Origin of the sequence: Catenibacillus scindens (genome assembly GCF_014202115.1) — a bacterium.
In the GTDB taxonomy this organism is placed as follows: domain Bacteria; phylum Bacillota; class Clostridia; order Lachnospirales; family Lachnospiraceae; genus Catenibacillus; species Catenibacillus scindens.
Genome location: NZ_JACHFW010000006.1, coordinates 170,360 through 228,030, shown reverse-complemented (window position 1 = coordinate 228,030; position 57,671 = coordinate 170,360). Strand labels below are relative to the sequence as shown.

Here is a 57,671-nt window from a genome sequence, read left to right as displayed (position 1 = left end):
AATGGCGCATAGCCTTTTTAACATAGATAAGGCTGCCCATTCCTGATGGCTGAACTGTTACCAGGGAAACATTGGATTTTGGCAAAAGTCTTTACAAAATTCCCGGAAGAATTTATAATTTTTTTAATATCAGCGAGGGCGTGCTGCAAAATCGGGATGTAATATTTGGATGCAGCATGAGAAGGGAGAATAACTATGTTTTGTAAAAATTGCGGAAAACAGATTGAAGATGACAGTTTATTCTGTCCGTACTGCGGAACTGCGGTAAAGTCCGGGAAGGCGGGGGCAGACAACCAAAATGAGAGCCTATATGATCAGGTTATTGAGTACGACGCGCCGGAAGAGACTGTTGTACTCAGCGAGAGCAATAAGCCAAGGTTTCATAAAATCCAGGGACCGGAAGGTCATGAGAGTCCAAATTACCGGGGCCATCATTCTGCGGCTCAGGGAAATTATAATGCTCAGGAAAATTATAACACTCAGAGTCATCATCAGGAAGGTTACACGGCAGTCAATTCTCAGCAAAACAGTGGCTACAACGCACAGAACAGCTACGGGGCGTCCAATAGTGCCGGCGCACAGAACAGCTACGGGGCGTCCAATAGTGCCGGCGCACAGAACAGCTACGGGGCGTCCAACAGTGCCGGCGGTCAGAATGTCTATGGGGCGGCTAACAGCGCGGGCCGGCAGAACGGTTATGGCCGACAGGGCAATTATAGCCAACAGGGTAATTACAGCCAGCAGAATTATAGCGCCCAGGGCGCTTATGCTCAGGGAAATAATACTCAGGGCAACTATGCTTCCCAGGGCGCATATAATACTCAGGGAACATATGCTTCCCAGGGTACATATAACAATGCTCAGGGCTCTTTTACTCCCCAGGGAGGCTATAATGCTCAGGGCAACAACTATAACACTCAGGGAAGTTATAATGTTCAGGGAGCTTACAGTCAGGGGGCGGCAGTGCAGATGCCCCAGAAACCTAAGAAAAAAATGGGAAAAGGCGCCATTATCGGCATTTGTATCGGCAGTGTGGCGGTGGTTGCAGCTATTATCGCAGTGTGTCTGTTTTTCTTTTTCCGCAGCCCGGGCAACAGCAGCTATGAACAGCCCTTGCAGGCTTTTACGGCAGCGGTAAATAAAGGAGACCTGGGGGCGATATTGGATACGGTTCCGCTTGAGGCTGCCATTGAAGAAGGTACATATTCCGATTATATGATGGGAATGGATTACGGTGATATTATTGATATGTTTGAAAGCCAGTTCCAGGAGGCGTTTTTAACTCAGATTGAGGATGAGTATGGCGCTGATTTTCATCTGGAATGCCGGATTTATGGTGAAGAGACATTGTCTCCTTCGGAAATCGCGGAGTTAAACAGCGACTATGCCTCATACTTTGGCACTCCGTCAGATTTTATTGAGGAAGCTGTGCTGGTGGAGTGTGATATGGTGATTTCCGCTGGAGATGAGCTTGAGAGCGAGGACGCAGATATTAATGTAGTAAAAGTCAATGGGCGGTGGTACATTGATCTTCTCTCCATGTACTGATTTTATAGTAAACGACAAATATATTTGTCGTTTACTATAAACCCTCCGGGAGAAACTTAACTGTTGGTGTCTGCTGCCGCCGGCTCCACCGGTTTTGTCAGCTTTTTTATCCATTTATAACTTCTAAAGCGGATAAAGGAAGGAATCCCTTTGAAGAGCTGATCGGACTGGATACACAGAACTACAAGTTCTACCGGAAGTTTCCACCAGAAAGCGGCCATGAAGGAGAGTGGCATAACAATAACCCATGTACTGATCATATTCATGGCCATATTAAATTTGGCGTCGCCGCCGCCCTGGATAATTCCGTAGCTGACAGGCATCTGGTAGGACATTCCCACCATGATCACACTCATTATGGCAATGAGATTGATGGCCAGGTCTGTGGCTGTATCCGACAGTTTATACATAGACAAAAGCGGATACCTAAGTGAGAAAAGGACAATGCCAAGGACAAGTCCGATCAGTACATTGATCACGGCCAGCGTGCGGGCGTCGGATTTGATACGCTCCATATTGCCCCGTCCGATGGCATTGCCGATCATAACGCTGGATGTAGAGGACATGGCAATAACAATGACCTTTAAATACTGGTAAAAGGTTGTGGCCACAGAGTTGGCGGCGATAGCGTCGGCGGAGAGATGTCCAAGGATCGCCGTCTGCATGGGGACGGAAACGCCCCAAAGCACCTGGGAAAGCATGACCGGAACAGTGACTTTGCGGTAGTCTTTGCGCAGACTCTTGTTGACTTTAAACAAGCCGCCGGAGAACAGGCTAAGCTTTTTATCCACCTTAATGAGATAGATGACAACAATACCAAGCTCCAGAATACGGGCGACAAGCGTTCCGATGGCCGCGCCCCGGACGCCCATTTCCGGAAATCCGAAATGGCCGAAGATCAATGTGTAATTGATACCTACATTGACGATGAGAGACACGACAGAGGTATAAAAGGAAATTTTGACTGTGCCTACGCTTCGCAGGGCGGCCATGAGTATATTGCTGATAATAAACAGGACGAAGGTCCATTGAATCAGCGCCAGATAATCCAACCCCTCCTGAATGATGGCCTCATCACTTGTAAAAAGCATGAGCAGCGGGCGCGGGAAAATGACGCATATGCCTACAATGATCACGCTGCAGATCAGCCCAAGCTTTAAAGCGATGCCTGTAAGGGTGCGGATAGGTTCCACACGATTTTCACCCCAGTACTGGGAAGCCAGGACAACTAAAGAATTGCCGATGGCGAGAGCGACCTGCTGTACCATAAAAAAGATCTGATTAACTGTGGACGCTCCGGAAAGGGAATTTTGGTCATAACCGCCGAGCATAATATTGTCTGCCATATTGACACTGTAGGCTACAAGATTTTGCAGCGCTACGACGATCATCATGCTGAATACTGCTTTATAAAAAGCCTTATCTTTTGTAAAAAAGCTGGCCTTGGCAGTCTTTTGTGCTGTTCCCATAATCGTAATGCTCCTTTCATCTAAAAAAGTAACAGTTCAGCCCGCCCTCATTCCTGACGGCTGAACCGTTACCTAAAAAACGCTCCCCGGACGTGCGGGAGCGAATCTTGAATTGGTTTAATTTTAGCATTTTTGAAATCAAAGTTCAATGTGATGGAAAACGGAATTTGTTTAAATTCAGTTTCTAAATTTGAAATCGTTATGTTTTTGGTACATTTGCCATGTTGACATGAAAAAGAGAAATTTTCCGGCCACGGGACGAAAGTCGGAAAGCGGGCATAAACAGGGGAAAAACAGGACATACTATATCTAGTGTGAGAAAATTTTAAAAAACTATATTTTGTGTATTTTTATTGTGGATTTTTATTTTTGTCAGTGATATAATGAAACCCGGATAAAAATCAACAGATAAATATATAGAGTGGTGCCGGAGAGAGGGAGTTCTTTCTCCGGCATTGCAGAGTGTTAAGGAGCGTTTGTGTCATGAAAATCATTAAAAGAGACGGACGGGAAGTGGATTACGACCGCAGTAAGATTATAACAGCTATCAGCAAAGCCAATGCGGAGGTGCCTGAGGAAGAGAGGATCAGCCCGGAGCGGATTGAGACTATTGTGGAATATATTGAGAGCCGGGGCCGCAAACGTATGCTTGTGGAGGACATCCAGGATATTATTGAGCAGAAGCTTATGGCGGAAGGCAAGTTTGTCCTGGCCAAAGCTTATATTATTTACCGATATACAAGAGAACTGGTGAGAAAGGCCAATACAACCGATGAATCTATTTTAAGCCTGATCAAAAACAGCAATAAAGATGTTATGGAGGAAAATTCCAACAAAAACGCTATTGTGGCTTCCACTCAGAGAGATCTGATCGCAGGGGAAGTTTCCAAGGATCTGACAAGGCGTATTCTTCTTCCGGAGAAGATTTCCAAGGCTCATGAGGAAGGTGTTCTTCATTTTCATGATGCAGACTATTTCCTTCAGCCGATTTTTAACTGCTGTCTTATCAATATTGGAGACATGCTGGACAATGGAACTGTGATGAACGGAAAGCTTATCGAAAGCCCTAAAAGTTTTCAGGTAGCCTGCACTGTTATGACCCAGATCATCGCGGCGGTGGCCAGCAGCCAGTACGGCGGACAGTCGGTGGATGTGCGCCATCTGGGCAAATATTTGAGAAAAAGCTATAATAAATATAAAAAAGCAATTAAAGAAGAATTTGGAGATACATTAAGCGACGATGTGGAAGAGCGGATGATCCAGATGCGTCTGCGGGATGAACTGAAATCCGGCGTCCAGACGATCCAGTATCAGATCAACACACTTATGACCACCAATGGACAGTCGCCTTTTGTGACTCTGTTCTTAAATCTCGACCCTAATGATGAGTATGTGGAAGAAAATGCCATGATCATTGAGGAGATCCTCCGCCAGCGTCTGGAAGGCATTAAAAATGAGAAGGGCGTTTACGTGACTCCGGCGTTTCCAAAGCTGATTTATGTGCTGGATGAGCATAACTGCTTAAAGGGCGGCAAGTACGACTATATTACAAAGCTTGCTGTGCGCTGCTCGGCAAAACGCCTTTATCCCGATTACATTTCCGCCAAGAAAATGCGTGAGAATTATGAGGGTAATGTGTTCAGTTGTATGGGATGCCGCAGCTTCCTTACACCGTGGAAGGACGAGAACGGCAATTATAAATTTGAGGGACGTTTCAATCAGGGTGTTGTCAGCCTGAACCTGCCTCAGATCGGTATTCTTGCCAAAGGGGATGAAGAAAAATTCTGGAAGCTGATGGATGAGCGGCTTCAGTTGTGCTATGAGGCTCTTATGTGCCGCCACGAGGCTCTGGAGGGAACTCTCTCTGACGTGAGCCCGATCCACTGGCAGTATGGCGCTATCGCCCGCTTAAAGAAAGGGGAGCCTATTGACAAGCTTCTCCACAACGGATATTCCACCATTTCTCTGGGATATATTGGCCTTTACGAAGTGACAAAGCTGATGAAAGGTGTCAGTCATACGGATCCGGAAGGCATGGAATTTGCCCTGAGAGTGATGAACCATATGCGTGAGGCCACAGACCGCTGGAAAAGGGAGACTGGCATTCATTTCGGCCTTTACGGGACACCTGCGGAATCTCTGTGCTACCGTTTTGCCCGGATTGATCTGGAGCGTTTCGGTGTCATTAAAGATGTGACCGATAAAGGTTATTATACCAATTCCTACCATGTGGACGTGCGGGAAAAAATTGACGCTTTCAGCAAGTTTACATTTGAAAGCCAGTTCCAGAAGATTTCTTCCGGCGGCGCCATTTCCTATGTGGAAATTCCTAATATGCGTCATAATCTTGAGGCTCTTGAGGAAGTAGTTAAGTTTATTTATGATAATATTCAGTATGCCGAGTTTAATACAAAATCCGATTACTGCCATGTATGCGGCTATGACGGCGAGATCATGATCAATGATGATCTTGAGTGGGAATGCCCTCAGTGCGGCAATAAGGATCATGCCAAGATGAACGTTACCCGGAGAACATGCGGCTATCTGGGAGAAAATTTCTGGAACGTAGGAAAGACAAAAGAGATCAAGAGCCGTGTACTTCATTTATAATATAAAGGTTGAGATCATCCATGCATTATGCGGATATTAAGCAATACGATGTCGCCAATGGACCGGGAGTGAGGGTGTCCCTTTTTGTCAGCGGATGCACCCATCACTGTAAAAACTGTTTTAATCAGGTGACATGGGATTTTAATTATGGCGACGAGTTTACCGAAAAAGAGATGGACAGGATTATTGAATATCTCAGGCCGGATTATATCCGGGGTATCACCCTTTTGGGCGGAGAGCCGATGGAACATACCAATCAGCAGGGATTGCTTCCCCTGCTAAGAAAGATCCGGCAGACCTATCCCCAGAAGGATATCTGGTGTTTTACCGGCTACGATTTTGACAGGGATGTGAAAGGCCGGATGCTTAAAGCGTGGCCGGAAACGGGAGAGTTTCTGTCCTATATCGACGTTCTCGTGGACGGGCCTTTTATTGAGGAACAGAAGAGTGTGGCTCTTAGGTTTAAAGGTTCGGCCAATCAGAGAACAATCGACGTTAAAAAGTCCATGGAGCAGGGCAAGACTGTTCTAATGGAAGGTTATTAAATAACAGAGCTGGGATCAGAAGATGGTTCCGGCTCTTTTTTTTGCGTGATATATGGCGTATTTGCACAGTGCATATATTGCATTTATGAAAGTGGAATGCTATAATTTTCTGGGAATTGTATGTTTAAATTGTTACAGCGAAACTTTCGCAAAAGCAAAGGAGATTGAAAATGAAAGGTCATATTGTGTATGGAATGATGGCTGCCGCCATGCTGGCTGTGAGCGTTCCGGCCTATGGAGCCCAGCTTCCTGCAGAAAACGGGGCGCAGACAGAAAGCGCAGCGGAGACTGAAACTATTGTGGAAACAGAGACTTCTGCGGAGAAAGAAACCACTGTGGAAACAGAGACGTCTTCTCGGACAGAGACTGATGAAGCAAGCGGGGACACTGCCGAGGAAAACAAAGAGGTCAGAGATTTTGTACGTCGTCTGTATGAGCTGGTGCTTGGAAGACCGGCAGAGGCGGATGGCCTTGATGCATGGACGGACAGGCTTGTCAGCGGCGCCGAGCAGGGCGCGAAAGTGGCCCAGGGATTTTTTGACAGCGAAGAGTTTAAGGCGCGGAATGTAAGCGACACCGAGTATCTTCAGATTTTGTACCGCACATGTCTCAACCGTGAGGCGGACGATCAGGGACTGAGTGAATGGCAGGCGGTGCTGGACAGCGGTCTGTCACGGCTGTTTGTGTTCAGAGGTTTTGTGGAATCCGATGAGTTTACCAAAATCTGCCAGTCCTACGGGATCCAGCGGGGAAACGCCCAGTTGACGGCACCGATGGATCAGAACGAGGATGTGACAAAATTTGTGGCGCGCTGTTACCGTCTCTGTCTGGGCCGCGAGGCGGACGCCGATGGACTGAACGCCTGGTGCAGCCAGCTCCTTTCTGGGGCGAATACAGCCAAAGAGGCGGCTTACGGCTTTGTTTTTTCCAATGAATTTATAAATTCCAATCTGTCTGACGAGGATTTTGTAAAGATCATGTATCAGTTATTTTTAAACCGTACATGGGATGAAGAGGGCTTAAATGAGTGGGCAGATGTTTTGAAAGAGTACTCCCGCCGGCATGTTTTTAATGGCTTCGCCGATTCCCCGGAGTTTGAACAGTTATGTCAGAGTTATGGCCTGACCGCCCGCACTGCCGCTGAAAAAGAACTCCAGGGGTATGTAAATCAGGTCCTGGCGCAGGTGACGGATGATTCTATGACCAAGATGGAAAAATTCCGGGCATGTTATGACTGGGTTCTGGACAACTGTTCTTACCGGGCCGTCTTTGGCGATGTGGGCGAGGGCTATACTTTTGAGCAGTGGTACGCCGTCAATATGTTTAAGGAACATCGGGGCAACTGTTACTCTTATGCAAGTACGGTCTATGCCTTCGCCCAGGCACTGGATTTCACAGATGCTGTCATGGTGAAAGGCTATTTCCAGGGAGTCACAGGCCGTTTGAATAATACATGGTCCCCTCATGCCTGGGTAGAGATCGGCGGTTTAAAATACGATGCCCAGCAGGAAGACGAGCAGGGCTGGGATTGCTTTGGAAATCCAAACTCCCCTGTACCCTACAGCTATACGGCCAGATAAGGAAAACCTATGGTATTTAGTTCATTAATTTTTTTATGTGTTTTCCTTCCGGTGACTTTCGGGCTCTACTATCTCATTCCGTCCATAACGGCGAAGAATATTCTTCTGATCATTGTCAGCTTCCTGTTCTACGCCTACGGTGAGCCGGTGTATGTGATCCTAATGTTTATCTCCTGTGTTTTTAATTACGCTGTGGGACGGGCCATTATGTGGCGGCGGCGAAGACTGTTTGTGGCCATTGCCGTGATTGTGAACTTAGTGTTCCTTGGAGTTTTTAAATACACAGGATTTGTTATGGAGACGATCAACGGGCTGTTTGGCCTGAATCTGGATGTGGTGGAGATCGCCCTCCCTGTGGGGATATCTTTTTACACCTTTCAGGCCCTGTCCTATGTGATTGACGTGTACCGTGACCCAAAGATCGGTCAGAGAAATCTGCTAAATGTTCTTTTATATATTTCCTTTTTCCCTCAGCTCATCGCCGGGCCTATTGTCCGCTTTGACGATATTGTCCATCAGATCCGTCACCGGGTTCACAGTGTGGATAAGATCAGCGGGGGAATCTGCCGTTTCGTCCGGGGCCTTGGAAAAAAGGTGCTGCTGGCCAATACTATGGCGGTCATCGCCGATAATATTTTTAACGCTCCCGGCGGTCAGGTGAATGTGATCGCGGCCTGGATCGGAGCCCTGGCCTATGCCTTTCAGATTTATTATGATTTCTGCGGCTACAGTGATATGGCCCTGGGAATGGCCCAAATGTTTGGATTCCGATTTCTTGAAAACTTCAACGCCCCATATGTGGCTGACGGTATTCAGGATTTCTGGCACCGGTGGCATATTTCACTGTCCACCTGGTTTAAAGAGTACCTTTACATCCCTCTGGGCGGAAACAGGAAGGGGAAGGCCCGCACCATTTTAAACCGGTATATTGTATTTTTCTGTACAGGACTGTGGCATGGAGCCAACTGGACATTTATTCTGTGGGGCCTTCTTCACGGAACCTGCCTTGTTCTGGAAAATACCCGGATTTCTTTAAAGCGGATACCGGTTAAAGGGGTGCGCCAGATCATAACTTTTATTTTGGTTGTCTGTGCCTTTGTCATCTTTAGGGCGGACGATATCGGTCACGCCTTTGCCTACCTTGGTACAATGTTTACGGGAGGGACATTTAGCAGTGCCTCTATGGATCTTATGTGGGCCCAGTTGACGCCTGTACATATTTTTATGCTGATCCTGTCCTTTTTGTGTATCCGCCCGTGGAATATTTCCTGGCCGAAAGCACTCAGGCCGGTGGTCACAAAGGGTGTCTATGTGTGGACGCTGATTCTGCTGTTGCTGTGCATGATTAACCTGGCGTCCAACGCCTATAATCCTTTTATTTATTTCAGATTTTAGGAGGGCAGGGCAATGAAAAAATATTTGAAGATCGTGTTTATCCTTGTATTCTTTTTAATATGCGCCTATCCTCTCTATGGCCTGATCTGGTATGTGGAGCCGGAAGTGACGGAAAACAAAGTGCTGGCTTCTTTTCCGCAGCTTCGGGATGAGAATGGACAGTGGAATGTGGATTATATGAGTGGGCTGGGAGATTATTTTTCCGACCATTTTGCCGGGCGGCAGGAGATGATCACAGCCAACGCTCTGATCAACGGCAAGGTGTTTGCTTCCTCAAGCGAGGATATTATTATTGTAGGCGATGATGGCTGGCTGTTTTATAAAGATTCCCTTGGGGATTTTCAGGGAACGAAGCGTCTGACCCAGAGGGGCCTGAACAATATTGTCACATCACTGTCGCTGATCCAGGAATATGTGGAAGGGCAGGGCAAAACTTTTCTTTTTACGGTGGCCCCAAATAAAAATACTCTGTATCCCCAGTATATGCCCTATTATTACCCGGAGCGGGATGTGGAAAATACTCTGGAACGGCTGGAGCCCCTATTAAAGGAGGCGGGGATTGCCTACGCCAGTTTAAAGGATATGTTTTTAAATGACAGCGGGATCTGGTACCACAAAGGAGACTCCCACTGGGATAACCGGGGCGCCTTAATGGCCCAGAAACTCCTTTTGGGCGCTATCGGAAAAGATTATGCCGATATCCCTCTGGACGGGGGTGTGGCTTATGATGATTTTGAAGGGGATCTGGATAAGATTTTTTATCCCCTGGCAAGGCATCGGGAAAGAGACTGGGATTATTCCGGGTATTTTGATTTTGAGTATGTGGGCAGCAGCGATACGACCCAGGCTCACATTGAGACGGTGAATCCTTCAAAGGAAGGTTCACTGGTTATGGTCCGGGATTCTTTTGGAAATACTCTTGTCCCGTTTATGGCCCAGGAATTTGGCGAGGCTTATTTTACAAAGACCATTCCTTACCGGGTGGACGAGATTGAGATGCGGGACGCGGATGTGTATATGATTGAGATTGTTGAGCGCAATCTGGATCAGTTTCAGCGAAAGGCTCCGGTCATCCCGGCGCCGGAGCGGACGGTGGATGGGGAAGTCTCCCAGGTATCTATGTCCCAGGCATCGGCGCAGATGTCAGTTTACGATACTTATTATAAGTTTGCAGGCATGATCGCCGAGGAGTGGACAGATGAGGACTCACCGGTATATCTTCGCGTTACGTCGGGCAGCGGCGCTTCCTGTATTTATGAAATGTTCCCGGCAAATGAGGGGGATACCTTGGAAGTGACATCAGATTACGGGTTTGCCGGTTATATTCCCCAGTCGATATTGACGGAGGAAAATTATTCAGCAGAGATTTTAACGCGCAGTGATGGACAGTGGGTGTCCTCCGGCGTGATATTACAATTTTAAAAAGGAGTACAGAAAATGAAAAAGTTTTTATTAATGATTGTCTGCCTTCTGGTTATGGGACTGGCGGCATGTGGCGCAAGCAGTGCGGAGACAGAAACGGACAGTGAGACAGAGACAGAAATTGAGACTGAATCTGAGACAGAAACAGAAATCGAGACGGAAACTGAGGCGGAGATTGAGACGGAGATTGAAACGGTCAAAGAAAGTGAATCTGTGGCTGAAGAAGATCAGGCTGACGCCTCCAACACGGGAAGTTCCAATAATACCAGCGTAGCGTCTGCGGGAAGTTCCAACACTACAGCACAGCAGCAGACACCACAGGAACCGGCTCAGCCTTCAGTTCCGGAGACGACAGCGCCTCAGACCCAGGCGCCGGCTCAGCCTTCAGTTCCGGAGACAACAGCGCCTCAGACCCAGGCGCCGGCTCAGCCTTCAGTTCCGGAGACGACAGCGCCTCAGACCCAGGCGCCGGCCCAGCCTTCAGTTCCGGAGACAACAGCGCCTCAGACCCAAGCGCCGGCTCAGACAGCGCCTTATGTTGTCGAGGAATATCCAAGCTGCACCGGCCCCGGAACGGATAAGCTGTGGAGTGATGGCCGGACATCTCATTCCGGCCCTAACGGTGAGGATATTTTCGACTAACCCTTCGCAAAGCGGCGCCACCCGCGTATTGCGCAGCTTCTTTGCTTATTATCCGGCCTGCAGCTTATCTCTGATGGCCGAACTGTTACATAAAATACTTTGACTTATACCTCCGTTTTAGATATGATAGAGTTAACCTGTGTGTTGTGAAAAGCAGGAATCTATCCGGAACGGAGGTATTTTTTATGGCTGTTTACAAATGTAATGTATGTGGGTATGTTTATGATGAAGCAAAAGAGGGAAAGCCTTTTGAACAGTTGAAAGAATGTCCGGTATGTCATCAGCCGGCGTCAGCCTTTTACCTTTATGAGAAGGTAGACACGTCGGGGATGTCCCCTCACAGAGAAGAAACGCTGGAATATCCGTCGGAGTATGTCCGCCATGACAGTTCCTGCCGCTATATGGAAGAGATCCATGAGATGGCGGTGAAGGGACAGAGTATACATGCGGCTATGGGAACCAAGCTGCCCATGCCCGGCTGGGATGATATTTTGATCCTGGGAGCCCAGCTTGATCCCATGCCTCTGGATGAACACGCGCCGGTGCGCACTACGACAGTGATCGGTAAGAATGCCAAAAAGCCGCTTGTTCTTGAGAATCCTGTATACATATCACATATGTCTTTTGGAGCCCTTTCTAAAGAAGCCAAGGTGTCTCTGGCGCGGGGCAGCGCTATGGCCGGGAGCGCTATGTGTTCCGGTGAAGGCGGTATTTTGCCGGAGGAAATGGCGGCGGCAGATAAGTATATTTTTGAATATGTGGGGAATCTGTACAGTGTGAATCCGGACAATCTGAGAAACGCCGACGCGATTGAGATTAAGATCGGTCAGGGGACAAAACCGGGCATGGGTGGCCATCTGCCGGCGGAAAAAGTGACTCCTGAGATAAGCAAGATACGAAATAAGCCCATGGGCCGGGACATTGTAGCGCCTTCCCGCTTTCCGGGGATTGAGACAAAGGAAGATCTCAAAGCTCTGGTGTATCAGCTTCGTATGGCGTCTGATGGGCGTCCTATCGGCATTAAGATCGCCGCGGGACATATTGAAAAAGATCTGGCTTTCTGCGTGTTTGCCGAACCGGATTTTATTACCATTGACGGCCGTGGCGGCGCTACCGGATCATCCCCTCTGTTTTTAAGGGATTCTTCCAGCCTTCCCACGGTTTATGCGCTGTACCGGGCAAGAAAGTATTTGGACAGCGTTGGATCGGGCATCAGCCTTGTGATCACCGGCGGTCTTCGGGTATCGTCGGATTTTGCCAAAGCTATCGCTATGGGGGCTGACGCAGTGGCTGTAGCCTCCGCCCCGCTGATGGCCATGGCCTGCCAGCAGTATAGGATCTGCGGCACAGGCATGTGTCCGGTAGGTGTGGCAACCCAGGATCCGGATCTGCGGCTTCGTCTGAAAGAAGATATCGCGGCCCAGAGAGTCGCCAACTATCTGAAAGTATCTCTGGATGAACTTCGAATGTTTGCCAGAATTACGGGCCACAGTGATCTTCACGATCTGAGTGTGGACGATCTGTGTACGACCAGCCGGGACATCAGTGAGTTCACCAATATCTGCCACGCGTAAGCCGCCCTGGCCGGGGCACAAAGGGAGGCGCTTTGCGGGATGCCATTTGGCCAAGACAAATTATAAGAAGGAGATCAGACAGAAATGGAAAAAATACGCATTAAATATTTATGTGAGGATATTGAAAGATTAAAATATATTGACGGAAAGTCCGACTGGATTGACCTGAGAGCAGCCGAGGATGTGGAAATGAAAGCCGGAGAGTTTCGCCTGATCCCCTTAGGTATTGCCATGGAGCTTCCCAGGGGCTACGAGGCCCATGTGATTCCCCGTTCCAGCACGTATAAAAATTTCGGTATCCTTCAGACCAACAGTATGGGACTGATTGATGAATCTTATTGCGGGGACAACGACCAGTGGTATATGCCGGCGCTGGCTATGAGGGATACGGTGATCCGCAAAAATGACCGAATCTGCCAGTTCCGCATTATGAAACATCAGCCGCAGCTTGAATTTGAAGCTGTGGACACCCTGGGGCATGAGGACCGGGGCGGTCTGGGATCTACTGGAAAACAGTAAGGGCAAGGAGCAGGACTTTTGACGTGTTTTTCTAACATTGTCTCAAGTCCTGCTTCCCGACGCTGCTGCAGCTTGACCGCCGCTGTCGAGACTGAATCCTTACTGATGGCTAAACGGCATATAGCTGAGGAAGTAAAAAATCCTGTGCAAGTAAACTTGCTCTGTTTTTTTCTTCCTCAGATGCATGGCTGAATAGTTTTCAAAAAATTAAAAAAATATAAAAAAATGCTTGCAATTTGAAAAAATCTGTTATATAATAGCTTTCGTACTTGAGAAATGAATCAAATAGGGACGCGCTTTTAGCTCAGTTGGTAGAGCACCTGACTCTTAATCAGGGTGTCCAGGGTTCGAGCCCCTGAAGGCGCACTTAAAAGCACTGTTTTTGCAGACGGAACGAGCTGTGGGGACGGTGTTTTTTTGTTGTGAAAATCCGGGATTTGTGCAGGGTTATGGAAAATCCTGAAAATAAAAGAACGGTCATCGTTCCTTATCACTCTAAAGACCTGAAAAAGGGCTTGGAGCAGGCAATATTAAAACAGGCGGGGCTGAAATAGCACCAGCCGCCTGAATGGAGGTATTACGTAGGGATCGCTTGTTTTATCCAGCTATTTTTCATAAAGCAGAGGAAGGCGGTTTCTGGGTATCATTTCCAGATATACCAGAGTGTCTGACCCAGGGAGATGAGGTGTTGTTGTAGGAACAGAATGGGTATTAAGAAAGAGTGGAAAGAAAAAGTTCTCATTTGATGTAAAAATACATAAATAATCAACAGAAAGAACATCTGCTCCTGCAGGTGTTCTTTTTGCTTTATAAAGCCCGCCAAAGGGGGAACCCCCAAATCCCCCAAGAATGGGGGAAGGGGGCTGTCAGTTCAGCACGCTGGCCGTCGGGGAGATCGTATATGTCTTTGATCGTATAAGATTGCTCTTTTGGTAATGGCATAGATAACACTTCTTTTTATGAAATTATTTTGCCTGTATATCATTAGTACATCTCCCCCACAGCCAGATATGTGTCGGATTATTGGATAATACCAAGCTGTATCTTAGTGGCAAGGATGCGTAAAACAGATTGGTCGATGCGTTCCTGGCTTATAGTGCCATTGTTGACAGCCTCGATGACTGCTGGGATTTGTGTGGTAAAATCCGTGCTGCACAAAAGATCATTGCCCGCGAGGACAGCCTGGACGGCGGCGTCCTGGGCGTCCGTATAATTGGTGATAGCTCCCATAGAGAGATCATCGGTCATAATAAGGCCATTAAAGCCGAGATCATTTCTCAGAATATCGTGGACGGCGGTGGAGAGAGATGCCGGGCGTTCCAGATCCATACTATCCACAATGGTGTGGGAAACAAGGACTGCTGTGGCGCCGGCTTCAATGCCGGACTGGAACGGAAGGAAATCACTCTCGGTAAATGACTCATAGCTGCGGGCGTCGTGGATAGTGCCCTCATGGGTGTCCCCGTTATTGCCGTAGCCGGGGAAATGTTTCAGGACGCTTCCCATCTGCTGCCGGTTCATGGCACTGACCACAGTGGAGACATATTCCGCAGTTTCCGCCGCCGGCTGTCCGAAGCTGCGTTGGTAAATAAAGCTTGCAGAATCTGTTGAAACGTCGCACACCGGGGCAAGATTAAGATTAATGCCCAGGTTGCGGAGCAAAATGGACTTATCCTCGGCATCCGAGCGCACCAGATCCAGTCCGCCCTCTGCGTACAATTCCTGGGGAGACCAGAAAGGATAGGGACGAAGCTGTGAGTTTGTGCTGACTCTGTTGACAGTACCCCCTTCCTCGTCAACAGCGATAAACATTGGGGTGGTATTGGCATCCTGGTAGCTTTGGATATCTGCGATCACCTGATCCGATGTTTTATTTTCAAAATCCCGGCCAAAGAGAAGATAGCCGCCGAGATAATAAGCCGCTGCCTGTCCGGCAGCATCTGTCTCCGGGCAGCGGGCCAGAAACATCTGTCCCACTTTCTGTTCCAGTGACATGGAGGACAGAAGGGTATTGGCCTCATCTAAGATACTCTGATCAAAACCGGTGACGGTGTAATCGGCTGCTGGCTGCTGGGAAACATCTGTGCCGCTATCCTCCGGGGAAGATGACTCCTCCGGGGCTGAAGTTTCACCGGATGTGCCGGTTACGGCTTCAGGGATTGTGATATGATCCTTGGCAGAGCGGGTAAGGCCGTTATCAATGGCCGGTGTACAGGAACACAGACAGGCCGCTGCCGATATAAGTAATGCGGCTGCTGCCGCAGTTTTTAATTTAAACATAAGTCGCACCTCCTGCAAGATCTGCGTTTATAAAAATCAAAAGAATATAATTCTAAGTATCTCCTATTATAACAGATAATGGATTTAATATGAATAATTTTTCAACCAATTTATTATAGATGTACAGATATGATTCGACGATTTGTCCATACAAGGATGAATCGTTATGAAAGGAAATAAATATGCTAAATTATTTGTGGACGGCCATGCTTATCCTTGGAATTGTCGTTGGGGCACTGACCGGAAATATGGAGGCGATCTCCAATGCCGTGGTCACATCGGCTCAGGACGCGGTAGATTTGTGTATCACTATGTTGGGGATTATGACGGTATGGACCGGTATTATAAAAATTGCCGAGAAATCCGGGCTTCTGGAAAAACTAACACAAATTTTGGAACCGGTCATTGGTTTTTTGTTTCCAAATATGCCCAAAGCACACCCGGCAAAAGGCTATATTTCCACCAACTGTGTGGCCAATATCCTTGGGCTTGGCTGGGCGGCTACCCCGGCTGGGCTGAAAGCCATGGAAGAACTTGAAAAGCTGGAGGATGACCGGAGGGCGGGAAAGGCACCGGGACCTGTAAGGAAGAAAGGAATTGCCGGCAATGAGATGTGTACATTTCTTATATTAAATATCTCATCCTTACAGCTCATTCCTGTCAGCATTATTGCCTATCGCAGTCAGTACGGGAGCGCCAGTCCGGCAGCCATTGTGGGGCCTGCCATCCTTGCCACGGCTATAAGCACAGCGGTGGCAGTGATCTTCTGCAAGGTGATGGATCAAAAATATAAATATTAATGTTCCGAATGGATTGATGAGAGTTACAAATATGCAATTACAGAGGCTCAAAAGAGAAATCTGTGGTATCATGAGGTCAAATTTTAATTTGACCTCAACATCATTATAGATATAAGGGTAAGTTCAGTGGAGAAAAATTAAATGCCTGGACATGTAATATTGGTCAGGATTTCATAAAATCATACGAGAATTTTCAAATTTTTTTCACAAAATCGGCCTACAATTCTAATCGTAAAGCAGAAAAAACGTAAAATTCAGTGAAATAAGCAATAATTTAGCCTGAAACATTTTTAACGGCGGAACAGTTGATAAAATAACTGAAATATTACGACAAATATTCAAGGTACGAAAAGAGGTTGAGTTTTATGAGTGAAAATTTTAATGAACAACAAAATAACATAAATGAAACTTGGCGGCCGATGAATGGCGGTGGCGATTTTAGCCAGGGGCCACAGATTGATCCCATGTATCAGGCAGGCCTGACCGGGAATGAGAAACGGCCAAAGAAAAAAGAAAAGAAGCCGATGTCTATGAAGAAGAAATGGGGCGTACTCGTTGCGATGGCCCTTGTCTTCGGTTTGGTTGGAGGCGGGACAATGTTTGGCGTTAACGCGGCAGCATGGCATTTAAGCGGTATGGATGATGCCGGAAAAAAGATAGCGTCCACAGAAACAACCAGTGCGGAGTCTGTGGCTGACGCTGTATCTTCCGTGGAAGGCAAAGGCGCTGTGGCGGAAGTTGCTCAGAACGCCATGCCATCCCTTGTCACCATTTCTACCATGTCTGTTGAGGAGATGCGGAGTTTCTTTGGCGGCACTTATCAGTATGAAGTGGATGGCGCAGGCACCGGCGTCATCGTTGGCGAGAATGACACAGAACTGCTTATTGCCACCAATAACCATGTGGTAGAAGGAGCCCAGACCCTTTCTGTAGGTTTTATAGATGAGACTTCAGTGGAAGGCCAGATTAAAGGCACCGATGTAAATAACGACCTGGCGATTGTTTCTGTAAAACTTTCCGATATATCTGAGGATACCATGTCTCAGATCAAGATCGCCAGCATTGGCGATTCCGACGCTCTTGTACTGGGGGAGCAGGTTGTTGCCATCGGCAATGCATTAGGCTACGGCCAGTCTGTCACCAGCGGCTATGTCAGCGCTTTTGATCGTGATCTTACATTGACAGATGCCAGCGGAAATACGATTGAATCCACAGGTCTGATTCAGACAGACGCGCCGATTAACTCCGGCAACAGCGGCGGCGCACTCTTAAATATGCAGGGTGAACTTATTGGCATTAATGAGGCAAAGAGTTCCACAACTTCTTCCGGGACAACCGTTGACGGTATCGGGTTTGCTATTCCTATCAATAAAGCTGAGGAAAGTCTTCAGGAACTTATGAATCTGCCAACGCGGGAAAAAGTGGATGAGAGTCAGGCGTCTTATCTGGGTATTTCCGGAGAGGATGTTTCATCAGAGATTTCCCAGGTGTACGGAATGCCTGTAGGCGTTGTTGTCACATCTGTTGCCGAGGGCGGTCCGGCTCAGAACGCGGGTATCCAGAATGGCGATATTATTACAGAGCTGGATGGACGTTCTGTCGCCAATATGGATCAGCTCAGGAACGTCCTTTCATATTACGCGGCCGGTGAGACGGTGGATGTGGTTGTCCAGCGCGCAAACAACGGCCAGTATGAGGCTCAGACAGTAAGCGTTACTTTAGGTTCGGCAAGTGATGCCCAGGCACAGACAAGTGAGTCCTAATTGTTGTAGAGAATCCATCCGCTGACGGTGGCGGACTCATCTCCGGAGTTGGCCGCGAAGAGGGTGTAGATACCAGATTCGGGAATAGTGATCCGGCCATAGCGCACGTCCCCGGTGGAAAAGCCCACAACAGAATCGTCCGGTCCGATCCAGCCAAGTCTTAGCGTGTCCGGGGCTGATGTTCCGGATATGCAGATGGTGACCTGAGTTCCTTTGGTAAAATAAATAGTATCAATAATTCCTGAGGTGTGAGTCTCTGCTGTGCCGCCCAGGTAAATCGTCCAGCCTGTTTTGGGCGGCGAGGAGGGCGTGGGCGCGAAGAGATGCCAGTAAAAGGTGTTGGCGATCTCAAGGAGCCGGGGCTGAGAGGCGGGGACAATGATTTTAATATTGCCCTTTTGTTCCAGTTCTGCCTCAAGGCAAGTGTAGGGATGACTTTTCATATATTCAGGGGAGAGATCCTCCTGGAGCGTCATGTAGGTATTGTTTAGGAAAGTTTCAAAGCTGCCCTCCAAAAAGTTACCGCCGGCAAAACATAGGCCCAAGCCAAGGCCGAGAAAGAGGACGCAGATGACAATGGCGCACAGTGTGGAAAAACTTCCGGAACGGCCACAGGCAGCCCGGCGGATACGCTCTTTCAAACGTTTTCCGCTGACGCTGAGGCCAGACATAAAACAGGCGTTTTCGTAAAAGGATTTATGCCGGTTGGCCGGATGTTTTTCCGCATTTTCGATGAGAAGAGAAAAGTATTTTTTGGGGCTGACATAGGTGGTTTTGTTGCGAAAAACATCAATATCGCAGGCAACCTCGCTCCACTCCTCAAAATCTTTGAACATGCGCCAGGCCAGAGGATGGAACCAGAACAGAGCGCAGAGGGCCAGAAGCAGCCCTCGGATTTTCAGATCACCCCGGCGTATGTGGGACCATTCATGGGAGATGACCATGGACAGTTCTTCCTCAGTGTAGCTGCAGAACGGAAGAAAGATCCGGCTGCGGATACCCAGGGGAGCCATGGGGACGGGGACAGATGTACGGCAGATTTGTACCGGCTCGGTAAAATCGAGGCCCGGATAGAGCTGTTCATTGCCGTGAGAATCTAAAAGCCATGCCTGACGGTCCATATTCCCGGCTATTTTGATGGCTTTGGACACAGTGGCACCTTTGCCGGAAAAGGGAAGATGCTGGATACGGTATATAGCGAGAATAAATATAATGGCGCAGACCATAGCCCCGGCAGCCCACAGGATGGCAAGAACCAAGAGAATACTCTCAAAAGCGTCGCCATGCCAGGGCAGCCCGGTTCCGGCCCCTTCCCTGCGGTAATATTTAAAATAGCAGAAGAGGTAGTAAAAGGGTATAAGCCAGAAAACAGGGAGCAGGGTAAAGAGACGGTAACAAACGGTGTAGAGTTTAAGTCCCTTTAATGGGATTAGAAAAAGCTGCCACAGCAGCCACGCCAGCAATATACTCAGGCTGTTGGATATTAAGATCAGTATAAGATGGCTGTACCAACTCACAGTCTGTCCTCCTTTCTTTTGACGATGATATTTTGCAATGTTCAGTTCGCCAGTCACAAATGAGGCGGACTGTTGCTGTTTTTATAATACTACAAATATAGTATGATTGCAAATGATTTGATATATAATCATAAAAAACCCCCTACGCAAGCCAATGAAAAAGTAGTATAATTAGGTTGTCAAAAAATTACTAAAGTCTGGTCTTATGGGAATACTGTGAAAACGGTATGACCGGACAACAACTTACGATGTCCTAACAGAATGGAGGAGGTTTACGTATGGACAACACTTTGGCACTACTTACACTGTGCGGTTCGGTGATCGCGCTGCTCTTTGCGTTTACGCGGGCCAGAAAGGTACTGAAGTTCTCCCAGGGCACGGATCAGATGAAGAAGATTTCTGCTTCGATCCATCAGGGCGCCATGGCTTATCTGAGACGTCAGTACCGTATCCTTATTATCTTTTTTGCGGGAATGTTTCTCATCCTTCTTATTATGGCGGCGCTGGGTTTCTTAACTTGGTATGTACCTTTTGCCTTTGTCACCGGAGGCTTTTTCTCCGGTCTGTCCGGCTTTGTAGGTATGCAGATCGCTACAAGAGCCAACGCGCGGACGGCTGCTGCCTGTCAGAAAGGTCTGAACAAGGGCCTGAATGTGGCGTTTTCAGCCGGTTCCGTTATGGGATTTACAGTTGTTGGCCTTGGCCTTTTGGATATTTCCATCTGGTATCTTCTTTTAAGACTTGTATTTAAACTTCCGGTGGAAGAAATTACCAGCACCATGCTCACCTTTGGTATGGGCGCATCGTCCATGGCTCTCTTTGCCCGTGTCGGCGGCGGTATCTATACAAAGGCAGCAGACGTGGGCGCTGACCTTGTGGGGAAGGTTGAAGCGGGCATCCCTGAGGATGACCCCAGAAATCCGGCGGTTATCGCGGATAATGTGGGCGATAACGTAGGCGATGTTGCCGGTATGGGCGCTGATTTGTATGAATCTTATGTAGGTTCTATTTTGTCCGCATGCTCTCTCGGTGTTATTGCTTTTTCCCAGATTGAATCTGTTAATAATATTAACGCGGTGATCATTCCCATGGTTCTGGCCGCGGTAGGTGTTATCGCGTCGATTATCGGCTCTTTCCTTGTAAAGACCGGGGAGAGTACGGATCAGGGTACGCTGCTGAAAGCCCTGCGCCGGGGTACGAACACAAGCGCGATCCTCATTGCGGTTGTGGCGTTTCCGATTGTGTGGTTTGTCCTTGGCAGACAGTTTATCGGCATTTACTTTGCTATTTTAGCCGGCCTGGTGGCTGGCGTGCTGATCGGTTTCTTTACAGAGTATTTTACGTCGGATACCTATAAACCGACAAAGAATCTGGCGGAGAAATCACTCACAGGTTCAGCTACGATTATTATTGGCGGTCTGAGCCTTGGTATGCTGTCAACGGCAGTGCCGATTATTATTATAGCCGTGTGTGTTATGGCTGCTTACGGTTTTTCCGGCGGATTTGAATCAGCGACACAGGGGCTTTATGGTATTGCCCTGGCGGCGGTAGGTATGCTCTCAACTCTTGGTATTACTCTGGCAACGGACGCTTACGGTCCTATTGCCGATAATGCCGGAGGTATCGCGGAGATGGCCGGGCTGGACGCGGAAGTGCGTAAACGTACCGATGCTCTGGATTCCCTGGGCAATACAACGGCAGCTACCGGCAAAGGGTTTGCCATTGGCTCCGCGGCTCTTACCGCTCTGGCTCTCATCGCTTCCTACGTGGAGAAGGTTCAGGAAGTTGGTGGGGATTCCATTGTTCTTGATATGAGTGTAATGAATCCCGCAGTTCTCATCGGATTATTTATCGGAGCCTGCCTGCCGTTTATCTTTGCGGCGCTGACCATGTCCTCTGTGGGACGGGCGGCTCAGAGTATTGTTGTGGAAGTCCGCCGCCAATTCCGCGAGATCAAAGGACTTATGGAAGGCAAGGCTGAGGCGGATTACAGAACCTGTGTGGATATTTGTACAAAAGCCAGCTTAAAGGAGATGATCCTGCCAACTCTTTTGGCTATTGTGACCCCTATTGTGGTGGGGCTTGTTCTTGGCTATAATGGAGTTATCGGCATGCTGGCCGGTTCTACGGCGGCGGGATTTGTTATGGCGGTATTTATGTCTAACGCCGGCGGCGCCTGGGATAACGCCAAGAAGTATATAGAGAGCGGGCATCACGGCGGCAAAGGCAGCGAGGCCCATAAAGCGGCAGTTGTAGGTGATACTGTGGGCGATCCTTTCAAAGATACGTCAGGCCCGTCCATTAATATCCTCATTAAGCTGCTGTCCATGGTTTCCATCGTGTTTGCGGCTCTTGTGGTGAATTTCCACATTTTCTGATCTGGTATTTGCAGGAAATCAGATGAGGACTGGCAGAGGAGAATACTATTCTTCCTCTGTCAGTCCCAATTTCCGGGATTTGCGTACGATAGTCGAGTGATCGACGCCCAAAGCCTTTGCCATAGCTCTTGTTGAACCGTAGCATTTATGAGCCCACAATAAAATTTCTTTTTCATATTCTGACGTCAATTCTTTTAAGCTATGTCCATAAAATCGAGATGATATCGCCTCCCCAGAAACTTCGGAAAAATATTCTGAAATCATTGCCTATTTTATAGTCGTATTCGGATATTGCTGATGGTATAATGATGCCATAGAGAAAACATTTGCCTCTGGCATCATGATTGTTTTTGGCGTCAGAGGCATAGGATATGCTCTATGTAGATTTTTAAGTTTTGTTGGACCTGTTTTCAGATTTAGGAGGAGAGCGATGAAGTTTCAAAATGGCGCGTGGCTGATGAAAGAAGGACATGCTCTTTTTTCACCCAAAATGATCTATGAAGTTGAAAAAAATGAGGACAGTGCGCTTCTTGTCCTTCCCACAAGGGGGTTTGACCTGCAAAGCGTAGTCCTGACTATGAAGATCACTGCTCCGGCTCCGGAAGTGATCCGTGTGCAGACATGGCATTATATGGGCGTGGACGATGGGGACAGGCCCCGGTTCGAACTGAATCTTTCACAAAACAGTCTGATGGAGATGGAAGAAGACGATGAAAAGATTGTGATAAAGAGCGGGCGTCTGGCCCTTGTCATTGACCGGGAAAACTGGTCCATGAGATATGAGAGGGACGGGAAACTGCTGACAAAGAGCGGGAAAGGGGATCTGGCTTATATTAAAACCGACTGGAAAGGGGACTATTATAGTTATAACGGGGAAAACGCTTATATGGTCCAGCATCTGGGATTGTCTGTGGGAGAACTGATCTATGGCCTTGGGGAGCGGTTTACGCCTCTGGTGCGCAACGGACAGTCTGTGGATATATGGAATGAGGATGGAGGCACAGCTACGGAAAAGTCCTACAAAAATATTCCCTTCTATCTGTCCAGCCGGGGATACGGCGTGTTTGTTAATCATACGGAAAAGGTATCCTATGAGGTGGGATCGGAATATGTGACGAAAGTGTCTTTCAGCGTTCCGGGAGAGTATCTGGACTATTTTGTTATTGACGGGCCGACGATGAAAGAGGCGTTGATGCGGTATACAGACCTGACAGGAAAGCCGGCGCTGCCGCCCCGGTGGACTTTTGGCCTGTGGCTGTCCACATCGTTTATTACCAGCTATGATGAAAAGACGGTTCTTGGCTTTATTGACGGGATGCAGAGCCGGGGGATTCCTTTGTCGGTCTTTCATTTTGACTGCTTGTGGATGAAAAATTTTCACTGGACAGATTTTTGCTGGGACAGTGATATTTTTCCAGATCCGGAGGGAATGCTGAAGAAAATCCATGATAAAGGCGTCCGCGTATGTGTGTGGATCAATCCTTACGTGGGACAGAGATCCGCGCTGTTTAAAGAAGGAAAAGAAAAGGGCTATTTCCTGAAAAGAGAAAACGGCGATGTCTGGCAGTGGGATATGTGGCAGCCGGGGCTGGCCATCGTGGACTTTACAAATCCACAGGCATGCCGTTGGTATGCCTCACAGTTAAAAAAACTTATGGCTATGGGCGTGGACTGCTTTAAGACAGATTTCGGAGAGCGCATCCCTGTGGACGCGGTGTATGACAATCACTTTGATCCGGTAAAAATGCATAATTACTATTCTTATATTTACAATAAGACGGTGTTTGAAACCATTGAATCCGTCAGGGGCAAAGGGGAGGCTGTACTTTTTGCCAGGTCGGCCACTGCAGGCGGACAGAAATTTCCGGTACACTGGGGCGGCGACTGTACCGCCAACTACGAATCTATGAGCGAGAGCCTGCGGGGCGGGCTGTCACTGACGGCCAGCGGTTTTGGCTTCTGGAGCCATGATATCGGCGGCTTTGAGGATAATTCCACGCCGGATGTATATAAACGATGGGCCGCTTTCGGGCTTCTGTCCACTCACAGCCGTCTGCATGGAAGTACAACATACCGGGTACCCTGGAATTATGGGGAAGAAGCGGTGGACACTCTCCGTTTTTTTACCCGTCTGAAAATGTCTCTGATGCCTTATATTTATTCCAGCGCTGTTCAAACCTCGCGTACCGGGGTCCCCATGATGCGGGCTATGGCCATGGAATTTCCCGACGATCTAAACTGTGCCTATCTTGAGCGGCAGTATATGTTTGGAGAACGTCTTATGGTAGCTCCCATTTTTAATGAGGAAGGCATTGGACGGTTTTATCTGCCCAAAGGGCGGTGGACAGATTATCTGACCGGAGAGATATTTGAGGGCGGCGCCTGGTATGAAAAATATTATGATTATCTTCATATCCCCCTTCTTGTCCGGGATAATTCCATCATTCCCAAGGGCAGCAGGGACGATTCACCGGAATATGACTATGCCCGCGATGTGGAATTTCGTGTTTATGCCCTGAAAAATGAGGCTCGCGCTGAAATTTTTGACCGGGGACGCAAAACCGGGTGGATAGAAGGCCGGACCGAGCCGGATACAGGCTGTATTGTCTTTAAGGGAGAGTCGGAAGGATCGTGGAAGATCCGGATGATTAATGTTCATATTTCCGGTGTTAAAGGCGCCCGGTACGAGATAGACGGAGCGGATACGGTGGTCATACCCGAACAGGGACAGGAAAAGGTATGGGTGAGTTTATGATCTTCCCGGACTAGAACGGGAGAGAATATCTGACCTTTGAAGGAGAGAATAATGGCTAAAGAAAAATTTGGAGAATACACCATTGAAAAACTCAGAGAAGGGCTGTATGCTGTTGAGGATGAAAATGAAAGTTCCTTTTATGTGATCGAGGGAGAAAAAATGGCGGCGGTCATTGACACAGGCATGGGCAAAGAGCCGGTTTTGCCTCTGATCCGCCATATAACGGCTCTGCCCTGTGTGCTTTTGCTGACCCATGCTCACGGGGATCATATGAAATACGCCGGGAGTTTTGAGATGCGGTACATATGTTCCAAAGACATCCCTATAGTTGCCTTGTCAGCGGAACGGATGGGGATGGATAAGAGTCTGGGAGAGCTGGATTATACACCTTTTGACCCAGGATCAATGCTGGAACTTGGCGGCGGGACAACGCTGGAGTCTGTGGCGATGTACGGGCATACGCCGGGTTCTCTTGGGTTTTACTGCGAAAAATATAACGTCCTCTTTTCCGGGGACGCTGTAGGCTCAGGCATGGGCGTGTGGATGCAGGTGCCAGGAGCGCTGACAGTTGAGCAATACGGACAGAATTTGAAGAAATTTATGGACTGGGCCGAATCAAAACCGGCGGATATGGAATTTCTCACGGGACACCGCCCTCAGCGTTACGGATTCCCCGGTATGGAGCGGGACAATCCGGTGTCCATGGCCCTTGTGGGAGATATGATCCGTCTGTGTGAAATGCTTCAAAAGGGAGAAATTAGCGGCGAGAATCATCCCTTTGCTGTTTCCTTTGGCAGCGAAGGGGCAAAACTGGCCTCTTTTGGACGTGCCGGGATCGTTTATCTGGATTCTCGGATTATGTAAAATTCTCCGGCCATCAGGGGTGGCGCGGACTGATTAAAGCTACGGTTCTATTAGCTTTTTTCGATGAAATAACCGCAATCCTCTTAGCAGGTTAAATTGCTACGATTTTTTTTCGGCAGTTTTTGTAAAAGGATGGATTATTTTTCGGTAATATCGTATACTTGTATTGTATAATCATGAAACGTTTTAGACTGGTCATTTGCGGCCAGCAGGCAAAACGCCCTACAGAGAGGAGAGATGATCTATGGAATTTTATGTATGCGAACATTGTGGGAACATTATTACAAAGCTGACAGATAAGAAAGTGCCGGTGATGTGCTGCGGTGAGAAGATGAAACTGCTTGAGGCCGGTACGACAGACGCTGCCGTGGAAAAACATGTGCCTGTATATACAGTCGAGGATAACATGGTAAATGTACAGGTAGGTTCCGTGGAACATCCCATGATCCCGGAACACTGGATTGAGTGGATTGTTGTGCAGACCAATCAGGGCTTTGCGGTAAAACATTTATCTCCGTCAGATGCGCCCAAGGCCGTTTTTGCACTTGCTGTAGGCGAACAGCTCCAGGAAGTATACGCTTACTGTAATCTTCATGGACTTTGGAAAGCATAAATATCAAAAACTAAAAGAGGCCGGAATCCTTAGATGGGAGCCCGGTCTCTTTTAGTTGTGTTTTCCGGGAAAGATGTTATATAATGGAGGATAAGTGAAATGCTCCTTATGGGGAATGGCGCTGCATCTGGCGGCGCGGCATGAAGGGTTGCTGTGAAAGGCGGTTGAAAAAATGAATTCCGGTAATATGAATCAGAAAAAAACAAGGATTGTCTATGAGATTCTTCATATGGAAAAGATTGTGGCCTCTGTGTCTGCCACAGGAAATGCCAGAATTTATAACGAACAATTTATGCCGTATGATCTGTATCTGGAAGAAGAAATGGCGGAAAATGATATTGATACAATGATGAACAATCTTATCAATTTCTACCACTGGTGCGCGTCCAGGGTATTATCTTTAGATCGGAAATATGCAAAGGAACTTTTAAACAGTATCGGCGCGTCCCAGGCGGTAACGGATAAAGACCGGGCCAATATTTCCCTGTCTTATCACTGTGTCTCACTGACGGATGTTTTCTGGGTGAGAGCTTGACCCGGTGACATATTATGGCATGAATATTTTGGATTATCTGACGGGAAATACGGACAGGCATCCGGAGAACTGGGGATTTTTGGTAGATAATGAAACGAACCGGTGCGTATCTTTGTACCCTTTAATGGATTTTAACCAGTGTTTTCACGCCTATGATACAATTGAAGGCGCCAATTGCCAGACTGTGCTTCCCAAACGGCTGAGCCAGAGGGCGGCGGCTTTGGAAGCTGTGGAGCATATTGGTTTGCGCCAGAAAAAGGAAATGGATTTGGACCTGTTTGAGGACATGGCTCTGGAGCGGGAGATGTTTCAAAAAAGGCTTTTAAATCTCAACCGGGGACAATAAAAGAAAAAGCCAGGGTACGAGGTGACTAAAGATAATGGATAAAAAAGGAAAAATTTTAATTGTTGAGGATGATAAAACCATAAGGGAGGAGCTTCAGATGACCCTGATGGCGGCGGGATATGAGGCGCGTATTATGGAAGATTTTTCGGATCCGGCGGGATCTGCGTTGGCGGTTAAGCCGGATCTGATCCTTTTGGATGTGAATCTGCCGAAAAAAAGCGGACTGGCCATCTGTGAAGAAATCCGGCAATATTCCCAGGTCCCGGTAATCTTTGTGACGGCTAACAACACGCCTATGGATGAGCTTAACGGGATGCTCCGCGGCGGGGATGATTATGTGTCAAAACCCTATCAGCTTCCTGTTCTTCTGGCCCGCATCGGGGCGGTATTGCGGCGGACTTTCGGCAATGGGGCAGGGGCGCCTCAAAAAACGGAATATAAAGGGATTGTGCTGGACATAGCAGCGGCCTGTGTCTGCAAAGGCAGTAAAAAGTGCGACCTGACAAAAAACGAAATGAAAATTTTGCACTGCCTTTTTGAGCATCCGGGGGATTTTGTATCCCGGACGGATATTATAGATTACCTGTGGGATAATGAAGTGTTTATTGATGATAATACACTGAGCGTCAACGTGACCCGCATCCGCAACAAGCTAAAAAGTATCGGCGCCGGAGATTTTATAGAGACAAAGCGGGGGCTGGGATACCGGATCGGATAAGAGCAGTGTGCCGGATCGGCAAAGAGGAGGACAAAGGTGAGCTTTAAAGACTATTTAAAAAGCCGGGCAAGCGTGCTGCTCATTAACGGTGCAGCCCTATTAGTGCTGTCGGTGTATCTGCTGCTCCTTAAAAATCCTGGGGCGGCAGTGGTTGTTATTGTGGCGGGCTGGTTTTTAGTTCTTGCCATTTATTTTTTTGTCCGGTTTTATTCTATGAAAAAATATTTTGAGGAGCTGCTGGATGTTCTGGACGGCCTGGATCAGAGATATCTCATCGCCGAGGTAATGAAGCCGGGGAAACGACTGGAGGATCGTTTATACTGGGAAATTCTGCGCAAATCCAACAAATCGGTAATTGAGAAGATCCACAGTCTGGAGGAGGAACAGAAAAATTATAAAGAGTATATTGAAAGCTGGATTCATGAGGTGAAGACACCCATTACCGCAGCCAAGCTGATCTGCGAAAATCATAAGTCGCCCCAGACAAAGCAGATTCTCACAGAGCTGGATGTTATTGAAAACGAGGTGGAAAAGGTGCTGTACTACGCCCGCATGGAGCAGGTTCACAAAGATTACCATATTCACAGGGTCAATCTAAAAGATGTGGTGCTGGCTGCTATCCGGGATGAAAAGCGGCATTTCATACAATGCGGCATGGTCATTGATCTGGATATGGAAGATACCTTTGTGTCCGCCGATGAAAAATGGGTGGAATTTATGCTCCGGCAGATTTTTTCTAACAGTATAAAGTACCGCCGGGAGAGTGAGGGAAAGATAAAAATTTATGTGGAGCGGGGAGCAAATAAAATTTTTCTCATCGTCGAGGACAACGGTTTAGGCATTGTCCCGGAAGATCTCGGCCGGATATTTGAGAAGGGATTTACCGGAAAAAACGGACGGAGGGATAAAAGCCGCGCTACGGGCATAGGGCTGTATTTGTGCCGGCGGCTTTGCCAGAAGCTTGGCATGGGAATTTCCTGTGATTCCTGGCCGGGCAGCTATACAAAGATGATCCTCACCTTTCCCGACTCGGATTTTAACAGGATATAAAAGGTGAGCAGGCCGGAGCGGGGAGTAAAGTCCAGGCGCGGCATTCGCCAGGTGGCGTTCCCAATCTGACAAAAATGAAAGATTACTGTAAAGTAAACTCATACAACCAAAGGGAAATTCCTGTTAGACTGTAGATGTTGAAAAGAAAAGCGGGCTGCGGCCTGATTATATAAGGAAGGACTGATGGATATGAGGAAAAAAAGAAAGGCTGAGGCGGCAAGCCCGGTGATTTTAAATGAAAATGAACAGCTTAGAGTCTGTGATGTTGAAAAATATTACGGAGCAAAAAACAATATTACCAGGGCGGTGAACCGGGTCAGCTTTTCCGTGGATAAAGGAGAGTTTCTGGGGATTATGGGGGCCTCCGGTTCGGGAAAAACCACTTTGTTAAATATGCTGTCTACCATTGACCGGGTAACGGCGGGGCATATTTACTATGGCAATACAGATATTACGGAGCTGGATGAAGATGCCCTCTCTGATTTCCGCAGGGAAAATCTCGGTTTTGTCTTTCAGGATTTTAACCTTTTAGATACTCTTACGATCGAAGAAAATATTATTCTTGCTATGAGCTTACATGGAGGCAAGAAAAAAGATGTTGACCGGAAGGTGGATTCTATATTAAAGGCGCTGGGGATTGATGGAATCAGAAACAAATTTCCATCCCAGGTGTCCGGCGGACAGAAACAGCGCTGTGCCTGCGCCAGAGCCCTGGTCAATGATCCAAGATTGATCATGGCCGACGAACCTACCGGAGCCCTGGACTCTAAGTCCGCCCAGATGCTTATGGCTACATTTAAAGCCATGAATGAGCAGATGGGTGCCACCATTTTAATGGTTACCCACGACGCGTTTTCTGCCAGCTATTGTAACCGCATCCTCTTTCTCAAAGATGGGGAAATTTTTAATGAGCTGATTCGCGGAGAACAAAGCCGCAAGGAATTTCTGGGAGAGATCCTGGATGTGCTGGCGCTGACAGGAGGTGACAGCAGATATGGTCAATAAACTGGCTTTTCGCAACGCGAAGCGTTCCATGAAAGATTACCTCATCTACCTGATCACCATGGCCGCTGTGGCCGCCTTAATGTTTGCTTTTAATTCCCTGATTTTTTCAGAAGATATTCAGAGTATGTGTACGGAAGCTATGGTGCTTGGGGCAATGCTTGGGATGATCACTTTTTTTATCGTTCTTATTGTGGCCTGGCTCATTAACTATATGGCCGGGTTTATGCTGGAAAAACGCAGCCGGGAATTTGCCACTTACCTTCTCATCGGTTTGAAGAAAAAAGAGCTGTCCCGTTTATATATGAAAGAAAATATTCTGGTGGGCACAGTGGCGCTGATGGCAGGTATGGCTGTGGGGCTTTTGCTTCAGCAGGTGATCATGACTGTATTTTATTCGGTATTTAATGAGACTTATCAGCTAAATGTTCAGATCAGCGGATGGTGTCTGTTGATGACTGTGGGCTGTTATTATGCCTGCTATATTCTTGCTCTGTGGCGCAATAAAAAGATTTTTAAGAAAATGACGATTGCCCAGTTTATTGTCATGGATAAGAAAAATGACGAGATCCGGTTTGGCCGGGAACGGCTGCGCCAGTGGCTCTTTATTCTGGCTTTGGCCTATATTATTTTTGTCTATGTGATGATATTTGTGGGCTGTTCGATCTGGGCGGCGCTGCTGCTCATTGCCGGATTTATTGTGGCGGTCTACGCCATGTTTTTCGGATTCTCCGCCTTTATTGTGTGCCGGGTGCAGAAGCGGGGGCGGTGGATGTACCGGAAAAACCGCATCTTTTTATTCCGCCAGTTAGCCTCAAAAGTGCGAACCATGGGATTTACTATGGGGACGCTGACCCTGCTTTTGATCTGCACACTGCTTGGCAGCGCCTTCGCTTTTATGTTTGCCCGGTACCAGGATCAGGCCATAGAATCTTCTATGCCTTTTGACATACTGATCCACAGCCCGGAGGCGGGGGATGATTTCGCTGAAGAGATCCAGGTCATTAAGTCCGGCACAGATATCAATACCCAGAGAATTTACCATATCTATGAAAATGGCAGCCAGGTGATGAATATGTATTTCGGCACGCATGTGACGACATCCATGGAAAAACATGTGGACGCGGCGGGAAATTTTGTCCCCGGCCGGGAGTACTACACATGGGATACCTATATGAAACTGAGCGACTATAATGCCCTACGCCAGATGACAGGGTGCGCTCCCATCACTTTGCCCGGTCACACCTACGCCCTCCAGACAAAGCCCCGGATTGCCAGAGATTTCGGGGAGGATGTGTATAATGTCCGCCTTGATGTGGACGGTGAGATGTTGTCTTTGGATTGTGTGTATACCGATGCCTTTTCTCAGAATGGTATTAACGGCGCCGATTATTTGATCATCGTCCCTGATGAGCTGTGTGAGAATATGACAGCGTATTACTCGGCTTATGCAGCGGATATTGAAGGGGAGGGCACCGGGGAGCTTAAAAACGCCCTGGATGAAGTCCACCGTCATAAACACGGAGTTTTGACGTATGATGAATTTGAGGAGCAGTATGAGGCTGGAAATGTTACTGATGATGAGTGGAAGGACGACCTTCTTGAAGCCAGCGGCACTGATGAGATGATCGTTATTATCGCGGATATTTTCGTTCGGGATGTGGACGGATCGGATATGCGGTTTGTGGTGACTTCTATAACTTTTCCGCTGGAATATATTGCGCTGATTTTTATTTTCGTGGCTATGACCATCTTGGCGGTACAGCAGCTTTCCGATTCGGGAAAATACAAATTCCGCTATGATGTGCTGAGAAAGCTGGGTGTGAGTAAAAAAGAAGTGGACAAGATCATTTTCCGACAGCTTGGCATGTATTATCTTGTGCCAGCCCTGGCCGCTGTGGCCATAAGCTCGGTGATTGCCATATATGCCGGCGATCAGTTTGTAAAATTTACAGGGGCCGACGGCAGCGGACTGTTTTACTTTGTCATAGCCCTGCTTATCGGCGCGGGGATTTATGGAATCTATTTTGCGGCGGCCTATATTGGTTTTCGCAGAAATGTAAATGAATAATCAAGACCTGCTTACGGGTCTTGGTATGGGATTCGGGTCAGTTTCAGATGACATCTTTCTTTTGTCACTGTTTTGCTATACTCCATGGCAAAACAGTGACAAATTCTCTTCTTAACCGGATTAGTGCGGGCACTTAAATTTCAGACTTTTAAATCCGGAATTATTTCCCGGATTTTAGAATATCCTTTAATTTTAGCGCTTTGTCAATGCTTCCCTCGATTTTTAATTTTCCCAAGGTAAAAGCCAGGACGGGATCCTGTTTACCATCGGCAATTTTTTCCAGAGTTTTGGCGCTGCATGTGAAAATAACGTCCCGGTCGTAATATTCATAAGGTTCCACGTAAAGCTGTCCGTCCCGGACTTCCGCATAAAAACTGCCGGCACCGTCGCCGGTAATATTAAACTGATAGGCCAGATGTTCGTTAATGGCGCTGACATCGGCGCCGGAGATGCGTTTCTTTACTTCCGCAAATATTTCTTCAAAGGTCATAATGATTCCTCCTTTTGCTGTTTCCTGAACAATCCAAAGATCTTTCGGAAAATTTTCGACCGATGGTCAAGTTTCTATAACTGTAAAGTATCATTTTTTTTGAGGAGCGTCAATACTATTCTTTTCCAAAAATTTCAGCTTTTTCCGACTGTACCCGGCGAACGGGCTATGTTATACTAAAATTTAATGGTACCTGCAGCGCTGGAGCTGCGGGTACCGGCGCGGTTTGATTGTTTGAAAGGAGGTTAAAGTCTTGCCCAATACAGAGAAATATGAAAATATATTGGATGCGCTGCAAAAGCTTCTGCAAAGCAAAGATATTAAAATGATTACAGTCAGTGAGATCGCCCAGGCGGCAGGCATTGGGAAAGGAAGCCTTTACTATTATTTTCCCTCAAAGGAGGCTGTTTTGGAGGCGTTGATTGCCCGGACCTACGAGAAACCCATGGAAATTGCAACAACGCTGGCGGATCAGAAGGAAATTTCTTCTTTTACCCGTATGGCCATGATTTTCCAGGCATGTCGCAACGCCTCTTTGGAATTTTCCAAACAAAAGGATTCGTCCTCTGCGGGAATCTATGAGGGAGCCTATATTCATCAGATGTTCTTAAATCATGTGATTACCGGACTGAAAGGAACGCTGGCCCAGATTATCCGCCAGGGCATTCAGGAAGGGCAGATTACTTTTGAAGATCCGGAAGCACTGGCAGAGATTGTTTTGATTGTGCTTACTGTTAAGCTGGACAATACGATTGTCCCATCCACTCAGGAAGATGTGGAAAAGGTTATGCGGGCCCTTGTGTCCCTTTTGGAAAAAGGAACAGATAATCCGATGGGGTCGCTGAATTTCTTATTGGCATTTTGATAAAGCGGCAGTAGGCGGATGGGGAAAATGCCGGAGACGAGCCAGTGCGGACTATGTATCTGCTTCATGGAGCCTATGGAAATTGAAAAAGTTTTGGAGTGGTTCTGAAAAACAAACGCCGCAGACCCTTGACTTTCCCAGGTTTGCGGCGTTATTATAAGTGTACGTTTTAAAAACATATTGTGGAGACAGTGGGACTTGAACCCATGACCTCTTGAATGCCATTCAAGCGCTCTCCCAACTGAGCTATGCCCCCAGACAAGTTATATCATACACTATATCTCAGAGAATTTCAACCAAAAAATAAAAAAAATAACAACTGTTCAGCCGCGCCGGACGCTGCGCTGCGCATATGCTCAAAAACATTACAAAAACTATAACAGCGAAAAGGAGGTCCCGCATGAAGGATTATTACAGAAAGAAGAAACTTCTTCTGGAAGTACTAGAAAACAAAGAAGAAAAAGAACATTTTCATCAGGATATTGAGCTGTTATATGTACTTTCAGGGGAATTGGATATCTATATAGACGATCAGAAGACCCCTCTTTACAGGGATGATGTCTTTATCGTAAATGCCAACAAGCGCCATAGTCTCAGGGGAGAGGGGGATGTACTGTATGCGAAGCTGACGATTATGTATGATCTCCTCAGTGACGTTTTGAATAACCTTTATATTCTGTTTATTTGCGATTCCACCCAAAGTAATGATGTGGGCTATGACGGTCTGCGCAGATTACTGCGGCGGCTGTTAAACAGATATTTAAAAAATAAAGGAAATACCGGGGATTTTGCCTATATAGCTATCTGCTATCAGATCATGGATTTTATTTGCGAGAACTTTCTTATGCGCACCGGAGGCTTTTCGGTGACTGGAGGAAGCGATAAATATCAGTTCCGCCTTCAACAGATTGAGAACTACATACGGGCCAATTACAGTTCGCCTATCAGTATGAAGCTGCTGTCGGAAAAGCTTTATCTGTCTAATGGATATCTGTCACGTTTTTTCAAAAAGAATTATGGTATGAGTTTTGCGGATTACTTGACCAATGTGCGCCTTCACCACGCGGTGGATCAGCTTTTATATACAGATTTTCCAATTACCCGCATCGTGTATGATAATGGCTTTCCAAGCGTGGCAGCTTTTGAAAAAGCCTTTAAAAAAGAATATGGTGAGACTCCGTCCGCGATGCGCCGACGGATGCCGTACAGCAGCCGTCTGGAGCCGGACCCTTTACCGGAAAATGTGGAAAAAAAGCTGGAAAATATGTTCTGGCAGGAAATATCCGGTAAAGATGAAAATTTTTCCGGAATTAAAAAGGCCCGCATGTCTGTAACGCAGATTCGGCCGCTGGATCAGATATGGAAAAAGGTAATCAACATTGGTTCTGCGGAAGATCTTTTGCGTTCAGAAGTTCAGGAGCATGTCTTTTTACTCAGGGAATCTCTTGGTTTTACTTTTGTGCGTTTTTGGAATCCTTTTTCTAAAGGCATGTTTATTGACGCCAGTCATATGGGCCATTCCTATAATTTTTCCAGATTGGATTCTGTTTTGGACTTTTTACAGAAATACAATATTCTGCCCTTTATTGAACTGGAAAGTAAGCCCAAGAGAGTCGTAAAAAATCCGTCCAGCTCTGTAGTCTACGAGATCGGGGGAGAACAGTGGGAAATTAACGACTGGAAAGCGCTGATGGAGGCGTTTATGCGCCATATTCTGGTGCGCTATGGCGGAGAATCCGTAAATCAGTGGAAGTTTGAACTTTGGTTTGACGCGGAAAGACTGGATGATGAGGCGTATATCTGCGATTACGCAAAACGCCTGAAAATTACCCAGGACATTATTCATCAGTGTTGCGAGGCACAGCTTGGAGGCTGTGGTATGCATGGTTATTCTAAAAGAGATGAGGAAAAATCCCATGCTATTCGGGATTTTCATGAGAAGCTTAAAATTAGCGGTGTAAAACCGGATTTTGTGACAATGTACGCTTATGCCTATGATTCTAAAGTTGAAGACGGGCGGACGATTGCTGTTCCAAGCAGCGATGAACACTTTATGGAGCGTACGGTTATGAATATGCGTCAGGACACCCAGGAGTGGATGAAAGATATACCTGTAGGGCTTTCGGAATGGAATCTGACCTTTAGTGACAGAAACCAGATCAATGATACGTGTTTTAAAGGCGCCTACATTATAAAAAATTATATTGCATTATCTGGAAAAGTGGACTTTATGGCTTACTTTGGCGGGACAGACCGGGTTTCTGAATTTATTGATACTAATGGATTTCTTTTTGGCGGAAACGGATTGCTGAACAAAGAAGGCGTAAATAAACCGTCCGCATTTGCCTTTCATTTTTTAAACCGATTATATGGACAATATGTGGGCAAAGGAGAAAATTATCTTGTTTCCACAGACCGTATGGATAATTATGGAATAGTATGTCATAACTGTAAAAAACTCAGTTATCACTATTATTATACACCTGAAGATCAGTTAGACCGGGAACATATCTCAAAGTATTTTGAAGATATGGAGGCGTGTACCCTTGAGCTGAAGCTGGAAGATGCCAGGGAGGGTACCTATAAAGTGAAAATTTTCCGGGTAAATGAAGAATACGGATCGGTGTTTGGCCAGTGGCAGGAGACAGAATTTGAAAATAACCTTTCTAAAGATGATATACGATATTTTCAGAAAGGCTGTGAACCTAAACTGTCTATGCAGATGTTGGAAACGGAAAATGGAAGCATAAATTTGTCAATACATATGGAAGCCAATGAGATTGCATTTGTCGCGGTCAACTATCTTGGAAAATAGGTCACTTTTCTGCAATAGTGTTTAAATTTAGCAGTAAAAATAAGGGAATAAAGGAAAAAGAAGGTCAAAAAGTCACTTATATTAGTGAAATTTTGACCTTTTTTGGCCTGAAGACTTCGACGGAGGTTAAAAAAAGATAATATAATCGTAAGAATGAACGATGAAAAAAACGCGAAGGCAGACTATACTAATTAACGAAAAATTTGTCAAATATGTAACAGAGTGAAGGAGCGGCAAAGCATCTTGAAAAGAATCAAAGAAGCGTCCGCTCTTTTGGATGTCAGCCTGGCGGCAGAGTATTGGGGGGCAAAACTCTGCAAAATAAAACTTTCCGGATTCCGGAAATTTTATAAAAAGACACAAAATTACATGCTAGGAGGAACTTAAAGTGAGTAACCAAAGCACAGCGGTCTCGGCTCCGAGACTGAGCAAAAGAGTATTGTTTGCTTACGGCTGCGGCGATTTTGCCAGTAACCTGACAAACACATTTATGGGAAGCTATCTGTCTGTATTCTATACCGACGTGGTTGGTCTGCTTCCAGCGGTTGTATCTGCTATTATGATCATTGCCCGTGTTTGGGATGCTATCAATGACCCGATGTTCGGCGCTATTGCGGAGCGTACCAATACAAAACGGGGAAGATTCCGCCCCTACATCTTTTATTTCACACCGTTTCTGGCACTGGCGGCCGTATTGACATTCACTACCATCGGTGGAAGCGGCGCGGCGATTTACGCGGCCATTACCTATATTGCGTATGGTATGCTGTATACTGTTGTTAACCTTTCCTATGGTTCTCTGTCCACAGTTATGACAACGAACCCGGAAGATATCGCTCAGCTAACAAGCTGGAGAATGATGGGAACAAATTTAAGTTCCGTTATCCTTTCTGCAGTATCTCCTATTATTATGGGCGCTATTTCCGGCGAGGCTGGAAACTTTAACGCCACCAGCTATACAATTACTATTTTGATATACGCAGTTGTATCTGTACCTTTGTTTTACTTTGTTTATGCCAACTGTAAAGAGACCGTTAAGCCGGTAAATGCGGGGAAACCGATTCCTATTTCCCAGAGCCTTAAAGCGGTTGTCACAAACAAACCCCTTATGCTCGTATTCGCCATGATGCTTTTCGCTATGTTCGCCATGTTCGGGCGTCTCGGCGTTGTACTGTATTACATCATGTATGTTATGGGCAAACCTCAGTATATCAGTCTTTTTATGTCACTTCCGTCCATTATGACGGTTATTGGTATTTTCCTGACAAAGAACTATGTTATCAAATGGGGTAAGAAGAGAGTTGCCGCCATTGGCTACATCGGTTCCGGTATTACACTGATTATCATCTACTTTGTATCACCGACAAACCTTCCGGTGCAGCTTGTGCTTCACGCGATTTACGGTTTCTTCTGCTTCACGATTCCAATCCCGATGTCTATGATTCCGGAATCTATCGACTATCAGGAAGACCGCATCGGCGTGCGTACCGACGGTCTGGCATATGCCGCCACATCCCTTTCCACTAAGATCGGAAACGCTTTTGGTCCGGCAGTTGCCCTTCTGATCATGGGCGCTTTTGGTTATGTGGGTACCGCTCAGCAGCAGACTGCGGAAGCTCTTGCAAGTATTAACTTTTCCGCAAACCTGATGTTTGGTATTTTCTACCTGCTGGCTCTGATTCCGCTGGCTTTCTATCCGCTTAACGCTGAAAAGAACGCCAAGATCCGGGCAAGCCTTGACGCTAAGATGGCGGCAAAAAACGCTGAACAAAAAGGCTGAATCATAAGACGGAACAATCACATGTAAGTTTATATTGCAATCAAAAAAGTCACCGCAGACCGGTCGTGAGAAAGGCTGGTCTGTGGTGTTTTTTTTCTCCTCAAAAATGTCCTCAGATTGAAAAAATATATTCGTTTTATTATAGTAAACATATAAACTGCGCTCCGCGCGGTGTCCTCACACATGAAAGCAGACGGTTTGCGTTTTCACGGCTGGGGGAGGTAAAAAAAGACAGGAGGTGGGAAATTAAAAGAAAAAATGAATGACAGGGAGGAGGAGAAAAATGAAAAAAAGATGTTTGAAATGTGCGCTTTTGGCGGTACTGGCCATAGGACTGATGGCATTTCCGGTTTATGGAGCTGTCGGACAGGAAGTGGAAGATGCCCCAGAAGAACTTCTGGCAGAGGGCTATATGCTGGAAGCAGAGGGCGGGGAGCAGGATTTGCAGGAAGTGGAAATTTTAGTCGACCAGTATGCCGCGTCGTCTTATAATTCAGGCGGAGTAAAATTGACTTTGGATGATCAGGGAGTGCTGACGCTTTCTGGAAATGGTGCCATGGTGGATTACGATTATACATATAATGTGCCATGGCAAAACATAAAGTCTCAGATTAAAAAGGTGATTGTCGGCTCAGGTGTAACTAAGATCGGGAAATATGCATTTGCAGAGTGTACTAATCTGGAAAGTATAGATTTTTCCGGAGCAGCGTCTCTTGAAACGATAGGAGAGTCCGCCTTTTACGGCTGTACCTCTCTTTCTGACGTGACTTTGCCGGCCTCCTTAAAAACACTGGATATGGCCGCGTTTGCCAACTGCAGCTCTTTAAAAAATATCACTCTGAATAACGGTCTGACCAGTATTAAGCAATATGCTTTCCAGTACAGTGATTTTGCAACACTGACATTGCCGGCGTCTGTGACGGAGTTCGATGCCTATGCGGTGCTGGGAAATACCCAATTGACCGGTGTGCAGGTGGCTTCAGGAAATAAGACATTTTCCTCATCAGACGGCATTGTGTATAAAGACGGCGGCGCAACTCTTGTACTGTATCCGGCAAAACACTCAGGAACCAGCTTTACAGTGCCGGGCAGGGTAACATCTGTCGGGGCATATGCGTTTGGCAGAAATACTCTGCTTCAGAGCGTGGCGGTTCCCAACAGCGTGACAGAACTTGGAGACTCGGCTTTTTACAGTTGTTCCGCTTTAAAAAGTGTTGTTCTTGGCGATGGCATTAAAGAAATTGGATTTTATACTTTTGAGGAGTGCCGAAGTCTGGAAAATGTCACCTTTGGCAAAGGCCTTGAGATTATATGGCACAGAGCATTCACAAACTGTACCAGTCTGAAAGAAATCGTATTTCCGGAAGGACTGCGGGAAATATGGAACAGTTCCTTTTTTGGATGTACTGCCCTGACAAAGGTAACTTTTCCGTCAACATTGGAAATGATCACTTTCCAGGCATTCAGCCATTGTACCGCTCTTCAGAATTTTACCCTGCCTGAAGGCCTGAAGGAAATTAATCGCCAGGCGTTTTACAAATGTGAGTCGCTGACTTATATTAAGATTCCGGACTCAGTAACGCTCATCGGGGAAGATGCCTTTTCGGCCTGCCCCAACCTGGAGCTGGTTTATTCGGATGATCTTAAACCGCAGACCGATGGTTCCTATCTGAAAACGGATACTATTATACTTGAGGGTACTTACAAGTATTCTCTGGCTAATGAAGTGCTGGCGCTTGTAAATCAGGAACGTCAAAATGCGGGTTTAAATCCTCTGTCCATGGATCAGGATCTTTTAAGTGCGGCGATGACCCGGTCATCAGAGACTGCTATTGATTTTTCCCACACCCGCACAAATGGCCTGGAGTGTTTTTCCATATCGACAAAAGCCTCAGCGGAAAATATCGCGGCCGGAAGTTCAACAGCAGCCGGGGTTATGGATCAATGGATGAACTCGGAGGGACACAAAGCCAATATTTTAGATGGACGCTGGAACTCTATAGGCGTTGGATGTTTTGTACATAATGGAGTTACATACTGGGTTCAGCTTTTTGGTTCGGCAAATGCATCGGCTCCGGCTTCTATGGCTGATCAAAATGTTCTGGCTAAGGTAGAGGTTTATCCGGGAAAATATACAATAGGATTGTCCAACACAGACCTTACTTTAAATTCCGGGGATACCAGAGAACTCCGCCCGGTGATCCAGAATCCGGGATGGGAAAGTGTCCGGGCTGTGCTTATCCCTGAAAATTATCAGTGGCAGTCTTCTGATACTTCCGTGGCGGCCGTGAACAGTTCAGGGCTTGTCACAGCGAACAAACCGGGACAGGCGGTGATCACTGTCTCTACGGCTGATGGCACTTATTCCGCAAAATGCACGGTGACGGTCAGCAATCCTTCCGGAGATAATAGCGGAGGAAATACTGGCGGCAACACCGGAGGCGGCACGGACAATGGCGGCGGCGGAGCGCCTGTGGCGGATCGTGAAGGTGTCGCTGCTTTTGTGACGCGGCTCTATGAAAATATTCTTCAGCGTACACCGGATAACGCCGGGCTCAATGCCTGGGTTGATGTCCTGTCTTCCGGAAAGGAGTCCGGGGCCAAAGTGGCGCAGGGCTTTGTGGACAGTACAGAGTTTAAATCCAGGAACATGAGCGATGAGGAATATATTAAGATTATGTATCGGACATTTTTAGGCCGGGAATATGATCAGGGCGGCTTAAATGCCTGGATGTCAGTCCTTGACAGCGGACTTTCCCGTATGCATGTATTTAAAGGATTTGCGGAATCCAATGAATTTACAGGTATATGCAGTGAGTACGGCATTGTCCGTGGAAACGCGGTATTGACAGAGCCCAGAGACCAGAATGAGAACGTGACCAAATTTATTGTCCGCAATTACAGGCTTTGCCTGGGGCGGGAGCCGGATGTGAATGGTCTCAACGCCTGGTGCAGCCAGATCCTTACGGGAGTCAACACTGCGAAACAGGCGGCTTACGGCTTTGTATTTTCCAACGAATTTAAGGGAAAAAATCTGTCTGATGAAGATTATGTGCGGACTCTTTACAGAGTTTTCATGGACAGAGAGGCGGATAACGCCGGACTTGAATCCTGGCTGAAAGTATTAAGAGAGGGAGAAAGCCGGGAACATGTCTTTAACGGATTTGCGGATTCACCGGAATTTCGGGAAATCTGCCAGTCCTATGGGATTTTATGAAAATGTGTATATAGATAGAATAATGATGTTGGGGTCAAAAGGTCATGCTTTTTCATGCAAGCATGAAAAGCATGACCTTGAGACCCTGGCATCATATAATGAAAGGTTCGGGCCGGGGGTATGGGCCTGAGCCTTTTTGAAAACGATGTGACAGACAATTTGAGGGAGGAGACATTAATGAAAAAAATATTAGCAGGGTTTCTCGCTTTATGCATGGCATTAACACTGTCAGCCCCAATGAGCGTCAACGCCAGCGGGCAATACTCCGACAGCGGAAGTCTATCAATGCCCAAAATGAGCCAGGAGGAGATTATAGAGCTGTTGGAAGACAACCCGGTCATCACCTCATCTCCCATTTATGAGGAAGAACCCAGCAGCAAATATCCATACAGCGCGGGGGCGCTGTCATCGGAGGTGCTGTCTGCCATGACCGGGCGCCTGAACGCTATGCGCCGGATTGCCGGACTGCCTGCGGTAGAAAATGATCAGAGCTTTAATGAGAACGCCCAGTATGGCGCGGTTCTGGTAGCGGCCAGCGGACGGATATCCCATTCGCCGAAGCAGCCGGATGATATGGATGACGCGTTTTATGAAAGAGGCCTTCGGGCAGTCAGCAGCTGTAATCTTACGGGGGATGTTGAGGGTATGCCGGTGAGTGCCATTGACGGCTGGATGGATGACAGTTCCGGCAATAATATTCCGGAGCTTGGCCATCGGCGGTGGCAGCTTAATCCTACCCTCGGCAAAGTCGGCTTTGGCTATTGCGATGGGGTCGCAGTTGAAACAATTTATGACCGCAGCGGCGCCGGGTGCGACTATGACTTTATTTCCTGGCCGGCTTCCGGAAATTTCCCGCAAAATCTGTTTAGATGGTACGAGGCATGGAGTATTACGCTGAATCCGCAAAAATATGCGATGCCCGCAAAGGAAGATCTGACGGTTACATTAGAGGACAGTGCGGGGAAAACATGGACGTTCAGCGGTGATCAGACTTACATAAATGTGGGGAATGGACCCTATTTTAATGTGAATCTTGATGAACATGGCGTGAGTAACTGTATTATTTTCAGGCCGAATGTGGATGATATAATGGAATATGACGGCATATATTATGACGGCATATATACAGTGACTGTTGAAGGTTTGAAAGACCTCAGCGGCAGAGCTGTCGATCTTGCTTATCAGGTAGAATTTTTCGATGCAAGTCCGGAATCAGAGCCAGAGACCGAGCCGGAGACCGAGCCGGAAACTCAGCCGGAGACCGAACCGGAGACTGAGCCGGAAACTCAGCCGGAGCCTGAACCGGAACAGCAGACAATTTCTGCTTTTGTCACCCGTCTGTATGAGACATGTTTAGGCCGTACCCCTGACAAAGCAGGTCTGGAAAGCTGGGTCAATGTCCTGGAAAGCGGCCGTGAGGGCGGCGCTCAGGTGGCCTATAACTTTGTGTTCAGCACGGAGTTTAAGAATAAAAATTATTGCAATGAAGACTATATTAAGCTGCTGTATAAGGCATTCCTCGGTCGTGAGGCGGACGCCGCAGGGTTATCCTCCTGGATCAAGGTTATGGAAAGCGGAACAACCCGTGAGGAAGTCTTTAACGGATTTGCCATGAGTACAGAGTTTCGGGGGCTGTGCAGCCAGTACGGCATTAATATCGGCAGTGCCATTGAAGTGCCTCAGTACGGGACAATTCCTTCCGGCCCATGCTCAGCCTGCGGTAAGGAAGCGCCTGTGAAAGGGTTTGTCACCCGTCTGTACCAGATCTGCCTGGAGAGAGAGCCGGACGCCGCCGGCCTGTCTTCCTGGATCAATGCTTTGGTGACTCACGCAAACAGCGGCCGGGATGTTGCCTATGGCTTTGTGTTCAGCGATGAATTTAAAGGCAGAAATTACAGCAATGCCGACTATGTGAAACAGTTGTACCGCGCCTTTTTAGGCCGTGAATCTGATCCTGCCGGCCTGGAGAGCTGGGTGAGACTTCTGGACAATGGAACAAGCCGTGAGGAAGTTTTTGACGGCTTTGTAGGCAGCCAGGAATTTACAGATATCTGCGCAAGCTACGGTATTGTGCGGGGTTAAAAAGACGCCGGCTGACGCTGACCCCAATCCTGCGTTAGAACTTGTGTGCGAGTTTTGATTTTATAACACAGTCACCATGGAGTGGTTTTTGAAAAGGCTGCTCCATGGTGTTTTTTATATAAGTGGACAGATATCTACAGTAGTGCTATACTTTATAAGGAAGCCAGGCGTCAATGCAGCTTGGCGGAAGCGTCTCTTTTAAGTAAGACGCATTTGGTGAGAACAGCTTTAAAATAATTGAGGGAGGAGATACAGATGAAAAAATTTTTTGCGATTGTTCTTGCTTTGTGTATAACATTAACTCTGCCGGCCCCAATGAGCGTCAATGCCAGCGGGCAATATAAGGACAGCGGAAGTCTTTCGATGTCAAAAATGAGTCAGGCGGAAATCGTTCAACTTTTGAAAGATCACCCGGCGACAACGCCATCTTCGCTTTACGCGAAAGAACCCAGCAGTAAAAATCCGTACAGTGCAGGAGAACTCTCATCCCAGCTTTTGTCTGCCATGACCGGACGGCTCAACGCCCTGCGCCAGATTGCCGGGCTCCCTGCGGTGACCAACAGTAAAGAACTTAATGATACGGCTCAGCACGGCGCGGTTGTGCTGGCGGCTAAGGGACAGTTAACCCATTATCCATCGAAGCCGTCAGATATGGATGACGCCTTCTATAAGAAAGGCTATGAGGGGACAAGCAGCAGCAATGTGGCCATGGGCTATGGCCCGGTAGAAGCTATTGACGGCTGGATGGATGACAGTGATCCCAGCAATATAACCATTCTTGGACACCGCCGCTGGCAGCTCAATCCTCAGCTTGGCCAGGTAGGTTTTGGATATTATAACGGCTTTACTCTTGAGAGCGTTTTTGACGAGAGCGGTGAGGCTGTTGACTATGATTTTATTGGCTGGCCTGCTTCCGGAAATTTTCCAACGCAGCTTTTTTCTGGGAGCGAGGCGTGGAGTGTTACATTAAATCCGGAAAAATATAACTGGCATGAACTTCAGGAGGAAGATCTGACGGTCACTGTTAAAAACAGTGCAGGGAAAACATGGACGCTGAAAGGCGGTCAGGACTACTCTCCGGTAGGAAGCGGGGCATATTTTGGATTGTCTAAAGGCGGTTATGGTGTATATAACTGCATTATTTTCCGTCTGGATGGTGTGGATAAATATGAAGGCGTGTATACCGTTACAGTACAAGGCGCGAAAGATTGGTACGGAAATAACGCGGATCTTACATATCAAGTTGAGTTTTTTGACGCAAATTCAGGATCTCTTTCGGACGAGAAACCAAATGATCAGCCGGACAATAATCCGGACAATCAGCCACAGCAGCAAGAGATCTCTGCTTTTGTCACCCGCCTGTATGAGACATGTTTAGGCCGTACCCCTGACAAAGCAGGTCTGGAAAGCTGGGTCAATGTCCTGGAAAGCGGCCGTGAGGGCGGCGCTCAGGTGGCCTACAACTTTGTATTTAGCCAAGAGTTTAAGAATAAAAATTATTGTAATGAAGACTATGTGAAGTTATTGTACCGGGCGTTCCTCGGCCGTGAGGCGGACGGCGCCGGCCTGTCCTCCTGGATCAACGTTATGGAGAGCGGAACAACCCGTGAGGAAGTCTTTAACGGATTTGCCATGAGTACAGAGTTTCGGGGACTGTGCAGCCAGTATGGCATCAATATCGGCAATGCCATCCAGGTGCCTCAGTACGGAACAATTCCTTCCGGTCCATGCTCAGCCTGCGGTAAGGAAGCGCCTGTGAAAGGGTTTGTCACCCGTCTGTATCAGATCTGCCTGGAGCGTGAACCGGATGCTGCCGGCCTGTCTTCCTGGATCAATGTTTTGGTGGCCCACCAGAATAGCGGCAGAGATGTGGCCTACGGCTTTGTGTTCAGCGATGAATTTAAAGGCAGAAATTACAGCAATACCGACTATGTGAAACAACTGTACCGCGCCTTTTTAGGCCGTGAATCCGATCCCGCCGGACTGGAGAGCTGGGTAAGACTTCTGGACAATGGAACAAGCCGTGAGGAAGTCTTTGACGGCTTTGTAGGCAGCCAGGAATTTACAGATATCTGTGCAAGCTATGGTATTGTGCGCGGGTAAAAAGATGTCAGATGACGCTGACCCAAATCCTGCGCCAAGACCCGCGGGCGAGTATTGGATTTATAACATAGTCACCATAGAGCAGTCTTAAATGGGCTGCTCTGTGGTGCTTTTTTTATCCTCAAGAAAGTCCTCAGATTGAAAAAGTGTATTTGTTTTATTATAGTAGATATGAGGGTTAAATTATGTGTATATGAGCATAATAAAAGGTCCGGTCCTGGATTATGGATTCGGGCCTTTTTCCATGCGGTTATCCTGAGACCGTCCATTTAGCCCGAACAGAAGGATGTTTAGCCCAAACAGAAGAAGTGCTTTTAAAACCCTTGACTTGCCAGATAATGTTTTATATTATAATTATATAATTAAACAATTGTTTAATTGTAACTGTGAAGGCACTGAACAGTTACAATGGTTATAGATATTACTGAAAGGAGTTAAGATAAAATATGCAGGAAATTATTGAAACCGGCCTTTTGACCGTAGTTGCCGTCCTGGCCGTGGTATTGCTTGGCATGGGGCAAAAGGACAGCAGCGGTATGACAAAAAAACAGAAGAAAATGTTAAAACGTATTCTGGCTGCAACGGTGATCTTATTGATCCTTCAGTGCCTTGGATCAGAGGTATTTGACCGGATGGGCGCTGCGGGACGCTGGGTCCGTCTGGTGTTTTACATCGTCGACTACGGCATTATCGGCTATGATATTTTGAAAAAAGCCTTTAAGGGAATCCGCAACGGGCAGATCTTTGATGAAAATTTCCTTATGGCAGTGGCCACTGTGGGCGCTTTTGCTCTGGCGATCTATGAAAATGGCGATTATCTGGAAGCTATCGCGGTAATGCTGTTTTATCAGGTAGGCGAATGGTTCCAGAGTTACGCTGTGGGTAAAAGCCGCCGCAATATCAGCGATCTCATGGATATACGTCCGGATTACGCCAACGTGGAAAGGGACGGCAGGTTAGAGCAGGTCGACCCTGATGAGGTGGCTGTGGGAAGTATTATTGTTGTTTTGCCCGGTGAAAAGGTGCCTATTGACGGTGTGGTGGCGGAAGGGACATCCACTCTGAATACTGCCGCCCTTACCGGGGAATCTCTTCCGAGAGATGCGAAAGTTGGGGATGAGATCATCAGCGGATGCATCAATATGACCGGTGTGCTGAAGATACAAACGACCAAAGAGTTTGGCGAGTCCACAGTTTCAAAAATCCTGGATCTGGTGGAAAATGCCAGTTCAAGAAAATCCAGATCGGAGGATTTTATTTCTAAATTTGCCAAAATTTATACGCCGGCAGTCTGCGGCGCGGCCCTGGCCCTGGCGATTTTGCCGCCGGTGATCCGCATGGCAGGCCTGGGACTGGCTCCCGGATGGGAGACATGGATCTACCGTGCCCTGACGTTTTTGGTGGCAAGCTGTCCCTGCGCTCTGGTGATCAGTATTCCCCTGACTTTCTTTGCCGGGATCGGCGGCGCCAGCAAAGCCGGCATTCTCGTGAAAGGTTCCAATTATCTGGAAATCCTCTCCAGGGCAAAAATCCTGGTATTTGATAAAACGGGAACGCTGACTCAGGGAGTATTTGAAGTAAACGGGATACACCACAACGACATGGAAAACGCCAAACTGGTTGAGTATGCGGCTCTGGCAGAGAGCGCTTCATCCCATCCTATCAGCAAAAGCCTTCAGAGAGCTTATGGGAAGGATATTGACCGCAGCCGGGTGACAGACATCCATGAAATCAGCGGAAACGGTGTGACTGCAAAAGTGGACGGCGTTACCGTGGCTGCGGGCAATGATAAACTGATGAACTCTCTTGGGATACCCTTTATTCCATGCCACAGTGTCGGTACCATTATCCATATGGGTATCAATGGAAAGTATGCCGGACATATTGTGATCTCCGATATTGAAAAACCTCATTCCAAAGAAGCGATCCGGGAGCTTAAAGCCGCCGGTGTGGAAAAGACCGTCATGCTCACCGGTGATTCAAAGAAAGTTGCGGATCATGTGGCCGTGGATCTGGGGATTAATGAAGTTTACAGCGAGCTGCTTCCCGCCGATAAAGTGGAAAAGGTAGAAAAATTGCTGAGTACAAAGTCCGAAAAGGCAAAACTGGCCTTTGTCGGTGATGGAATTAATGACGCGCCGGTTCTCCGCCGGGCGGATATTGGTATCGCTATGGGGGCTATGGGATCAGACGCGGCCATTGAAGCGGCGGATGTTGTCCTTATGGATGACGATCCTCTGAAGATTTCCAAAGCAATTAAAATTTCCAGAAAGTGTCTCAGAATTGTTTACCAGAATATTGTATTTGCTATTGGCGTGAAGCTCCTGTGCTTGGTTCTGGTGGCCCTGGGCTTTGCCAATATGTGGCTGGCTGTATTTGCGGATGTGGGCGTGATGATCATTGCCGTATTCAATGCCATCCGGGCACTGTTTGTAAAGAAATTATGAGCATATTATTTATAAAGAAGGAGACGCCGGCCGGTGGGATAATCCACCGGGGCGTCCCCTTTTTAAACATAAAAATACGCCCTTCCGGAAACAGGACTGTGTTGGTTCACCTGTCTGCCGGAAAGGCGTTTATCAGATGGGGGATCTCAGATTAAATATAGATTTCGCAGTCATCCTCAACCTTTTTGCAGTTTTTGAGGACATTTTTCATGACGGCTTTAGGCTCCTGGCCTTCTTCAAATTCAACGATCATCTTTAACGCCATAAAGTTGACGATGGCGTCTTTAACGCCATCAGTTTTTTTGGCGGCGTCTTCCATCTTATTTGCGCAGTTGGCGCAGTCCACATCAATTTTATAAGTCTTTTTCATAATAGCGGCTCCTTTCAATATTATAATGGCCGGCAGCAGCCGGTCAGAAAGTCGTATCGTCTGATGTTGTTAACAATTAAACAACTGTTTAATCTTTACAATATACACTATATTCTCAATAGGTCAGAAAGTCAATACTATGCCGATCAAACTTTCCGTTTGGGGCAAAAATATTTCCGATTGGATTAAGGTTTACAGTTTGAAACTTATCGTGTATGATTAAAAACAGGAGGTATATTTCGATGGAAGAGAAGCAGTTGCCACATAATCACGGACAGCGGATTGAACATTCTTTGGATGAGATGCCGGCGACCCAGGAATTTCAGGCTGTGTCCGATATTTTTAGACAGCTTGGGGACAGCAGCAGGACTCGGATCTTCTGGCTCTTGTGCCACTGTGAGGAATGCGTGATCAATATTTCCGCCATTATGGGTATGAGCAGCCCGGCGGTTTCCCATCATCTGAAGCTGTTAAAGGCCAGCGGCCTGATCGTCAGCCGGCGGGAGGGCAAGGAGGTCTACTATAAAGCGGCAGATACCCAGGCGGCCCAGCTTCTTCATCATATGATTGAAAAGATGGTGGAGATCACCTGCCCCACACTTTCGTAAAGCATAGGACAGGAGGTGGAGTAAAGGTGGAAAAGCCGGTTTTAGAGCAGAAGATGACCCGATACCATGTCTTTCCGGGGATTACTTTATGCTTCAGTACTTATGTAGGAGATAAATGTATCCTGCCCCACGAAGTCCACGATGGCGTCATGCACATTAATCACTGCCGTCAGGGGAGGATTGGCTGGAAAATGAAAGATGATATGACTTTTTATCTTGGGCCGGGGGACTTGCTCCTGCATATGATGGACTGCTGCGCCCGGTCAGAAATGAGTTTCCCCTACGGCTATTATCAGGGCGTCTCTATTGAAGTGGATCTTTACTGTTTGACAGAGAATCCGCCTCAGATCCTCAAAGAGGCAGGGATCAATGGAGATCAGCTTTATGAAAAGTTTTTCTCCAATCAGGGGCGTCCGGTAGCTATGGCCGCCAGCGATAAGATTGAGCATATTTTTTCTGAATTGTACGATCTGCCCACCACCGTGCGGGTTCCTTATTTTAAGCTGAAAGTTCAGGAATTGCTGCTATTTTTATCAATAATGGAAATTTCAAAAAATGTGGAGATTGACCGTCACTTGTCCGCTCAGACAGAGATCATCCGCGAGATCCATGCGCGGATTACCGGCCAGCTTAACCGTAGGTTTACCATTGATGAGCTGGCCAGGGAATATCTCATCAATACATCTACATTAAAATCGGTGTTTAAGGCGGTCTACGGAATGCCTATTGCTTCTTATATGAAGCACTACCGGGTGAATCAGGGGGCGAAGCTTTTGCGGGAGACCGGAGACAGCATTGCCGTGATTGCCGGGAAAGTGGGATATGAAAATCAGAGTAAATTTACGAAAGCCTTTAAAGATATTTATAAGGTTCTCCCCACAGAGTACCGGAAACAGTTTTAACGGAGGAGGAAAATAAAAATGTATATTGAAACAATTCCATTATGGGAGTACCGGAAAGACGTAACTTTAACAACATTTCTCTCGCAGGATGACCCTTTTATTGCGGAGAAATTCCCTAAAAAGCGCCCGGCGGTGATCGTCTGCCCAGGAGGCGGATACCGCAGATGTCCCCGTCATGACAATGAGGGAGATCCAGTGGCTATGACATTTGCTATTGACGGATACCAGACATTTGTCCTGGAATACAGTGTGGCGGATTTTGCGCCTATAGAAAAGACTTTGTTTCCGGCCCAGCTTAGGGATCTGGGAAAAGCCATGCTTACAGTCCGGGATCATGCTCAGGAATGGGGCATTGACACTGAAAAAATTTCAGTGATCGGTTTTTCCGCCGGAGGGCATCTGTGCGGTATGCTGGCTACATCCTGGCACCGGCCCGTCCTCTCTGAATATTTTCACAGAGATCCTGAGGAATTTAAGCCGCTGACCGCTATGCTCATCTATCCTGTGGCCGATTATGTTGAGCAGGAAAAGTTCCGAAAGAGCCGTCCGGATCTCAGAGATAACTTTGATATGAACACCCATGTTTTCGGCAAGGCAGACCCGGATCTGGAAGCGCAGAAAGAGAACAGTCCGGCCTGGCTGGTATCTGAATATACGGTGCCTGTTTTTATCGCGGCGGCCCAAAATGACGGCCTTGTGACCGCGAAAAATTCTCTCTCCCTTGCGCTGCGGCTCCAGGAACAGGGGATTCCCTACGAACTGCATATGTTTGAGCTGGGGGATCACGGGTTTGGCCTTGGAAATAATATTTATGAGCCCTACCGCCAGGACCGGGCTCACGCCAGCAGAGCATGGCTGCCTCTGGCAAAGACATTTCTTCTCCATCATATCGCGCCGGAAACTGCAGAAGATGAAAAAAATCCTTTTGAAGATCCGGAAAATTTTTTGAAATAATGAAAGGATATGCATTTCTCAATCGTATTATAAGTGAAAAGGATAAAAGAGATTGGAGGAATGCATAATGAAAAAGATAATTTTAGGAATTTCGTCGGCGGTCTTAATTCTTGGACTGAGTACGACAACGGCATTTGCTTCCGGACACGGAAACGGGAGCTGGTATCCTGGCGGCCATTGCGCGGGACTTTGCGCGGTTTATGATGACGCTCGGTGTTACAATAGAGACGGCGTCTGCGACTACCATGACGCTGCGTGCAGCTACCGTGACGGGGAGTGCGATTACCACGATGGCTCCTGCCTCCGGGCTGACGGCATGTGCCACACATTTACAGATGAGGATGGCAACGGTATCTGCGATTACCGGGAAGGCAGCGCTGTGTCTGACGGCAGCGCCGGGACAGATGTCGCGGCAGATACTACGGCGCCGTCAGATCAGCAAAGCGGGGCAGCCCAGAGCGACTGGCAGGGAAGTGCCGGCCAGAGCCAGTACCGCCAGTATCAGCACCATGGATATGGTCATCACGGGGAGCATTCCCGGTGCCATTAAATTATGGTCAGATTAAAGGATGTGACAGTCTATGCGGAGTGAAGAAGATGCGGAAAGGGCCATAGAGCTGTATGCAGATACCGTGCGTCGGATCTGCATGGTGCATTTGAAAAATTATCCGGATACAGAAGATATTTTCCAGACGGTCTTTCTAAAATATGTTCTTCACTCTGAGCCATTTGAAAGTGAAGCTCACAAGAAAGCCTGGATCATCCGGGTGACGATCAACGCCTGCAAAGATCTGTTAAAGAGCTTTTTCAGAACCAAAACCGTCCCTCTGGATCAGGTGGGGGAAATTCCCCGCCGGGACCCTGGGGGCGGGAATGACATTTTTGAAGCTGTTTTGTCTTTACCTTCCAAATACAAAGATGTGGTTTATCTCTACTACTATGAAGAGTACAGTGCTGTGGAAATTGGCCGCATCCTTGGAAAAAAAGTGAACACTGTTTATACACTTCTGGCCCGGGCCAGAACTTTGCTGAAAGAGCGGTTGGAAGGAGGGACACAAATTGAGTGAACCGTGGAAAGAAGCCTTTGACCACATACACGCCGAGGAGGCGCTGAAACTTCATACAAAAGAATATCTTCAGAAAAAAGTATATCGCCCGAAAAAGTCATTCCGCCCGCTATATGGGGGACTTATCACAGTCTTTTGCCTGATGGCTCTGGTGATTTTCGGGGGATACGGCCTTTACATGACGCCGACGGCCTATATCAGTATTGATATTAACCCGTCCATGGAGCTGAGTATTAACCGGTTTGACAAGGTTATCGCAGTGGATGGATATAATGACGATGGAAATCAACTGGCGGAGACGGCGGATGTTATCCACATGAATTACCTGGACGCTGTGAATAAAATTATTTCTGATGAGGATGTCAGTGGATATCTTTCTTCTGACGGCGTCCTGTCTCTCACTGTTGCCGGGGAAAATGACAGCCAGTGCCAGCAGATATTATCAGAAATGGAAGAATGTACTTCCGGCCATGAAAATGCCCGGTGCCACATGGGAAATACAGAGGAAATGGAGGCGGCCCACGGCGCGGGCCTTTCTCTTGGAAAGTACAGAGCCCTTCTCAGACTTCAGGAACTGGATCCTCAGGTAACAGCGGAGGATGTGAAAGATATGTCTATGAGAGAAATCTGGAACTGGATCGACAGCCTTGCGGGTGAGTCGGAGAGCGGCTCTCAAAACAGCGGCGATACCACTTCCGGCAATGGGCAGCATCATGGCGAAGGTGCCGGGCATTCCCATCAACATGATGAGTAAAAATGCTGATCCGGAGAATGTTTACGCCAAAGTTTTCTCAAGCTGGATATTGACCCGCTCATATTCCATGTAATCAATGGGTACTTCTTTAAATCCCGCTTTGGCGTAAAGATGCATTGCCGCGGACAGAATTTTATTTGAAACAATGAGGAGCTTTCTGGCGCCGTGATCTTTGGCGTAGTTCATACATTTTTCCAGCACGGCCCAACCGGCCCCTTTACCCTGAGCCTCTTTGGCTGTGGCAAGTTTACAGATTTCCCATATATGATTTTTGCGGGGAACGATCATGCAGACCGCGATGGGCCGCTCCTGTTCTAATGCAAAGAAAACCGCGGCGCCATTGCGGATCAGTTCCTCTACGTTATTCAGCATTTCGATATCCTGGGGTTCTGCCTTAAAATATTTCTCAATCCACTCAAGGTTCAGGTTGATAAAATCCTGCTTCCACTGACTTTTGTATGCTGCAATCTCCATGTTTACAACTCCTTCAGATATTCAAGATGTCTTCAATGATCCGCATGGCGTCGACCAGACGCTGCTGATCCTGAGGGCTGATCCCCTCTAATAATTGGCGGATCTGGTCCGCGGCCTTCCGGGACAGGTCATCTACCTGCGCTTCTCCCTGGTCTGTCAGGTATAAATGGTAGGATCTTCCGTCCTGCGGGGATTTTTCTTTGATTAAAAATCCCAACTGTTCCATCTTTTTGATAATTCTGCTAATGTAACCTTCATTCAGGCGGAGGGTTTTTCCGATTTCTCTGGCAAAACAGCCGCTGTGCTGCTGGATTTCGTATAATATCCGTATTTCCGTTAAGGAGCGGCTGGTGCCAAGATAAGTATTGCCAAGGACGCCGAGGGACGCAGTGTAGGACCTGTTAAATTGTCTGATAAATTCTATTTTTTCCATAGGATGATTTTAGCAAAAATACTTGCTAAAAGCAAGTATTTTTTTCCTGACCCAAAAGCCGCAACTCTTTGTCCCGGTCATGTTGGCGGCTGAATGGTTACGCGCTATGCTCCTCCTGAAACTGCTGGCGGCAGAGATGATAGTAGTATCCCTTCTGATCAAGAAGTTCCTCATGTTTGCCTTGCTCGATGATCTTCCCGTCGCGGACCACAAGGATCAGATCTGCGTGGCGGATGGTGGACAGGCGGTGGGCGATAATAAAGGAAGTACGGCCATGGAGAAGTTTCTCTGTGGCCTTTTGAATGAGCTGCTCGGTCTGGGTGTCAATGGAGGATGTGGCCTCGTCTAAAACAAAGATGGCCGGATCGGCGATGATGGCCCGGGCAAAGGAGAGGAGTTGCTTCTCTCCGGTGGACAGGCGGCTTCCGCCTTCACCTACGTCCGTCTGATAACCTTTTTCGAGGCGTTCCACCACCTGATCCGCAGAGACTGCTCTTGCTGCGGCCCGGATATCCTCATCAGTGGCGTCCAGACGGCCGTAGCGAATATTTTCCTCAATGGTTCCTGAGAAGAGATGAGGGCTCTGGAGGACATAGCCGATATTGCTGTGGAGCCATAGCTGGCTCCGCTCCCGGTAGTCCCTGCCGTCAATGAGGATTTTGCCGCCGGTTGGCTCAAAAAAGCGGCAGGCCAGATTGACCAGGGTGCTTTTTCCGGCGCCGGTCTCCCCCACAATGGCGATAGTGGTTCCGGCGGGGACCTTCAGGTTAAAGTGGCTTAAAACTTCCTCATTGCCGTCAGGATAATGGAAGGACACATCCTGAAACTCAATATCCCCCCGGATAGGCTCCCAATTTTCCTTTTTGGGATTAAATGTATCGCCGTACTTTTCAATGACTTCCGGTGTGTCGGAGACGGTAGGCTCCTGATCCAGAAGTGTCATGACCCGCTCAATGTTAGCCTGCATGGAAATCAGTTCCGCCAGATTTCGTGCGAGTTGCTGGATAGGCTCAAAAATACCGACGGCGTAGGAGGTAAAGGCGGACAGGGTGCCGATGAGCATGAGCTGCTCCTGGACCATATGGCCGCCCCGTCCGAGGACGATGGCTGTGGCCAGAGCGCCGCAGAACAGGATTAGGGGTACATAAACGGCGCTTAAACGGGCGGCGTGGACGGCGGCAGAGCGCATCTGGGAGGTCAGCCCCTGAAATTCTTTCAGATTTTTGTCCTCGATGACTAGTGTTTTTGAAGTCTGGGCACCCATGATCCCCTCATTATAACCGTTGGTGATCTTGGAGTTGATTTTGCGCACATGCCGGTTCCATCGCAGGATCTTGTTCTGGAAATACCATGTGAGCAGGGCCAGAGCAGGAACAATGAGCATAATGATCAGCGCCAGTTTCCAGTTGAGGGCCAGCATGGCAACAAATACGCCCAGAACATACACCAGGGCCCACATCATATCAGTAAAGTTCCATGCCGTCATACCGGCGATCCGGTCCGTATCGCTCATGACTCTGGACAGGATATAGCCTACCGGGGTCACATTGTAATAAGAAAACGAAAGTTTCTGAAGATGGACAAAGCAGGCCCGCTTCATAGTCTTGCTCACAAGCATTTCCAGGGAGGCGCTGCCCCGGGTAAATATAACAACGCTGATAAACTGAAAAAGGACGATGGCCAGATAGACCAGGCCAAATCTCCAGATGCCGTTAAGTGTTTTGGCGTTAATAAAATGATTGATGGCGTATCTTTGGAATAAAGGCAGGACAATGTCCACAAGAGAGCAGGTCAGATTAAAGACCAGGATCAGGGCCACTGTCTTTTTGAATGGTTTTAAAAAGGGCAGGACACGTTTCCATATGCGGATGTCAAAATTTTTCGTGTACTCCTGTTCATCTATTCGCATGCAATCCCTCCTTTCAATGCTTCGTCGTCCAGATTCATCTGGATATCATAAATTTTACTGTAAATACCGCCCTGGGCCAAAAGCTCCTCATGGGTTCCCATTTCCGCAACCCGCCCATTGTCAAGGACCATAATACGGTCGGCCTCCATGAGAGTCGTGATCCGGTGGGAAATAAGGATTACTGTGCTTTTACCCATAGATTCTTTCAGGGCGGCGCGGATCTTCACATCGGTCTCGGCGTCCACAGCGGACAGGGAATCATCAAAGACCATTATGGGGGCTTTTTGCATAAGCATACGGGCAATGGCCACTCTCTGTTTCTGACCGCCGGACAGAGTGACGCCCCGCTCGCCAACCATGGTTTCGTAGCCGTTTTCAAACTGAAGGATTGCTTCATCTACACAGGCAATACCGGCAGATTCACGGATTTCATGGGACTGAGGATGTTCTTTGGCAATAGAAATATTTTCGCCGATAGTGCGGGAGTAGAGGAAGGGTTCCTGGAGGACCATTCCAATATTTTTCCGAACCCAGCCTTTCTTTATATTTTTTATATCCACGCCGCCAATGGTGATTTTGCCGCAGCCTTCATCCAGGTCATAGAGGCGGTCAAGAAGATGGACAATGGTGGACTTGCCGCTGCCGGTGCCGCCAAGAATGGCAAAGGTACTTCCGGCGGGGATGGTAAAACTGACGTCATCCAGCACCGGAGCGTCCTGCTCGTAGGCAAAATGGACATGCTCAAAGGAGATATCCCTGTCCATGGGAACTTCTTTTTCCCAGGGATCATCCTGTTCTTCCTGGGCGTCCAGAATGTAGGTGACGCGGTCAATGGACACGCCGGCCTTACTCATGTTGGACAGCACCCGGCCAAGGCTTCGGATAGGCCAGGCCAGGGAGGCATTGTAAGACACAAATGCTATAAGATCTCCCAGGGACATCTGACCCTGGACCGTAAAGACTGTGCCCGCGATGAGGATAGTCATGGCCTGGGCACCTGTGAGAAAATCTCCGGCTCCCCAGTAGACACTCATAAACCGTCCCACCCGGATCCACAGATTAGCAAAACGGTCATTTTTCTCATCGAAACGATGAATTTCATACATTTCCCGGCCGAAGGCCCGAACAACCCGGACGCCGGTAAGGTTTTCCTGAACCTTGGCGGTCAGATCGCCCTCCGCTTCATCCGCTTCCAAGAAGGAGCTTGAAATTTTTGAGTAAAAGTAAAGGGAGTAGCCCACAACCACCGGGATAAAGGCCAGGGCGATGAGGCTTAACTTTACGTTCATGGAAAACATAATGGCCATGTACAGCACAACAAGAAAGACGATGCGGATGACTTCCATGAGCTGGCTGCATATAAACTGTCGGATGATCTCCACGTCATTAGTACACCGCTGGATAATATCTCCGGTGCGGTTTTTTCCGTGCCAGCTATAAGGGAGGCGCTGGATATGACGGTAAAGCTGATCTCTCATGGATTTTAAAAATCCTTCGGAACCTTTGGCCATAAAAACATTGCTGAAATAAGTAAATATTCCGGCGCAGGACGCGCTGATAAGGACTGCTGCGGCAGCCAGAATCAGAAAATTGCCCTGTAACTGGCCGTCAGGTAAAAATTGTGAAAAGACAGCCTGGATAATGCCGTCACCGGATGTGCCTTCGCCGGTGAGATGATCCACAGTAAAGCGGATGATCTGAGGTGTCAGGGCGTTAAACAGGGTAGTCAGCATTCCGGCGGCAAGGGCCAGAATAAGGAAATGTCCGCTGCCTTTTAGAAACCGGGCGATGTCCCGGAATTTCTTCATGGATTTTCCAGATGCATTCATAAACATTCTCTCCTCCGTTCTTTGTATTGTACCGCTCTATGAGCGGGAAAACAAAAAAAGCACCTCCGCATATAGAAATACGGAGATGCTTATTTTTTTGCCTGTTTTGCCGGGCGCGCCCGGTTATCCTCTATAATATTTCGTGCGTCAGACCATGGAAAGGATGCGCAGGCTTTCAAAAGCCGCAAAACCTCTCCCCGGAACGCAGTGTATCCTACCTGTCAGGCAGGCGCAAAACGTTAAAGGCAGACAGTATGGCTCCATATTTCTTATGGGAAATATTTTTGTTTAAATAGTTCTGATGAAATAAACGATTGGTTAAGGTCATACTGTCCGCCTCCTTTCTTTTTATAGTATACAGCGGTGTCCGCTGCTCATGATTCATCGTTTACCGCGCGGCATATTTTACCGTCGCTGTGTTATCGTCAGACAACTTTCTATAACTATACACCCTTGGATTAGGGCCTGTCAATAGAAAGTTTTATAATAAATCAGCCTGCCCATTCCTGATGGCTGAACTGCTGTAACAGTTCAGCCGCGCCATTCGCAAAGTCGCGCTGACGCGCTGACCCGCGG

General features: G+C 47.5%; 45 protein-coding genes, 2 tRNA genes and 1 pseudogene. 37 read left to right on the top strand and 11 right to left on the bottom strand.

All coding sequences use genetic code 11. From position 1 onward, the window contains the following. Positions 1 to 195: 195 nt before the first annotated feature. The gene (locus HNP82_RS09515) at positions 196 to 1,548 is read left to right on the top strand and encodes a zinc ribbon domain-containing protein (RefSeq protein ID WP_183773742.1); all 1,353 of its coding nucleotides are present in this window, start codon (positions 196 to 198) and stop codon (positions 1,546 to 1,548) included. A 56-nt stretch (positions 1,549 to 1,604) separates the two neighbouring features. Here the strand turns inward: HNP82_RS09515 and HNP82_RS09510 are convergent, their stop codons facing one another. Then, on the bottom strand, positions 1,605 to 3,017 hold the full coding sequence (locus HNP82_RS09510; protein WP_183773740.1) for an MATE family efflux transporter: 1,413 nt from the start codon (positions 3,015 to 3,017) through the stop codon (positions 1,605 to 1,607). Between the two features lie 483 nt (positions 3,018 to 3,500). Here HNP82_RS09510 and nrdD point away from each other — a divergent pair, with 483 nt between their 5' ends. The 11 genes and pseudogenes from nrdD to HNP82_RS18635 form a co-directional block, all read left to right on the top strand. Then, positions 3,501 to 5,627 carry an anaerobic ribonucleoside-triphosphate reductase gene (gene nrdD, locus HNP82_RS09505; protein WP_183773738.1) on the top strand — a complete coding sequence of 709 codons (2,127 nt, stop codon included), beginning with the start codon at positions 3,501 to 3,503 and terminating at the stop codon, positions 5,625 to 5,627. Between the two features lie 20 nt (positions 5,628 to 5,647). Beyond that, positions 5,648 to 6,172, top strand: a complete 525-nt coding sequence (gene nrdG / locus HNP82_RS09500) for an anaerobic ribonucleoside-triphosphate reductase activating protein (RefSeq protein WP_183773736.1) — start codon at positions 5,648 to 5,650, stop codon at positions 6,170 to 6,172. Between the two features lie 170 nt (positions 6,173 to 6,342). Then, complete coding sequence (locus HNP82_RS09495; protein WP_183773734.1) at positions 6,343 to 7,752, top strand: DUF4214 domain-containing protein; 1,410 nt, start codon at positions 6,343 to 6,345, stop codon at positions 7,750 to 7,752. A 9-nt stretch (positions 7,753 to 7,761) separates the two neighbouring features. Continuing rightward, a complete protein-coding gene (locus tag HNP82_RS09490; protein WP_183773732.1) occupies positions 7,762 to 9,147 on the top strand; it encodes an MBOAT family O-acyltransferase in 1,386 nt (461 codons plus the stop codon). Positions 9,148 to 9,159: 12 nt separating this feature from the next. Next, positions 9,160 to 10,569 (top strand): alginate O-acetyltransferase AlgX-related protein, encoded by a 1,410-nt coding sequence (locus tag HNP82_RS09485; protein WP_183773730.1) that lies wholly within the window; start codon positions 9,160 to 9,162, stop codon positions 10,567 to 10,569. Between the two features lie 15 nt (positions 10,570 to 10,584). Continuing rightward, positions 10,585 to 11,211 (top strand): hypothetical protein, encoded by a 627-nt coding sequence (locus tag HNP82_RS09480; protein WP_207720596.1) that lies wholly within the window; start codon positions 10,585 to 10,587, stop codon positions 11,209 to 11,211. 185 nt (positions 11,212 to 11,396) lie between these two features. After that, a complete protein-coding gene (locus tag HNP82_RS09475; RefSeq protein WP_183773728.1) occupies positions 11,397 to 12,785 on the top strand; it encodes a glutamate synthase-related protein in 1,389 nt (462 codons plus the stop codon). An 84-nt stretch (positions 12,786 to 12,869) separates the two neighbouring features. Further along, a complete protein-coding gene (locus HNP82_RS09470; RefSeq protein ID WP_183773726.1) occupies positions 12,870 to 13,304 on the top strand; it encodes a dUTP diphosphatase in 435 nt (144 codons plus the stop codon). A gap of 293 nt (positions 13,305 to 13,597) precedes the next feature. Beyond that, positions 13,598 to 13,670: transfer RNA gene (locus tag HNP82_RS09465), tRNA-Lys, on the top strand. 83 nt (positions 13,671 to 13,753) lie between these two features. Continuing rightward, entirely contained in the window at positions 13,754 to 13,858 is a 105-nt protein-coding gene (locus tag HNP82_RS09460; RefSeq protein WP_243164714.1) for a type II toxin-antitoxin system HicA family toxin, read from the top strand. A gap of 14 nt (positions 13,859 to 13,872) precedes the next feature. Further along, positions 13,873 to 13,992: pseudogene (locus HNP82_RS18635) on the top strand (type II toxin-antitoxin system HicB family antitoxin); the annotation flags it as partial. 332 nt (positions 13,993 to 14,324) lie between these two features. Here HNP82_RS18635 and HNP82_RS09455 read toward each other — a convergent pair. Continuing rightward, complete coding sequence (locus HNP82_RS09455; protein WP_183773724.1) at positions 14,325 to 15,584, bottom strand: glycoside hydrolase family 3 protein; 1,260 nt, start codon at positions 15,582 to 15,584, stop codon at positions 14,325 to 14,327. A 182-nt stretch (positions 15,585 to 15,766) separates the two neighbouring features. Here HNP82_RS09455 and HNP82_RS09450 point away from each other — a divergent pair, with 182 nt between their 5' ends. Next, on the top strand, positions 15,767 to 16,384 hold the full coding sequence (locus HNP82_RS09450) for a nucleoside recognition protein (RefSeq protein ID WP_183773722.1): 618 nt from the start codon (positions 15,767 to 15,769) through the stop codon (positions 16,382 to 16,384). A 365-nt stretch (positions 16,385 to 16,749) separates the two neighbouring features. After that, on the top strand, positions 16,750 to 18,147 hold the full coding sequence (locus HNP82_RS09445) for a S1C family serine protease (protein ID WP_183773721.1): 1,398 nt from the start codon (positions 16,750 to 16,752) through the stop codon (positions 18,145 to 18,147). Here HNP82_RS09445 and HNP82_RS09440 read toward each other — a convergent pair. Next, on the bottom strand, positions 18,144 to 19,664 hold the full coding sequence (locus HNP82_RS09440) for a M56 family metallopeptidase (protein WP_183773719.1): 1,521 nt from the start codon (positions 19,662 to 19,664) through the stop codon (positions 18,144 to 18,146). The two genes, HNP82_RS09445 and HNP82_RS09440, sit on opposite strands and share 4 nt — an antisense overlap. Positions 19,665 to 19,942: 278 nt before the next feature. Between HNP82_RS09440 and HNP82_RS09435 the strand changes: the two genes are divergently transcribed. Continuing rightward, entirely contained in the window at positions 19,943 to 22,042 is a 2,100-nt protein-coding gene (locus HNP82_RS09435) for a sodium-translocating pyrophosphatase (protein ID WP_183773717.1), read from the top strand. A gap of 45 nt (positions 22,043 to 22,087) precedes the next feature. Here HNP82_RS09435 and HNP82_RS18810 read toward each other — a convergent pair whose 3' ends face one another. Further along, entirely contained in the window at positions 22,088 to 22,306 is a 219-nt protein-coding gene (locus tag HNP82_RS18810; RefSeq protein WP_183773715.1) for a TyrR/PhhR family helix-turn-helix DNA-binding protein, read from the bottom strand. 166 nt (positions 22,307 to 22,472) lie between these two features. Between HNP82_RS18810 and yicI the strand changes: the two genes are divergently transcribed. From yicI to HNP82_RS09390, 9 genes are all read left to right on the top strand, one after another. Beyond that, on the top strand, positions 22,473 to 24,797 hold the full coding sequence (yicI, locus tag HNP82_RS09425; protein WP_183773713.1) for an alpha-xylosidase: 2,325 nt from the start codon (positions 22,473 to 22,475) through the stop codon (positions 24,795 to 24,797). Positions 24,798 to 24,848: 51 nt separating this feature from the next. After that, positions 24,849 to 25,661: an MBL fold metallo-hydrolase gene (locus tag HNP82_RS09420; protein WP_183773705.1), complete on the top strand. Its 813-nt coding sequence runs from the start codon at positions 24,849 to 24,851 to the stop codon at positions 25,659 to 25,661. A gap of 244 nt (positions 25,662 to 25,905) precedes the next feature. Next, positions 25,906 to 26,274, top strand: a complete 369-nt coding sequence (locus HNP82_RS09415; RefSeq protein ID WP_183773703.1) for a desulfoferrodoxin family protein — start codon at positions 25,906 to 25,908, stop codon at positions 26,272 to 26,274. 172 nt (positions 26,275 to 26,446) lie between these two features. Then, positions 26,447 to 26,809 (top strand): hypothetical protein, encoded by a 363-nt coding sequence (locus tag HNP82_RS18405; RefSeq protein WP_330599520.1) that lies wholly within the window; start codon positions 26,447 to 26,449, stop codon positions 26,807 to 26,809. 19 nt (positions 26,810 to 26,828) lie between these two features. Next, the gene (locus HNP82_RS18400) at positions 26,829 to 27,155 is read left to right on the top strand and encodes a hypothetical protein (RefSeq protein ID WP_330599519.1); all 327 of its coding nucleotides are present in this window, start codon (positions 26,829 to 26,831) and stop codon (positions 27,153 to 27,155) included. A 34-nt stretch (positions 27,156 to 27,189) separates the two neighbouring features. Further along, positions 27,190 to 27,873, top strand: a complete 684-nt coding sequence (locus tag HNP82_RS09405; protein WP_183773701.1) for a response regulator transcription factor — start codon at positions 27,190 to 27,192, stop codon at positions 27,871 to 27,873. Positions 27,874 to 27,909: 36 nt separating this feature from the next. Further along, complete coding sequence (locus tag HNP82_RS18395) at positions 27,910 to 28,923, top strand: sensor histidine kinase (protein WP_183773699.1); 1,014 nt, start codon at positions 27,910 to 27,912, stop codon at positions 28,921 to 28,923. 189 nt (positions 28,924 to 29,112) lie between these two features. Next, positions 29,113 to 29,928, top strand: a complete 816-nt coding sequence (locus HNP82_RS09395) for an ABC transporter ATP-binding protein (RefSeq protein ID WP_183773697.1) — start codon at positions 29,113 to 29,115, stop codon at positions 29,926 to 29,928. After that, entirely contained in the window at positions 29,918 to 31,996 is a 2,079-nt protein-coding gene (locus HNP82_RS09390) for an FtsX-like permease family protein (RefSeq protein WP_183773695.1), read from the top strand. Before HNP82_RS09395 ends, HNP82_RS09390 begins: the two co-directional genes overlap by 11 nt. A 160-nt stretch (positions 31,997 to 32,156) precedes the next feature. On the opposite strand, the gene HNP82_RS09385 is transcribed toward HNP82_RS09390, so the two are convergent. Further along, on the bottom strand, positions 32,157 to 32,486 hold the full coding sequence (locus HNP82_RS09385) for an SCP2 sterol-binding domain-containing protein (protein WP_183773693.1): 330 nt from the start codon (positions 32,484 to 32,486) through the stop codon (positions 32,157 to 32,159). Between the two features lie 253 nt (positions 32,487 to 32,739). Here HNP82_RS09385 and HNP82_RS09380 point away from each other — a divergent pair, with 253 nt between their 5' ends. Next, positions 32,740 to 33,351 (top strand): TetR/AcrR family transcriptional regulator, encoded by a 612-nt coding sequence (locus HNP82_RS09380; protein ID WP_183773692.1) that lies wholly within the window; start codon positions 32,740 to 32,742, stop codon positions 33,349 to 33,351. A gap of 183 nt (positions 33,352 to 33,534) precedes the next feature. Here the strand turns inward: HNP82_RS09380 and HNP82_RS09375 are convergent. Then, positions 33,535 to 33,607: transfer RNA gene (locus HNP82_RS09375), tRNA-Ala, on the bottom strand. A gap of 144 nt (positions 33,608 to 33,751) precedes the next feature. On the opposite strand from HNP82_RS09375, the gene HNP82_RS09370 reads away from it, so the two are divergent. From HNP82_RS09370 to HNP82_RS09345, 6 genes are all read left to right on the top strand, one after another. Beyond that, positions 33,752 to 36,166 carry a GH39 family glycosyl hydrolase gene (locus HNP82_RS09370; protein ID WP_183773690.1) on the top strand — a complete coding sequence of 805 codons (2,415 nt, stop codon included), beginning with the start codon at positions 33,752 to 33,754 and terminating at the stop codon, positions 36,164 to 36,166. A 388-nt stretch (positions 36,167 to 36,554) separates the two neighbouring features. Then, positions 36,555 to 37,946, top strand: coding sequence for an MFS transporter (locus HNP82_RS09365; protein WP_183773688.1), 1,392 nt, complete (start codon positions 36,555 to 36,557; stop codon positions 37,944 to 37,946). 283 nt (positions 37,947 to 38,229) lie between these two features. Next, complete coding sequence (locus HNP82_RS09360) at positions 38,230 to 41,163, top strand: leucine-rich repeat protein (protein ID WP_183773686.1); 2,934 nt, start codon at positions 38,230 to 38,232, stop codon at positions 41,161 to 41,163. A gap of 177 nt (positions 41,164 to 41,340) precedes the next feature. Further along, complete coding sequence (locus HNP82_RS09355; RefSeq protein WP_183773684.1) at positions 41,341 to 43,245, top strand: DUF4214 domain-containing protein; 1,905 nt, start codon at positions 41,341 to 41,343, stop codon at positions 43,243 to 43,245. 255 nt (positions 43,246 to 43,500) lie between these two features. Next, positions 43,501 to 45,348 (top strand): DUF4214 domain-containing protein, encoded by a 1,848-nt coding sequence (locus HNP82_RS09350; RefSeq protein WP_183773682.1) that lies wholly within the window; start codon positions 43,501 to 43,503, stop codon positions 45,346 to 45,348. A 446-nt stretch (positions 45,349 to 45,794) separates the two neighbouring features. After that, the gene (locus tag HNP82_RS09345; RefSeq protein ID WP_183773680.1) at positions 45,795 to 47,795 is read left to right on the top strand and encodes a heavy metal translocating P-type ATPase; all 2,001 of its coding nucleotides are present in this window, start codon (positions 45,795 to 45,797) and stop codon (positions 47,793 to 47,795) included. 151 nt (positions 47,796 to 47,946) lie between these two features. Here HNP82_RS09345 and HNP82_RS09340 read toward each other — a convergent pair whose 3' ends face one another. Beyond that, a complete protein-coding gene (locus HNP82_RS09340) occupies positions 47,947 to 48,165 on the bottom strand; it encodes a cation transporter (protein ID WP_183773678.1) in 219 nt (72 codons plus the stop codon). A 242-nt stretch (positions 48,166 to 48,407) separates the two neighbouring features. Here HNP82_RS09340 and HNP82_RS09335 point away from each other — a divergent pair, with 242 nt between their 5' ends. The 6 genes from HNP82_RS09335 (at position 48,408) to HNP82_RS09310 (ending at position 52,450) form a co-directional block, all read left to right on the top strand. Next, entirely contained in the window at positions 48,408 to 48,773 is a 366-nt protein-coding gene (locus HNP82_RS09335) for an ArsR/SmtB family transcription factor (RefSeq protein ID WP_183773676.1), read from the top strand. Between the two features lie 26 nt (positions 48,774 to 48,799). Then, positions 48,800 to 49,675 carry a helix-turn-helix domain-containing protein gene (locus tag HNP82_RS18390; protein ID WP_183773673.1) on the top strand — a complete coding sequence of 292 codons (876 nt, stop codon included), beginning with the start codon at positions 48,800 to 48,802 and terminating at the stop codon, positions 49,673 to 49,675. Between the two features lie 18 nt (positions 49,676 to 49,693). Further along, complete coding sequence (locus tag HNP82_RS09325; RefSeq protein ID WP_183773671.1) at positions 49,694 to 50,629, top strand: alpha/beta hydrolase; 936 nt, start codon at positions 49,694 to 49,696, stop codon at positions 50,627 to 50,629. Between the two features lie 67 nt (positions 50,630 to 50,696). After that, a complete protein-coding gene (locus tag HNP82_RS09320; RefSeq protein WP_183773669.1) occupies positions 50,697 to 51,179 on the top strand; it encodes a hypothetical protein in 483 nt (160 codons plus the stop codon). A gap of 31 nt (positions 51,180 to 51,210) precedes the next feature. After that, on the top strand, positions 51,211 to 51,696 hold the full coding sequence (locus HNP82_RS09315; RefSeq protein ID WP_183773667.1) for an RNA polymerase sigma factor: 486 nt from the start codon (positions 51,211 to 51,213) through the stop codon (positions 51,694 to 51,696). Further along, positions 51,689 to 52,450, top strand: coding sequence for an anti-sigma-I factor RsgI family protein (locus HNP82_RS09310; RefSeq protein ID WP_183773665.1), 762 nt, complete (start codon positions 51,689 to 51,691; stop codon positions 52,448 to 52,450). The genes HNP82_RS09315 and HNP82_RS09310 overlap by 8 nt, the downstream gene beginning before the upstream one ends. 21 nt (positions 52,451 to 52,471) lie before the next feature. Here the strand turns inward: HNP82_RS09310 and HNP82_RS09305 are convergent, their stop codons facing one another. From HNP82_RS09305 to HNP82_RS09290, 4 genes are all read right to left on the bottom strand, one after another. After that, positions 52,472 to 52,924 (bottom strand): GNAT family N-acetyltransferase, encoded by a 453-nt coding sequence (locus tag HNP82_RS09305; RefSeq protein WP_183773663.1) that lies wholly within the window; start codon positions 52,922 to 52,924, stop codon positions 52,472 to 52,474. Positions 52,925 to 52,937: 13 nt separating this feature from the next. Beyond that, positions 52,938 to 53,357: a MarR family winged helix-turn-helix transcriptional regulator gene (locus HNP82_RS09300; RefSeq protein WP_183773661.1), complete on the bottom strand. Its 420-nt coding sequence runs from the start codon at positions 53,355 to 53,357 to the stop codon at positions 52,938 to 52,940. Positions 53,358 to 53,454: 97 nt separating this feature from the next. Next, positions 53,455 to 55,266, bottom strand: a complete 1,812-nt coding sequence (locus HNP82_RS09295) for an ABC transporter ATP-binding protein (RefSeq protein ID WP_183773654.1) — start codon at positions 55,264 to 55,266, stop codon at positions 53,455 to 53,457. Then, entirely contained in the window at positions 55,257 to 57,095 is a 1,839-nt protein-coding gene (locus tag HNP82_RS09290; protein ID WP_183773652.1) for an ABC transporter ATP-binding protein, read from the bottom strand. Before HNP82_RS09290 ends, HNP82_RS09295 begins: the two co-directional genes overlap by 10 nt. Between the last annotated feature and the right edge of the window lie 576 nt (positions 57,096 to 57,671).

Bases quoted from the DNA above. Each gene is read 5' to 3' on its own strand.
- HNP82_RS09515 (WP_183773742.1), top strand. From the start codon at position 196: ATGTTTTGTAAAAATTGCGGAAAACAGATTGAAGATGACAGTTTATTC.
- HNP82_RS09510 (WP_183773740.1), bottom strand. From the start codon at position 3,017: ATGGGAACAGCACAAAAGACTGCCAAGGCCAGCTTTTTTACAAAAGAT.
- nrdD (WP_183773738.1), top strand. From the start codon at position 3,501: ATGAAAATCATTAAAAGAGACGGACGGGAAGTGGATTACGACCGCAGT.
- nrdG (WP_183773736.1), top strand. From the start codon at position 5,648: ATGCATTATGCGGATATTAAGCAATACGATGTCGCCAATGGACCGGGA.
- HNP82_RS09495 (WP_183773734.1), top strand. From the start codon at position 6,343: ATGAAAGGTCATATTGTGTATGGAATGATGGCTGCCGCCATGCTGGCT.
- HNP82_RS09490 (WP_183773732.1), top strand. From the start codon at position 7,762: ATGGTATTTAGTTCATTAATTTTTTTATGTGTTTTCCTTCCGGTGACT.
- HNP82_RS09485 (WP_183773730.1), top strand. From the start codon at position 9,160: ATGAAAAAATATTTGAAGATCGTGTTTATCCTTGTATTCTTTTTAATA.
- HNP82_RS09480 (WP_207720596.1), top strand. From the start codon at position 10,585: ATGAAAAAGTTTTTATTAATGATTGTCTGCCTTCTGGTTATGGGACTG.
- HNP82_RS09475 (WP_183773728.1), top strand. From the start codon at position 11,397: ATGGCTGTTTACAAATGTAATGTATGTGGGTATGTTTATGATGAAGCA.
- HNP82_RS09470 (WP_183773726.1), top strand. From the start codon at position 12,870: ATGGAAAAAATACGCATTAAATATTTATGTGAGGATATTGAAAGATTA.
- HNP82_RS09460 (WP_243164714.1), top strand. From the start codon at position 13,754: ATGGAAAATCCTGAAAATAAAAGAACGGTCATCGTTCCTTATCACTCT.
- HNP82_RS09455 (WP_183773724.1), bottom strand. From the start codon at position 15,584: ATGTTTAAATTAAAAACTGCGGCAGCAGCCGCATTACTTATATCGGCA.
- HNP82_RS09450 (WP_183773722.1), top strand. From the start codon at position 15,767: ATGCTAAATTATTTGTGGACGGCCATGCTTATCCTTGGAATTGTCGTT.
- HNP82_RS09445 (WP_183773721.1), top strand. From the start codon at position 16,750: ATGAGTGAAAATTTTAATGAACAACAAAATAACATAAATGAAACTTGG.
- HNP82_RS09435 (WP_183773717.1), top strand. From the start codon at position 19,943: ATGGACAACACTTTGGCACTACTTACACTGTGCGGTTCGGTGATCGCG.
- HNP82_RS18810 (WP_183773715.1), bottom strand. From the start codon at position 22,306: ATGATTTCAGAATATTTTTCCGAAGTTTCTGGGGAGGCGATATCATCT.
- yicI (WP_183773713.1), top strand. From the start codon at position 22,473: ATGAAGTTTCAAAATGGCGCGTGGCTGATGAAAGAAGGACATGCTCTT.
- HNP82_RS09420 (WP_183773705.1), top strand. From the start codon at position 24,849: ATGGCTAAAGAAAAATTTGGAGAATACACCATTGAAAAACTCAGAGAA.
- HNP82_RS09415 (WP_183773703.1), top strand. From the start codon at position 25,906: ATGGAATTTTATGTATGCGAACATTGTGGGAACATTATTACAAAGCTG.
- HNP82_RS18405 (WP_330599520.1), top strand. From the start codon at position 26,447: ATGAATTCCGGTAATATGAATCAGAAAAAAACAAGGATTGTCTATGAG.
- HNP82_RS18400 (WP_330599519.1), top strand. From the start codon at position 26,829: ATGAATATTTTGGATTATCTGACGGGAAATACGGACAGGCATCCGGAG.
- HNP82_RS09405 (WP_183773701.1), top strand. From the start codon at position 27,190: ATGGATAAAAAAGGAAAAATTTTAATTGTTGAGGATGATAAAACCATA.
- HNP82_RS09395 (WP_183773697.1), top strand. From the start codon at position 29,113: ATGAGGAAAAAAAGAAAGGCTGAGGCGGCAAGCCCGGTGATTTTAAAT.
- HNP82_RS09390 (WP_183773695.1), top strand. From the start codon at position 29,918: ATGGTCAATAAACTGGCTTTTCGCAACGCGAAGCGTTCCATGAAAGAT.
- HNP82_RS09385 (WP_183773693.1), bottom strand. From the start codon at position 32,486: ATGACCTTTGAAGAAATATTTGCGGAAGTAAAGAAACGCATCTCCGGC.
- HNP82_RS09370 (WP_183773690.1), top strand. From the start codon at position 33,752: ATGAAGGATTATTACAGAAAGAAGAAACTTCTTCTGGAAGTACTAGAA.
- HNP82_RS09360 (WP_183773686.1), top strand. From the start codon at position 38,230: ATGAAAAAAAGATGTTTGAAATGTGCGCTTTTGGCGGTACTGGCCATA.
- HNP82_RS09355 (WP_183773684.1), top strand. From the start codon at position 41,341: ATGAAAAAAATATTAGCAGGGTTTCTCGCTTTATGCATGGCATTAACA.
- HNP82_RS09350 (WP_183773682.1), top strand. From the start codon at position 43,501: ATGAAAAAATTTTTTGCGATTGTTCTTGCTTTGTGTATAACATTAACT.
- HNP82_RS09345 (WP_183773680.1), top strand. From the start codon at position 45,795: ATGCAGGAAATTATTGAAACCGGCCTTTTGACCGTAGTTGCCGTCCTG.
- HNP82_RS09340 (WP_183773678.1), bottom strand. From the start codon at position 48,165: ATGAAAAAGACTTATAAAATTGATGTGGACTGCGCCAACTGCGCAAAT.
- HNP82_RS09335 (WP_183773676.1), top strand. From the start codon at position 48,408: ATGGAAGAGAAGCAGTTGCCACATAATCACGGACAGCGGATTGAACAT.
- HNP82_RS09325 (WP_183773671.1), top strand. From the start codon at position 49,694: ATGTATATTGAAACAATTCCATTATGGGAGTACCGGAAAGACGTAACT.
- HNP82_RS09320 (WP_183773669.1), top strand. From the start codon at position 50,697: ATGAAAAAGATAATTTTAGGAATTTCGTCGGCGGTCTTAATTCTTGGA.
- HNP82_RS09315 (WP_183773667.1), top strand. From the start codon at position 51,211: ATGCGGAGTGAAGAAGATGCGGAAAGGGCCATAGAGCTGTATGCAGAT.
- HNP82_RS09305 (WP_183773663.1), bottom strand. From the start codon at position 52,924: ATGGAGATTGCAGCATACAAAAGTCAGTGGAAGCAGGATTTTATCAAC.
- HNP82_RS09300 (WP_183773661.1), bottom strand. From the start codon at position 53,357: ATGGAAAAAATAGAATTTATCAGACAATTTAACAGGTCCTACACTGCG.
- HNP82_RS09295 (WP_183773654.1), bottom strand. From the start codon at position 55,266: ATGCGAATAGATGAACAGGAGTACACGAAAAATTTTGACATCCGCATA.
- HNP82_RS09290 (WP_183773652.1), bottom strand. From the start codon at position 57,095: ATGAATGCATCTGGAAAATCCATGAAGAAATTCCGGGACATCGCCCGG.